A 55,671-nucleotide genomic window follows, 5' to 3' on the forward strand; every position below is an offset into this window, starting at 1 on the left:
GGGGGGCCCCCCGTTTCGGGGTGTTGGGGCGCCCGCCCCCTGGCCTAACTGGGGCGTGTGGGCCATGGGGTTTAAAACCCCGCCTTGCCACTCACGACCAGCCGCGGCAAGCCCGTCAGCAGGTCTGCAGCGCGTGGATCTTGCGGTTCGCCAGGACCTGGCGGCCGCCGAGGGCGGCCAGTTCCAGGACCACGGACACGCTGTCGACCACGGCGCCCGCGTCTTCCAGGAGCTTGCCCGTGGCCGCCACCGTGCCGCCCGTGGCCAGGACGTCGTCGAGGATCGCGATGCGCTGGCCCGGCTTCACCACGTCGGCCGGGAGCTCCACCGTCGCCGTGCCGTACTCCAGTGCGTAGTCGACGCGGCCCGCCACCCGCGGCAGCTTGCCCGGCTTGCGGATCAGCACCACGCCGAGGCCGCGGGCGTACCCCACGGCCGCGGCGAGGACGAACCCGCGGGCCTCCACGCCGGCGAGCGCCTCGACTCCCGCGTCGACGGTGCCCGCCAGCGCGTCGGTCACCGCCTTGAACGCACCCGCGTCCGCGAACAGCGGGCTCAGGTCGCGGAACAGCACACCGGGCTCGGGGAAGTCCGGCACTTCGGCGATCAGGCCGAGGGCGTCGTCGAGGTCCATGTCAGCGCTTCCGCTTCCCGGCCGGGCGCTGCTTCTGGATCCGGGCGGGGACGCTGGCCGCGGCCGCGTACGCCTTCTCCTTGCGCAGTTCCTTCGCCAATGCGTCGTCGTCCGAGGCGTCGAAGTCCTCTTCGCCCGCGGCCTTGCGTTCCTGCGTGACGCGGCGCTGGCGGACGCGCTCCGCCTGCTGCGCGTACTTCGGGTCGCGCATCTTCAGATCGACCAGCAGCGGCGTCGCCAGTGCCACCGACGACAGGACGCCGACGAGGGTACCGGTGAGCTGCACCAGCGCCAGGTCCTGCAGCGTGCCCGAGCCGAGCAGCACGTACCCGACGATGAGCAGGCCGAGGATCGGCAGCAGCGCGATGAACGCCGTGTTGAACGACCGCATCAGGGTCTGGTTCAGCGCGAGGTTCGCGGCCTCGCCGTACGTGCGGCGGGTCAGCCCGAGCAGGCCGCGCGTGTTCTCGCGGACCTTGTCGAACACCACCACCGTGTCGTACAGCGAGAAGCCGAGGATGGTCAGCAGGCCGATCACGGTCGCCGGGGTGACCTCGAAGCCGATCAGCGAGTACACACCCGCGGTGACCAGGATGTCGTGCAGCAGCGAGACCAGTGCCGCCGTGGCCATCCGCAGGTCGAAGTAGATCGCCAGGAAGATGACCACCGCGACGAGGAACACCGCCAGCGCGATCAGCGCCTTCTGCGAGATCTCCCCGCCCCACGACGCGCTCACCGCGCTGTCGCTGATCGCCTGGACGCTGGGCTGGCCGTTGGTGCCCTTCGGGCCCAGGTCCTCGAACAGGCCCTGCTTCAGCTTGGCGACGTCGGCCGCGTTCAGCGTGTCGGTGCGGATCTGGATGGTCGCCGCGTTGCCGGTGCCGACCTTCTGCGCCTCCGCCGCCGGGTGACCGAGGGCCTTCTGGAACGACTCCTTCGCCTGCTCCTCGGTGATCACGCCGTGGATGCCGGCGGCGGGCATCTGGATCTGCGTGCCGCCCTCGAACTCGATGCCGAGGTTGAAGCCGCGGAAGATCATCGAGGCCAGGCACACCAGCACCAGCGCCGAGAAGAAGATGTACCAGCGCTTGCGTTTGCCGACGACGTCGAACGCGCCGGTGCCCACGTACAGCCGGTGGAAGACGCTTTCCTTCTTGCCGGGCTTGGCCGCCGCCTTGGCGTTGCCTTCCGCGTCCGTGCCCAGTTCTTCGACCCCCACGTCAGGCCTCCTTCACGTTCGCGCGGCCGACCGAAGCCGCCTTCTTCCGCTGCGAACCCAGTTGCTGCACGGCGCCGAGGCCCAGGTGCCTCGGATTGGACAGGAACGCGTTCTTGGACGTGGACACCATGGCCACCAGCGGGTGCGTCACCAGGTACACGACCACGAGGTCGAGCACCGTGGACATGCCGAGGGTGAACGCGAAGCCCTGGACGTCGCCGACCGCGATGACGTACAGGATCGCCGCGGCCAGGAAGCTCACCGCGTCCGACGCCAGGATGGTGCGCCGGGCGCGGACCCAGCCGCGCGGCACCGCGGACCGGAACGTCCGGCCCTCCCGGATTTCGTCCTTGAGCCGTTCGAAGTAGATGACGAACGAGTCCGCCGTGATACCGATGGCGATGATCAGGCCGGCGATGCCCGCGAGGTCCAGCGTGTAGCCGATCCAGCGGCCGAGCAGCACCAGCACCGCGAAGATCAGCGCGCCGGACAGCGCCAGCGACAGGATGGTGAGCACGCCGAGCAGCCGGTAGTAGAACAGGCAGTAGACGAACACGACCAGCAGGCCGATGCCGCCGGCGATCAGGCCGGCCTGCAGCGAGGCCAGGCCGAGGGTCGCCGACACCGTGGTCGCGTCCGAAGAAGCGAACGACAGCGGCAGCGAACCGTACTTCAGGATGTCCGAGAGGTCCTTCGCCTCGGACTGGGTGAACTTGCCGGTGATCTGGGTGTTGCCGTCGAGGATGGCCACCTGGATGTTCGGCGCGGACACGACCTGCGTGTCGAGCACGAACGCCGCCTGCTGGCCGGTGTTCTTCGAGGTGAAGTCGGCCCAGGTCTTGGTGCCCGCGCTCTTGAAGCTGAGGTTGACCACCCACTGGCCGCGCTGCTGGTCGTAGCCCGAGGTCGAGTCGGCGATCTCGGTGCCCGGCAGGAACTCCGGCTCCAGCAGGTACTTGTACGTGTCGTGGTCACCGCAGGCGACCAGCGGCAGCCGCGGGTCGTCGTTGCCCTCGAGCGGGTCCTTGGCGTTCGGCGCGCAGGTCAGCGACGCCATCGCCTTCGCGACGAGCTCCTGGTTCGGCTGGCCGTCGGCGCCGATCAGCTGCGGGTTCTGCCGGACCGCCTTGGCGGCCTGGATCTGCTGCGCGGTCTGCGCGTCGACCGAACCGTCCGCGGGCGCGGGCGCCGGGGTGGACGCGGGCGGCGGCGGGGTGCTGCTGCTCGGCGCGGCCGGCGTGCTGCTCTGCTGCTGCGCGGGTGCGGCGCCCGGAGCGCCACCGCCACCGGACTTGGTGGTGGTCGGAGCACCGGAGGTGGCCGCCGGAGCGCCCGACGACGACGGCGGCGTCGAAGTCTTCGGCGCACCTGAGGTCGGGGTGCCGGTGGCGGGCGGCGGGGTGGTCGTCTGCGGCGGCACCACCGGCTGGGTGGCGTTCGCGACGACCTTCCGGAAGCCCAGCTTCGCGGTCTTGCCCAGGTTCTTCGCCTGGTCGCCCTGCTCGCCGGGGACCGTGATGACGACGTTGTTGCCGTCGAGGAGGACCTCGGTGCCGCTGACGCCGATCCCGTTGACGCGCCGTTCGATGATCTGGCGCGCCTGGTTCAGGGACTCCCGGGTCGGCTGGCCGCCGTCGGGGGTGCGGGCGGTGAGCGTGACCCGGGTGCCGCCCTGCAGGTCGATGCCCAGCTTCGGGGTCGGCTTGTGGTTGCCGGTGAGGAACACCAGCGCGTACAGCACGATCACGATCAGGGCGAACAGGGCGAGATAGCGTCCCGGGCGGAGATGCCCGGCTGAAGCTGCCACAGTGCTTCGGTCTCCTCGGACGGGGTGGACCCCAACGTTGCGGTGCCCGCCCGGAGGGTTACCGGGAGGGACTGTGTGCGATTCACTCCCGGGCACGGGTATGACGGCGGACACGCACGCAGCACCGAGACACTACTCGGTGCTGCGTGAGCCCGGCGTGCGAGGCCGTACCGACTTTCGTCGGGATTCCCCGCCCGGCCCAGGAGTGCCGCGGAAGTTACTTCTTGCCGTGCTCCAGCGGCGGCGCCACCTGCGCGGTGGTCTGCGGCTCTTCGGCCTTGACGCCGGCGCCCGGCTCGATGATCGACGGCTCCTCGACGACGGTCTCCTCGACCTCGTCGGCGGAGTCCTCGTCGGTCTCGACGACCGGCTCGACCTTCTCGCGGACCGCCAGCCGCAGCCAGGTGGTGACGACGCCCGGCGCGATCTCGATGTCGATGGTGTTGTCGCCCGAAGCGTCGGCGACGGTGCCGTAGAGACCGGACGTGGTCATCACGCGGTCACCGGGCGCCAGGCTGCTCTGCAGGTCCTGCTGCGCGGCCTGCTGCTTCTTCTGCTTCCGCGTGCTCATCACCAGCGGCACGGCGAGGACGAGCACGAGCAGCAGGGGCAGCAATAGCTGTTGCATGATTCTCCGTTCGACGGACACCGGGCCCAGCCGAAATGTCCGGTTTTTGGGTATGTGCTCCGGTCAAGTGTGCCAGGTACCAGCGCGGACGCCAGCACCCACCCGCCGGTGCGGGCCGCTCAGTCCGACTCGAACAGCGACGGCCCGCCCTGGTCCGGGCGCCCCGGGAGGTCCGCGGGCGGCACCATGCCGAGGTGTTCCCACGCGGTCGCGGTCGCGACGCGGCCACGCGGGGTGCGGGCGAGCATACCGGCGCGCACCAGGTAGGGCTCGCACACCTCTTCCACGGTGGTCGCCTCCTCCCCCACGGCCACCGCCAGCGTCGAGATGCCGACCGGCCCGCCGCCGAACGACCTGGTCAGCGCGGTGAGCACGGCCCGGTCGAGGCGGTCGAGGCCCAGCTCGTCGACGTCGTAGACGGCCAGCGCGGCGCGGGCGACCTCACGGGTCACCTTGCCGTCGGCGCGCACCTCGGCGTAGTCGCGGACGCGCCGCAGCAGCCGGTTCGCGATCCGGGGCGTGCCCCGCGAGCGGCCGGCGATCTCCGCGCAGCCGTCGCGGTCGATCGGGATCTCGAGGATCGCCGCGGCCCGGCGGACGACCAGTTCGAGCTCGGTGTCGGTGTAGAACTCCATCTGGCCGGTGAAGCCGAACCGGTCGCGCAGCGGGCCGGTCAGCGAGCCGGACCGGGTGGTCGCCCCGACCAGCGTGAACGGCGCGATTTCGAGCGGGATGCTGGTGGCGCCCGGGCCCTTGCCGACCACGACGTCGACCCGGAAGTCCTCCATCGCGAGGTAGAGCATCTCTTCGGCGGGCCGGGCGATCCGGTGGATCTCGTCGATGAACAGGACGTCGCCGGGCGCCAGGTTGGACAGCATCGCGGCGAGGTCGCCGGCGCGTTCGAGCGCGGGACCGGACGTGATCCGGATGGCGGCGCCGAGCTCGGCGGCGACGATCATCGCCATCGACGTCTTGCCCAGCCCGGGCGGGCCGGACAGCAGGACGTGGTCGGGCGGCACGCCGCGGCGACGTGCGCTTTCCAGCACCAGCTCCAGCTGCTCGCGCACGCGCGGCTGGCCGACGAACTCGTCGAGCTTGCGCGGCCGCAGGCTGCCTTCGACGTCGCGGTCGCCGGTCTGGGCCCACGCCGAGAGGGCGTCGTCCTCTTCCACGGCTTCATACTCCACGGCCGTGTCCTACCGCTTCCGGCCGAGGGTGGCCAGCGCGGCGCGCAGCACACTCGCCGTCGTGTGCCCGTCGCCGTCGGCGAGGACCTTGTCCACGGCCTGCTCGGCCTGCTTGGCCGGGAACCCGAGCCCGGCCAGCGCTTCGACGACCTCCGCGCGCAGCGCGCCGGGAGCGGAGACCGCGGGTGCGTCGCCGGTGCCGCCGAGCGCGGTGACCTTGTCGCGCAGTTCGAGCGTGAGCCGCTCGGCGCCCTTGCGGCCGATGCCGGGCACCGAGGTGAGCACGGTGATGTTGCCTTCCACCAGGGCGCCCCGCAGCTTGTCGGGGTCCAGCACGGCGAGGGTGGCCAGCGCCAGCCGCGGCCCGATCCCGGACACCGTCTGCAGCAGCCCGAACAGCTCGCGCGCGTCGGCGTCGGCGAAGCCGAACAGCGTCAGCGAGTCCTCGCGCACGACCAGCGCGGTGTGCAGCCGGGCTTCTTCGCCGCGGCGCAGGGTCGCCAGCGTCGCCGGGGTGGCCTGCACGGCGAAGCCGACCCCGCCGACCTCGACCACCACGTGGTCGAGGCCGACCGACAGGACTTCTCCGCGTACCGACGAGATCATCGTGCTGCTCCAGGGTTCTTGGCTTGTTTCGCGGCCGCGGCGAGGCGGGCCTTGTGCGTGCGGGCCATCTCGGCCGCGCGGGCTTCGGCCTCGGCGAGCCGGGCCCGCATCGGCTCCCGCCAGAGGTGGCAGATGGCCAGCGCGAGGGCGTCGGCGGCGTCGGCCGGGTGCGGGGCGACCTCGAGGTTGAGCAGACGCATCACCATGGCGGTGACCTGCGCCTTGTCCGCCCGGCCCGACCCGCTGACGGCGGCCTTGACCTCGCTCGGGGTGTGGAACACGACGGGCAGGCCCCGGCGCGCCGCGGCGAGCGCGACCACGCCACCGGCCTGGGCGGTGCCCATCGCGGTCCGGACGTTGTGCTGGGCGAAGACGCGTTCGACCGCCACGGCCTGCGGCTTGTACTTGTCCATCCAGCGCTCGACCTCGTCGGAGATGCCGAGCAGGCGGTGGGCCAGATCGGCGTCCGCCGGCGTCCGCACGACGTCGACGGCGACGCAGCGGACGGCCCGGCCCTTGCCGCCGTCGACCACCCCCAGGCCGCACCTGGTCAGACCGGGGTCGACCCCGAGCACCCGCACCCGTTCTTCCTTCCCGCCGCGAACACCAGTTCGAGCTTGCAGGCTACTGGCCGCGTCTGCGGCAGGATGGGTGACATGCCGGAGCCGTCGGATTTCGTCACCCACCTGGGCCTTCAGCCGCTGCCCGTCGAAGGCGGGCGGTGGGCGCAGAGCTGGCGGTCGGAGACCGGCTCGGCCATCTACTACCTGCTCGTCGCGCCGGAGTTCTCCGCGCCGCACCGGCTCGATCGCGTCGAGGTGTACGCCCACCACGCCGGCGCGCCGGCGGCGATGCTGCTGCTGCACCCGGACGGCTCGGTCGAGCGGCCGGTGCTCGGGACCGACGTGGCCGCCGGGGAACGGCCCCAGGTCGTGGTGCCCGCCGGGACGTGGCAAGCCACCGTCACCCGCGGGGCGTGGAGCCTGCTGGGGACGGTCGTCGTGCCGCCGTACACGGACGGCTGCGTGGAGTTCGCGGCCGCCGCAGACCTGGCGCTGCGGTATCCGGAAGCAGCCGCCGACCTGCGGAAGTTCTAGGGACCGTCGACGCCGGGGGTCCAGCTTTCGGGGTCGCCGCTCGCGGTCAGCACCGGCTGCCACCGCGCGAAGCCCTCGGGCGCGTCCGGGTGCCAGGGGAACTTGCCCTCCGGCGTCGCGACGATCAGCTGCAGGGCCGGGAAGTCGCCGTCCGGGTAGATGAGGAACGCGGTGCCGAAGTACTCGGGGTAGTGCCCCTTGTTGACGCGCTCAAGGACCACCGGGACGCCGTCGAAGAAGTCGTCGTAGCGCCTGCCGACCTCGAAGATCTCGCCGTTGGCCGCGCGGTCGACGTAGGCGTCGAGCAGGACGGGACCCATCTGCTCGGGCAGCCCGACCACGACGGCCTCCGGCACGTTGTGCAGCGCCCAGGCGCAGGCCGTGAAGCAGTAGCCGGCGCCCTGGTCGTCACCGGCGACACTGATGACGGCGTTGCCGCGTTCCTTCGCCTGCCCCTCGATCCATTCGATGAGGCGCAGTTCTTCCGCCGACAGCTCGGCGGTGATGTCGGCGGCAGCGGCGGGGGTCGTCGAGGTCACGGCGCACATTCTGCCTGACGGGACCGCCCGAGCCCAGTGCCCGAGCCGGAAAGTTTCCGGCCCGGGCACGAAAGCGGGGCTGCGTAAGGGAAAACTCAGCCGACTTCGGCGAGCACCTCGTCGGAGATATCGAAGTTCGCGTAGACGTTCTGGACGTCGTCGCAGTCTTCGAGGGCGTCGATCAGCTTGAAGACCTTCTTCGCGCCGTCGGCGTCGAGCGGGACGCTCACCGACGGCAGGAACGTCAGGTCGGCGGACTCGTATTCGAAGCCCGCGTCCTGCAGGGCCTTGCGGACCGGCACCAGGTCGGTCGCCTCGGAGACGATTTCGAAGCTCTCGCCGAGGTCGTTGACCTCTTCGGCGCCCGCGTCGAGGACCGCCATCAGGACGTCGTCCTCGGCCGCCTCGCCCTTGGGCATCAGCACGACGCCCTTGCGGTTGAAGAGGTAGGCCACCGAGCCGGGGTCGGCGAGCGAGCCGCCGTTGCGGGTCAAAGCGGTGCGGACCTCCGACGCGGCGCGGTTGCGGTTGTCGGTGAGGCACTCGATCAGCACGGCGACACCGTTCGGGCCGTAACCCTCGTAGGTGATGGTCTGCCAGTCGGCGCCACCGGCCTCTTCGCCGGCGCCGCGCTTGCGGGCGCGCTCGATGTTGTCCTGCGGGACCGAGTTCTTCTTCGCCTTCTGGATGGCGTCGTAGAGCGTGGGGTTGCCATCCGGGTCGCCACCACCGGTGCCCGTGCGGGCGGCCACCTCGATGTTCTTGATCAACCGCGCGAAGAGCTTGCCGCGCTTCGCGTCGAGGTTGGCCTTCTTGTGTTTCGTGGTGGCCCACTTGGAGTGGCCGCTCATCTCTCCTCCATCTGTTCCGTACCCCGGCCGGGCACCGCGTCTCAGGCAGCCTTTCGCACGAGGTCGACGAACAGCCGGTGCACCCGCACGTCGGGCGTCAGTTCCGGGTGGAACGCGGTCGCCAGCACCGCCCCTTGCCGGACCGCGACGATCCTAGCGGTGTCGTCGTCCACGCCCGGCACGCCGCTGACCGTGGCCAGCACCTCGACGCCGTCACCGGCCTTCTCGACCCACGGCGCCCGGATGAACACGGCCCGGACCTGGCCGGCGACGCCGGCGAAGTCCAGGTCCGCCTCGAAGGAGTCGACCTGCCTGCCGAAGGCGTTCCGCCGCACGACGACGTCGAGCCCGCCGAGCTGCTGCTGGTCCGGCCGCCCGTCGAGGGTCTGCCGGGCCAGCAGGATCATCCCGGCGCACGAGCCGAATGCGGGCAGCCCCTCGGCGATCCGCGCCCGGAGGGGTTCCAGCAACTCGAAGCTCTCCAGCAGCCGCGACATGGTGGTCGACTCGCCACCGGGCAGCACCAGACCGTCCACTTCGGACAGCTCGGTGGCGCGCCGCACGGGCACGCCCCGCGCCCCGGCTTCGGCCAGCATCGCGACGTGCTCGCGCACGGCACCCTGCATGGCGAGCACACCGATCACCGGCTCCGACGACACCCGACCTCCCGAAAGACCTTCCCACCAGCCTAGACGCCCCGGCTCAGTGCCTTACCGGCAGGTCAGCCCCCTCCCGAAGCGGCATCACCCGTGACGGGAGAGGCATCACCCGTGATCAGAGGGGCATCACGCGTGATTGCAGGGTCATCACTCGTGACTGGAGGGGCATCGCCCGTGATGGCCCCTCAATCACGCGTGATGCCCTCTCAATCACGCGTGATGTCTCCCCAATCACGGGTGATGCACCTTTCTGCACGTCAGCCGCGTCGCGTCAGGGGACTCCGGCCAGCCTCAGCAGGGCTGTCGTCGCCGCGGCGGCCACGACCACCAGCGCGAACGGTGCCTTCCGCCACGCCAAGACCCCCGCGACCAGGACCCCGGCCGGGCGGGCGAAGCCCGCGAAGCCGTGGCCCTCCGTCAGTGCGCTCACCGCGACCAGCGCCGCGAGCAGCACCACCGCCGCCAGTGCCATCAGGCGTTCCGCCTTCGGCGACAGCTTCACCCGGCTGCGCAGCACCGGCCCGGCGAACCGGAACGCGAACGTGCCCAGGGCCAGCACCACCGTGCCGATCAGCAGCTCCCCCGCGTCCATCAGCCGGCCTCCTGCAGCTCGGGTTCCTTCGCCGCGACGCCGGCCACCACGCCGGCCAGCGCGAGCAGCACCGGCAGCCCGGCCGGCAGGAACGGCGTCGCCACCAGGGCGACGAGCACCCCGATCAGCACCGGCAGCCGCGCCGCCTTGTCGCGCAGGGCCGGCAGCACCAGGGCCAGCAGGACCGCCGGGAAGGCCGCGTCGAGGCCGAAGACGTCGGTGTCGCCGATCGCCGTCCCGGCGAACGCACCGGCCACCACGCCCAGGTTCCAGCAGGCGAACAGGCTGATCCCGCACGCCCAGAACGCCGCGCGGCGGCGGTGGGCCTCGCGCTGGGCCAGCGCGAACGCGACCGATTCGTCGATCATCAGGTGGGTGCCCGCCAGCCGCGCCGTCCAGCGCTTGCCCAGAACGTCGCCGATCGCGAAGCCGAACGGCAAGTGCCGGGCGTTGGCCAGCAGGCCGGCCAGCACGGCGGCGAACGGGTTGCCGCCCGCCGCCACGATCCCGATGAACATGAACTGCGACGCACCGGCGAAGACCAGCAGCGACATCAGCACCGGCAGCCACAGCGGGAAGCCCGAGCTCACCGCGATGGCCCCGTAGGACGCCCCCACGAGACAATCGGCGAGACAGACCAGGCCGACGTCACGGGCGAGGCCCCGATCGAGTGTTCGCCATATCGAACGCATGTGTTCTATAGTGAACAGCGGACCGGGTGTTCGTCAAGACGAACGGACAGACCGATGGAGCGAACAGACATGCCCCAGGAAGCCACCGGCGCGCCACTGGAGATCATCGCGGCGTCCCTGCGCCGCGAGCGCACCCGCGCCGGGCTGTCCCTGACCGAGGTCGCGCGCCGCGCCGGCCTGGCCAAGTCGACACTGTCCCAGCTCGAATCGGGCACCGGGAACCCGAGCGTCGAGACGCTGTGGGCGCTCGGCGTCGCCCTCGACGTGCCGTTTTCGCGGCTGGTCGAGCCGGAACGGCCGAAGGTCCGCGTCATCCGCGCGGGGAAGGGCCCGACGGTGTTCGCCGAACACGCCGACTACGCGTGCACGCTGCTGTCGGCCTGTCCCCCGTCCGCGCGGCGGGACATGTACCTCATCCGCGCCGAGCCGGGCACGCCCCGGCTGAGCGACCCGCACATGACCGGTGTGGTCGAGCACATCGTGCTGTGCGCGGGCCGTGCCCGGGTCGGCGTGCGGGAGGAGCCGGAAGAACTGCTTCCGGGCGACTACATCTCCTACCCCGGCGACGTCCCGCACATCTTCGAGGCCCTCGAGCCGGGCACCTACGGCGTCGAGATCTCCGAGTACGTCTGACGCCGGACCGCCCGCCGGTAGGCACCCGGCGTGGTGCCGACCCGGTCGCGGAAGCGGCGGCGCAGGTTGACCGCCGAGGCGAGGCCGACGCGGACGGCGACCGCCTCCACCGGCAGGTCCGTCTCCGCCAGCAGGGTGCGCGCCGCCGCCACGCGCCGGGACAGCAGCCATTCGCCGGGGCTGGTGCCCAGGCGCTCGGCGAAGCGCCGGGCCAGCGTGCGCGGGGAGACGTTCAGCCGCGCGGCGAGGTCCGCCACCGACAACGGCGTCCCGAGGCGGGCGCCGGCCCACTCGAGGAGATCCGCGAGCTCGTCCGGGGGCGGCTCGTCGCCGCTCTCGCGGTGCGGCGGCAGGACCATGTGCTGTGCGAGCCGCGCGGCGTACGCGGCGCCGTGGTCACGCCGGACGAGGTGCAGGCACAGGTCGACCCCGGCGCCCGCGCCGGCGCTCGTGGCGACGTCACCGTGGTCGATGTAGAGCGCATCAGGCTCGACCCGGACCTGGGGGAACTCGCGCCGCAGCTGCTCGGCGCGCGCCCGGTGGGTGGTCGCCGAGCGGCCGTCGAGCAGTCCGGTGCGGGCCAGCGCGAAGACGCCCGAGCAGATCGTCACCAGCCGCGCGCCGCGGGCGTGGGCCTGCAGCAGCGCCCGTCGCACGCGGGGCGGCAGCGGCGCCTCCACGGGCGCCCAGCCCGGGATCAGCACGGTGTCCGCGGCCGACAGCGCGGCCAGGCCGAGCGGCACGGTCATCGTGTACCCGGCCGTCGTCGGCACCGGTCCGGGCACCTCCGCGCAGACGTCGAACGCGTAGTGCTGCGGCAGGCCGGCCCGTGCGGTGCCGAAGACCTCGGCGGCGATGCCGAGCTCGAACGTCGACTGCACCGGCCGCACCAGGGCCACCACGCGATGCATGGCAGGAAAGTACCCCACGGTGGCGTTCCCGGCGCTGGTCCGCCCCGGGGACGCCCGGCACGGTGGAGACATGCACCCGGAAATCCTCGCCCAAGCGGGCTACACGTCCGTGTCCGTCGCCGACGCCGAAGCCCGGGAGGTCTTCCCCGGCATCCGGCTGCGTCCACTGTGGACGGGCGCGAACGGCGCCCACGCGAACGTCCTGGAGATGGACCCCGGCACGTCGTGGCCGCGCCGGGACGTCCACGAACCGGGCCCGGAGGAGGTCTACGTGGTCGACGGCACCTTCGAAGACGGCGCCCGCAGCTATCCGGCCGGGACGTTCCTGCACGCCCCGGCCGGCTCCTGGCACGTGCCCGCCACCACCACCGGCTGCACGCTGTTCGTCTTCTACCCCGAGGGTTAGCCCGTCACCAGCCGCGCTCGGCGAGGCGGTGCGGCTCCGGGAGCTCCTCGACGTTGATGCCGACCATCGCTTCGCCCAGGCCGCGCGAGACCTTGGCCAGGACGTCCGGGTCGTCGTAGAACGTCGTCGCCTTGACGATCGCCTCGGCGCGCTGGGCCGGGTTGCCGGACTTGAAGATGCCCGAGCCGACGAACACGCCCTCGGCGCCGAGCTGCATCATCATCGCCGCGTCGGCCGGGGTCGCGATGCCGCCCGCGGTGAACAGGACCACCGGCAGCTTGCCCGCCTCGGCCACCTCGCGAACCAGCTCGTACGGCGCCTGCAGCTCCTTCGCCGCGACGAACAGCTCGTCCTCCGGCAGGTTCTGCAGCCGGCGGATCTCCTGGCGGATCTTGCGCATGTGCGTGGTCGCGTTGGAGACGTCGCCGGTGCCCGCCTCACCCTTCGAACGGATCATCGCCGCGCCCTCGGTGATCCGGCGCAGCGCCTCGCCGAGGTTGGTCGCGCCGCAGACGAAGGGCACGGTGAACGCCCACTTGTCGATGTGGTTGGCGTAGTCGGCCGGGGTGAGGACCTCGGACTCGTCGACGTAGTCCACGCCGAGGGACTGCAGGACCTGCGCCTCGACGAAGTGGCCGATGCGGGCCTTCGCCATCACCGGGATCGAGACGGCCTCGATGATGCCGTCGATCAGGTCGGGGTCGCTCATCCGCGCGACGCCGCCCTGGGCGCGGATGTCGGCGGGCACGCGTTCGAGGGCCATCACCGCGACCGCGCCGGCGTCTTCGGCGATCTTGGCCTGCTCGGCGGTGACCACGTCCATGATCACGCCGCCCTTGAGCATCTCGGCCATGCCGCGCTTCACCTTGGCGGTGCCGGTGACGGACTGGACGGTGCCGCTGGAGGACGGGGGCTGCTGCTCGGACACGACGAGGCCTTTCGACACGAAAACCGGGGGTTACGGTTCGAGGGTAGGTCGGCGGTGGACCCTTCAGGCAGGCCAGTACGCGGGTATCTCAGCAGTCCACTTCGCCGCTGCCCGCCACCAGGGCTTCCGCCAGCGCCGTGCGCGCGTAGAGCACGTGACGTCCGGCACGGTGCCCGCTGACCAGGCCCGCAGCCTTGAGGATGCCGAGGTGCTGCGACACCGCTCCGGCGGTCAGCCGCGTCCGGCGGGCCAGTTCGGCGGTCGACGCCGGCGCGGCCAGTTCGGTCAGCAGCATCGCGCGGCCGCGGCCGACCACGGCGGCCAGCGCGTCCGGCGCGGTGGCGGTGCCGGTCTCCCACAGCGTCGCGATCCCGCGCGGCGGGTAGCGCAGCACCGGCTGCCAGCGCGCGTCGGTCTTGGAGAACACCCGCGGCCAGACGAACGCCGAGGGCACCAGGACCAGGCCGCGCCCGTCGAGCGGCACGGCGGCGTGCAGGTGCCGGTGCGCCACCGTGAGCGTGCCGCCCTCCCAGCGCACCAGCGGGGTGAGGTCGTTGAACAGCTCGGCGGCCCCGCCCTGGGCCAGCAGCCGGGACCGGTGCAGCACGTCGGCCTCGAGCAGCGCCCGGATCCGGGGCCAGTCGGGGGCCAGTACCAGGTCCCAGTACTGCTCCATCAGCGCGGCGAGCCGCTCGAGGCCGGCTTCCGGGTCGCGGTGGAAGCGGCTCAGCGCGGGCGAGCGCGGCCCGGCCATCGCGTCCAGCTCGCGCCGGACCAGGCGGGCGGGCACGTCACGCAGGTTCGCGAGCTCGTCGGCCAGCTCGGGCAGCGGCGTCGACGGCGTCCCGGCCAGGAAGCCCGGCAGGTGCCGCAGCGGGACGAGGTCGCGCAGCAGCCCGATGTCCAGGCCGGCGCCGTCGATGGCCGCGCCGGCGCGCTTGACCCACGGCAGGTGCAGCGCGTGCTCCCCCGGCTGGTTGAGGACCCGGACGCTCGCCACGATTTCCCAGGCCGGGGAGAACGCGAACCGGGTGTGCGCCAGGTCCTCGGTCGAGAATGCCAGGTCGAGCACGCGCGCTGCCTCTCTGCCGCCGTTGCGCGGAGTCTATGTTTCTCCGATGTGGACAGTCGAGCGGGGCGCCGAAAGTCCTTGGGGGAAGGCGAAAATTCCTCGCGGGTCATACTTTCGGGCGACCGCGCGCAACCGCGGCAGGTTGACCCCGTAGTACGCCTCGGCCCAGTCCGGCATCTCCGGGTCGAGGTAGTTGACGTACCCGGTCGTGCCGAATTCGGGCCCCAGCCCGTCGCGTGCCACGGCGACCGCCTGCCGGGCCTCGGCTTCGCCGCCACGTTCGGGTTCCGCCCCGCGCAGGAACTGGAAGCTGGCCAGGGCCCTCCGGTGCGGGAACGCCGTCTCGTGGACGCCGACACGGGCGATGGCGCCACCGCCCGCGTCGATGATCGTGTCGACGCCGGGCGCGGAAAGCAGGACCCCGACGACCGCGGCCGGGTCGGGGGCGCGCCGCAGGAGCATCCGCGACGTCCCGACGTAGGCGGCCCGGTCGATGGCCAGGCCAGGCCGGGACTCGCGGTCGTCGAACGACCGCATCGCGCTCAGGTGGTCCTGGACCTGCCGCCGCTGCTGGATCGGCGGCGTGCCGACCCGGCGGATCAGGTCGTCGAGCAGGGCGTCCAGCTGCGCCTTCGGGCCGAGGAACGTGCCGCCGAGGTTCGCGTGGTCGCCCCCGAGGTTCATCCCGGACCACAGCTCGTCCGGCATCGCGGGCTGCCAGTCCTGCCAGGCGGTGAACAACGCGGCCTGGGTGCCCGCCGGGAACTTGAGGTCGAAGGTGGCGACGTCGGTGAGCGGGACGGTCCGGAAGGTGAACCCGGTGACGATCCCGAAGTTCCCGCCGCCCCCGCCGCGCAGCGCCCAGAACAGGTCCGGCTCCGCCGCCTGCGACACCGTGCGCGCCCGGCCGTCGGCGGTGACGATCCGCGCCGCCTCCAGGTGGTCGCACGTCAGCCCGTACTTCCGGTCGAGGACGCCGACGCCGCCGCCCAGGGCGAGCCCGGCGATGCCGACGGTGTCGCAGCTGCCCGCCGGGAGCACCCGGCCCGCCGCCGCGAGCGTCGTGGCGATCGGGCCCAGCCGGGCGCCGGCCCCGATCACCGCGCGGCCGTCGCCGCACACATCGACACCCGAGAACCGGCTGAGGTCCACCACGATCCCGCCGTCCACTGTGGAGTAGCCGGGATAGCTGTGCCCGCCGCTGCGGGCGGCGATCGGCAGCCGGTGCCGGGCGGCGAAGGCGACCGCGGCCTGGACGTCCTCGACGCGGGCCGCGCCGACGACCGCCGCCGGCATCCGCTCGTCGTACATCGTGAAGTAGCCCTGCTTGGCCTCCGGGTAGCCCGGGTCGCCCGGCCGGAACAGCGGCCCGGCCAGCTGCCGGCGCAGCCGCGCCCAGTCGTCCGGCGGCGGCCACGCGCCCAGGCCCGCCACCGGCACCGCCCCGGAAATCCGCAGGAAAGTCCGCCTGTCCATGACACTCCCTCCCCCGCCCCCGGGGCATTCGGCTGGTCCCGGAAGCCCTGCCTTGCCGTGACCAGGGTAGCGGGTGTGTGATCGAGGACACATCCCGTACACCAGCCGTTCGCCGAGGAGTCGTCATGGCAGACAAACAAGCCAAGAACGCCGACACCGGGGCCGCCGTCGCTGTGGACGACCCCGCCAAGGTCCGCAACGTCGTGCTCGTCGGCCCGGCCGGTTCCGGGAAGACCACCCTCGCCGAAGCCCTGCTCGCCGCGTCCGGCACGGTGCCGCGGGCGGGTTCGGTGGTCGACGGCACGACGGTGTGCGACCACGACCCGGCGGCGGTCCGCCAGCAGCGTTCGGTCGGCCTCTCGGTCGCGCCGGTGCTGCACCAGGGCCACAAGATCAACCTGATCGACACGCCCGGGTACGCCGACTTCGTCGGGGAACTGCGGGCCGGGCTGCGGGCGGCCGACGCGGCGCTGTTCGTCGTCAGCGCCTCCGAAGGCGTCGACGCGGCGACCGTCGCGGTGTGGGAGGAGTGCGCCGCGGTCGGGATGCCGCGCGCGGTCGTCGTCTCGCGGCTCGACCACCACCGGGCCGACGCGACGGCCGAGATCGCCGCCTGCCAGGCCGCGTTCGGCGCCGGCGTGCTGCCGCTGTACCTCCCGGCGGGTGACGGCCTGGTCGGGCTGATCACCCAGCGGTACTTCGACTACTCCGGCGGGCACCCGCCGAAGGTCGGCGAGCCCGGCCCGGCCGACCTGGAGCGGGTGGCCGAGGCCCGCAACGAGCTGATCGAAGGGATCATCGCCGAGAGCGAGGACGAGTCCCTGATGGACCGCTATCTCGCCGGCGAGGAGATTCCCGAGGCCACCCTGATCGCCGACCTCGAAACCGCCGTGGCGCGCGGTTCGTTCCACCCCGTCATCCCGGTGTGCTCGACCAGCGGGATCGGCCTGGCCGAGGTGCTCGACGGCATCGTCCGCGCGTTCCCCTCGCCGCTGGAGCACCGGCCACCCGAGGTCACCACGCCGGACGGCGGCGAGCACGCCGCGATCACCGCCGACCCCGCGGGCCCCCTCGCCGCGGAGGTCGTCCGGACGGCCGTGGACTCCTACGTCGGCCGGGTGTCCCTCGTCCGGGTGTTCTCCGGGACGCTGCGCCCGGAGCGGCCGGTGCACGTGTCCGGGCACGGTCTCGCCGAACGCGGCCACGAGGACCACGACGCCGACGAGCGCGTCGCACACCTCTACTCCCCGCTCGGCTCGTCCCTGCGGGAGGTGCCCTACTGCGTCGCGGGCGACCTCTGCGCGCTGACGAAGGTCGGCTCGGCGGAGACCGGCGACACCGTCTCCTCCCCCGACGACCCGCTGCTCATGGAGCCGTGGGCGATGCCGGAGCCGTTGCTGCCGGTGGCGGTGGTCGCGAAGACCCGCAGCGACGAGGACACGTTGGCGCGCAACCTGTCCCGGCTCGTCGCCGGCGACCCGACGCTGCGGCTGGACCGCAACGCCGAGACCGGCCAGCTGGTGCTGTGGTGCATGGGCGAGGCCCACGCCGACGTCGTGCTCTCGCGGCTGCGGGCGGGCGGCGCGGACGTCGACACCGAACCGGTGAAGATCAGCCTGCGCTCGACGTTCGCCAAGCCGGCCAAGGGACACGGGCGGCACGTGAAGCAGTCCGGCGGGCACGGCCAGTTCGCGGTGTGCGACATCGAGGTCGAGCCGCTGCCGCGCGGCAGCGGCTTCCAGTTCGTGGACAAGGTCGTCGGCGGCGCGGTGCCGCACCAGTTCATCCCGAGCGTGGAGAAGGGCGTGCGGGCCCAGCTGCAGCGCGGGCTGGCGGACGGCCACCCGGTGGTCGACGTCAAGGTGACGCTGGTCGACGGCAAGGCGCACAGCGTGGATTCGTCGGACGCGGCGTTCCAGACGGCAGGCGCCCTCGCCTTGCGGGAGGCGGCGGCGAACGGGCACATCACGATGCTGGAACCCCTGGAGGAGGTGGCCGTCCGCCTGCCGGACGAGCACCTCGGCACGGTCCTCGGCGACCTCTCGTCCCGCCGCGGCCGGGTCCTGGGCACGGAGGCGGGCGAAGGCGGCCGGACGGTGATCCGGGCGGAGGTCCCGGCGACGGAACTGATCCGCTACCTGATCGACCTGCGCTCGATGACGTCGGGCACGGCCACGTTCACCCGCCGCCACGCGCGGTTCGAGCCGATGCCGGAAGGAATGGCGGTCCACTGAGCAGGTCGTGAGTGGTAAGGCGCGTTAGAACGCGCCTTACCACTCACGACGGGTCAGAAGCCGAAGCCGCCGGGGCGGTTGTTGCGGTCGGCCAGGAGGCCGGCCAGCGTGGCCAGGGCGATCTCGGGCGGGGTGCGGGAGCCGATGTTGAGCCCGACCGGGCGGTGCACGCGGGCGATGTCGGCCTCGGGCACGCCGAGGCCTTGGAGCGCGGCCACGTGCGGGCCCGGGTGACGCGGGTTGCCGAGCACGCCCACCCACCGCGGCTCGCCTTCGAGGGCGGCCTTCAGCACCTGGCCCAGCTCGGGCCGGTGGTGGTCGGTCACGACCACGTCGGCCGAGGCGTCGAGCGGCGGCAGCACGGTGTCCGCGTCGAACCCCTCGGGCACGTCGGTGACGCGCGCGGGATCGGGCTCGTACAGCGCCACGTGGTACCCGAGGTCCTTCGCGAACTTCAGCAGGAACCGCGAAACCGGCGACGCGAACACCGCCACCAGGGTCCGCAGCCCCGGGTCGGCCGGAGCCGTGCCGTGGGCGACGTCGCAAGTCTCGCTCATGGCTTCAGTCTGGCAGCTTCAGAGCTCTTCGAGCACGCTCAGCCGGAAGTGGAACGTCGACGTCCGGCCCTCGACGATCACCAGGTAGCCGCCCGGGCCGCGCAGCACCTTCCGCGACTTCGGCGACCACGGGTAGGCGGGCTGGTACTCGCGCGCCAGCCGCAGCGCCTCGGCCTCCGCGGACGCCTGGTCCGGCTGGGAAAACGTCTCCGAGAGCGACCAGCTCCGGCTGTCGCCCATGCCGCGCTGCTCCTCGACGACCACCCACCACATGTCAGACCTCCGGTTCGGCGAACTCGAAGTACTCCGGCAACGGCGCGGTCCCCGCGAGGCGGAAGTACCGCACCTTCCGCCGCCGGCGCAGCCGCAGCGTGTCGCGGACGGCGTCGTTGTGGACGCGGCGGGCGATCACCACCCGGTGCTCGGCGTCGGTCAGCTCCTCGGCCAACTCGGCCGGCAAGCACGCCCGGTCGACGCGGCTCAGCTGCAGCGTCAGCTCGTTTTCCGCGGCCTCCCGGTCGGCCCGCGGCGCCGCTTCGGCCCGCTCGGCCGACGTCCGCAGGCCCGTGTCGCCGAGCACGACGGCGACCGCGCGTGCCACCACCGCCCGGCGGGCCAGCGCCGCGTCCAGGGCGGCCCAGCCGGCGTCCGTGCGGACGTGCAGCCGGTCGAGGCGGTTCGCCGTCGCCACCAGGAACAGCCCGCCCAGCACCACGACCAGGGCGAGCAGCGGCAGCAGCCAGCCGAGCACGCTCACCGGGCGAGCTCCTGTTCCGCCGTCGCCGCGACCCGCCGCGGGTCGGCCGCGACGGCCGTCTCGTAGACGCGCAGGACCTGCGTGGCCACCACCGACCAGTCGTACATCGTGACGCGCTCCCCCGCCGCCGCGGCCAGCGAGACCCGGCGCGCCGGGTCGCCGAGCAGCTCGCGCAGCCCGCCGGCGAGCGCGGCCGGGTCGCCGGTGTCGACGAGCAGCCCGGCGCGGCCGTCGTCGAGCACCCGCCGGAACGAGTCCAGCCCGCTGGCCAGCACCGGGGTCCCGGCCGCCATCGCCTCGGTGAGGATCATCCCGAAGCTCTCGCCGCCGGTGTTGGGCGCGCAGTAGACGTCGACGCTGCGCAGCGCCTGGGCCTTCACGTGGTCGTCGGCCTGGCCGAGCAGCTCCAGGTGCGGGGCCAGCTCCGGCCCGGCGTCACGGCGCAGCTGCTCTTCGTCACCGCGGCCGACCACGACCAGCCGCAGGTCCTCGAACTCCGGCAGGATCCGCCGCAGCGCCTCCAGCAGCACCCCCATGCCCTTGCGCGGCTCCCCGAACCGGCCGACGAACCCGACCGTGCCGCCCGCCCGCGGGTAGCCCGGCAGCGGCGTCGCCGAGGAGAAGAACTCGACGTCGACACCGTTCGGGATCTCCACCGCGTCGCCGCCCGCGTGTTCCACCTGGACGCGGCGGGCCAGCGCCGACACCGCGATCCGGGCGGTGATCTTCTCCAGCAGGGGCCGCAGCACCGGTTGGAATGCCGACAGCGTGCGCGAGCGCGTCGTCGCGGTGTGGAACGTCGCCACGATCGGGCCGTCCGCGATGAGCAGCGCCAGCAGCGACAGGCTGGGCGCGGCCGGTTCGTGCAGGTGCAGGACGTCGAAGTCGCCTTCGCGGATCCAGCGGCGCACGCGGGCGTAGGACACCGGGCCGAACTGCAGCCGCGCGACCGAGCCGTTGTACGGGATGCCGAGCGCCTTGCCCGCCGGGTGCACGAACTCCGGCAGCTCCGCGTCCTCGTCCGCGGGCGCCAGCACCGACACCTGGTGCCCGCGCGCGAGCAGCGCCTTCGTCAGGTCGATGACGTGCCCTTGGACCCCGCCGGGCACGTCGAAGGAGTAGGGGCACACGATCCCGACGCGCATCGGCCGCGTGGCCACCGGTCAGCTCGCTTCTTCGAGGCTGACCCGCTCGGCGGCCTCGAGGTCGGCCGGCCAGAACTTCTGCACCATGTGCCAGTCGGCCGGGTGCGCGGCGATGTCGCCGGCGAAGATGTCCGCCAGAGCCTGGGTGGCGGCCGGGACCTCGGCCCGCGCGGTGACCCGGATGCGCGGGTGCAGCCGGATCTGCCAGCCGTCCTCGGTGAACCAGCAGCCGGCCGGGATCAGCGCCGCGCCGGTCGTCGCCGCCAGCCGGGCCGGGCCGCCCGGCAGCCGGGCGGGCTCGCCGAAGAACTTCACCGGGATGCCGCTGGTGGTCAGGTCGCGGTCGCCGACCAGGCAGACCGCCTTGTTCTCGCGCAGGCGTTTCAGCAGCACGCGCATCGCCGAACTGTCACCCGTGAGGGGGACGATTTCGAAGCCGAGCGACTCCCGGTACTCGACGAACCGGCGGTAGAGCGACTCGGGCTTCAGCCGTTCGGCCACGGTCGTGAAGCCGCCGAGGTAGTCGGCCAGCCACACGCCGGCGACGTCCCAGTTGCCGCTGTGCGGCAGCGCCATCACCGCGCCGTTGCCCTCGGCCAGCGCCGCGTCGAGGTTCTCCACGCCGGTGATCGACGCCGCGACCTTGGCGCTGACCTCCTTGTGGTCCATCGACGGCAACCGGAACGTCTCGTGCCAGTAGCGGGCGTACGAGCGCATCGCGCGCCGCGTCAGCTCGTCGAGCTCGACCGGGTCGGCCTGCGGCACCACGCGGGCGAGGTTCGCGCGCAGCTGGCGCACGCCGCCGCCGTCCCGGCGGACGGCGAGGTCCGCGCCGAGCGAGAAGACCGTGCCGCCGAACCCGGCGGGCAGCCAGCCGGCGAGCTTCCACCCGGCCGCGTAGCCGAAGGCGCTCAACCGCTCTGACAGCCTGCTCATGCCCGCTGCTCCCCGGCGGCGGCCTCGCGGGCCGCCTTCGCCACCGCGGCGGTGCGCTGCAGCAGCGTGATGACCGACAGCACGGCGAGCAGCCAGAGCGTCACGTCCACGGTGTACGGGATGCCGAAGCCGTGCAGGCCGGTCCCGACGAGCGCGATGATCAGCCGCTCGGCGCGTTCGACGAGCCCGCCGTCGACCGGCAGGCCGGAGGCGTCGGCGCGGGCCTTGACGTAGGAGATGACCTGGGCGAGCACCAGGCACAGCAGGGCCGCCGCCGCCGCCGGGCGGTTGTCGTCGACGACGAAGCACCACCAGGCGATGGCGGCGAACAGGGCGCCGTCGACCAGCCGATCGCAGGTCGCGTCGAGCACCGCGCCGAACGGGGTGCCGTAGCCGCGGGCCCGGGCCATGGCGCCGTCGAGCAGGTCGAGCATGGCGAAGCCCCACACCGTGAAGGTGCCCCACAGCAGGTGATCGGTCGGGAAGAAGGCCAGCGCACAGACGACCGCGCCGGCGGTGCCGAGCACGGTCATCACGTTCGGGGTCAGCCCGGCGCGGACCAGCGCCTGGCCGATCGGATCGGTGACGCGGGAAACGGAGGCACGCGCGAAGATATTGAGCATCGGTTCGTCGAGGCACCTGGCTACGAGGGTCGGGTGGGCGATGGCAGCCTATCCACCCACGGGCCCGCCCCCGACGCGCCGCCCCGGGTCAGCCCGATTTCGTGAGCTCGCCCTCGTGCTCCCGCGCGTCCTCGGCGGCCTTGGCGGCCGCGCACTTCGGCGAGAGCTGACGGCGGATCGCGGCGCTGATCTCGCCGAGCGCCGTCACCTGCTCCGGCGTCAGCGGGTCGAACAGGCTCTCGCGGACGGCCTCGACGTGCCCGGGCGCGGCCGCTTCGAGCGCGACGAAGCCGGCCTCGGTCAGCACGGCCCAGGCGCCGCGCTTGTCGGTCGGGCACGCCTCGCGGCGCACCCAGCCGTTCGCCTCCAGCCGCGCGACCGCGTGCGAGAGGCGGCTGCGGGACGCCTGCCGCGCGTCGGCGAGCTCGCTCATCCGCAGCCGGCGGCCGGGCGCCTCCGACAGCGCGACGAGGACTTCGTAATAGGTGTGCGGCATGCCCGAGTCGTGCTGCAGCTGGGCTTCGAGGTGCGCGCTGAGCATGCGGGTGGCCGAATTGAACTCACGCCAGACGCGCTGTTCGTCGTCGCTGAGCCATCGGGTTCCGGACATAACCCCATCATACTCTCGGTTGAACACTCAATCAGGAGTTTTTGCCGGTCAGGCCGTTGATCTCACCAGGCGTCGGCCAGCAGGTCCCTCGTCTCCCCCAGCAGCTGCGGGAGCACCTTCGTCTGGCCGATGACCGGCATGAAGTTCGCGTCCCCACCCCACCGCGGCACCAGGTGCTGGTGCAGGTGCGCGGCGATGCCCGCGCCCGCGACCACACCCTGGTTCAGGCCGATGTTGAAGCCGTGCGCGCCGGACACCGCCCGGATCACCTTCATCGCGTGCTGGGTGTACTCGGCGACCTCGCGGGTCTCCTCGACCGTCAGGTCGGTGTAGTCCGCGACGTGCCGGTACGGCACCACCATCAGGTGCCCCGGGTTGTACGGGTACAGGTTCAGCACCGCGAAGACGACGTCGCCGCGGGCCACGATCAGGCCGGTTTTGTCGTCCAGCGACGGGATCCGGCAGAACGGGCAGCCGGTGTCGCCGTCGTCGTCCGGCTTGTCCTGACCCTTGATGTAGGCCATCCGGTGCGGGGTCCAGAGACGCTGGAAGGCGTCCTGGACCCCGATGCCCTGCTGCTCGACGAGCTCGGGACCCTCGCTCACCGAACGACCGTCTCCAGCGCTTCGGCCGAGGGCGAGGCGTTTTCGCGGCGCCCGACCCACTCCGCGATCGCCTCGACGGCCTTCTCGACCGGCACGCCGTTGATCTGGCCGCCGTCGCGGAAGCGGAACGACACCGCGCCCGCCTCGACGTCCTTGGCCCCGGCCAGCAGCATGAACGGCACCTTCTGCGTGGTGTGCGTGCGGATCTTCTTCTGCATCCGGTCGTCGCTCGCGTCGACCTCGGCGCGGATCCCCTTGGCGCGCAACGCCTTTTGGACGTCTTGCAGGTACTCGACCTGGTCGGCGGTGATCGGGATGCCGACCACCTGCACCGGCGAAAGCCACGCCGGGAACGCGCCCGCGTAGTGCTCGGTCAGCACGCCGAAGAAGCGCTCGATCGAGCCGAACAGCGCGCGGTGGATCATGATCGGCCGCTGGCGGGTGCCGTCCGGCGCGGTGTACTCGAGCTCGAACCGCTTGTTCTGGTTGAAGTCCAGCTGGATGGTCGACATCTGCCAGGTGCGGCCGATGGCGTCCTTGGCCTGCACCGAGATCTTCGGTCCGTAGAAGGCCGCGCCGCCCGGGTCCGGGACCAGCTCGAGGCCGGAGTCGACGGCGGCCTGCCGCAGCGTCTCGGTGGCCTCCTCCCACTCCCAGTCCTCGCCGATGAACTTGTCGGAGTCACCGCGGGTGGACAGCTCGAGGTAGAAGTCGGAGAGGCCGTAGTCGGCGAGCAGGTCGAGGACGAACTTCAGCAGCGACCGCAGCTCGCCCGGCATCTGCTCCTTGGTGCAGTAGATGTGCGAGTCGTCCATCGTCAGCCCGCGCACGCGGGTGAGGCCGTGCACGACACCCGACTTCTCGTAGCGGTAGACGGTGCCGAACTCGAACAGCCGCAGCGGCAGGTCGCGGTAGGACCGCCCGCGCGAGCGGTAGATCAGGTTGTGCATCGGGCAGTTCATGGCCTTGAGGTAGTAGTTCTCCTCGTCGAACTGCACCGGCGGGAACATCGTGTCCGCGTAGTAGGGCAGGTGGCCGGAGGTGTGGAACAGCTCGCCCTTGCTGATGTGCGGGGTGTTCACGAACTCGTAGCCGGCCTCCTCGTGGCGGCGGCGCGAGTAGTTCTCCAGCTCGCGGCGGATGATGCCGCCCTTCGGGTGGAACACCGGCAGGCCGGAGCCGATCTCCTCGGGGAAGGAGAACAGGTCCAGCTCGGCGCCGAGCTTGCGGTGGTCGCGGCGCTCGGCCTCGGCGATGCGCTCGAGGTAGGCGTCCTGCGCCTCGGCCGACTCCCACGCCGTGCCGTAGATCCGCTGCAGCTGCGGGTTCTTTTCACTGCCCCGCCAATACGCGGCGGCGACGCGAGTCAGTTTGAAGGCCGGGATGAACTTCGTGGTCGGCACGTGCGGACCGCGGCAGAGGTCACTCCAGACACGTTCCTTGGTGCGCGGATCGAGATTGTCGTAAATGGTGAGCTCGCCCTCGCCCACCTCCATCACCTCGGACGTGTCCACTTCGGACTTGAGGTCGACGAGCTCGAGCTTGAACGGCTCGTCCGCGAGTTCCTTCTTGGCCTCGTCGACGGAGTCGAAAACGCGCCGCGAGAACTGCTGGGCGCCCTTCACGATCTGCTTCATGCGCTTTTCGAGCGCCTGCAGGTCCTCCGGGGTGAACGGCTTGTCGACGGCGAAGTCGTAGTAGAAGCCGTCCTTGACCGGCGGGCCGATGCCCAGCTTGGCCTCGGGGAACTGCTGCTGCACGGCTTGGGCGAGCACGTGGGCGGCCGAATGGCGGATGACGCTGCGCCCGTCCTCGGTGTTCGCCGCGACCGGCTCGACCTCGGCGTCGGCCTCCGGCGCCCAGGCGAGGTCGCGCAGCTTCCCGCCGGCGTCCCGGACGACGACGACGGTGTCCGCGCCCTTGGTCGGCAGGCCGGCTTCGCGGACCGCCGCGCCCGCCGTAGTGCCCGCCGGTACCACCACACGGGAGGCGGCCACGGGGGAAACGGGGGGCGACTGGGACACGATCGGCTCCTCAAGCTGGAGTGACAAAGACGACCCCGTCGATGCTAGTCGGCGGCCCGCGCGCGCCTCACGCGCGTGGCGCGAACGCCGGACGGGCCGCCCCCGGTCCGGGAGGCGGCCCGTCCGATCGAGGTCAGAGGGTTTCGACGACCTGCTCGAAGTCGAGCCGCGGCAGGCGGTCGAACCAGGGGTTCTCACCCGGCTTGCCGACGTTGACGATGACGAGCGAGCGCCACTTCTTGTCCGCGAAGAACTCGTCGTCGACGCCCTGGGCGTCGAAGCCGGTCATCGGGCCGGCGGCCAGCCCGGCGGCGCGGACGCCGATGATGAAGTAGCCGACCTGCAGCAGCGAGTTGAGCTTGCTGAACTCGACGCGGCCCTGCTCGTCGGCGAAGTTGTCCTTCACCTGCGGGGCGTGCGGGAAGACCTGGGGGATGTTTTCGTGGAAGTCGACGTCCGCGGCGAGCACCACGGTCAGCGGAGCGGCTTCGGTCTTGTCCCGGTTGCCCGGGGCCATGTGCGGGAGCAGGCGGGCCTTCGCCTCGGCGGTCCGGAGCACCAGCGCGCGCAGCGGCTGGGTGTTCATCGACGTCGGGGCCCACTTGACGAGGTCGTAGATCGCGCGGACCTGCTCCTCGGTCACCGGCTCGGAGCTGAAACTGTTGGCCGTGCGGGCCTCGCGGAACAGCAGGTTCTGGACGTCCGCGGGGACCTGGATGGCCTCGGTCTGCTCGGCAAAGGTGGTCATGGGGCTGAGCTTCCTTCCGTTGGGTCGGTACCCCGTGCAACCAGGTTGAGCGTTGAACTATTTCGCCCTCAACCACTTCGCGGCGGCGAGGTGGATCACCGGCCGTCGAGGCCGGTCACCCGACCGGGTTACGACGGCGTGGTCGGGTGCCGGTAAGCCGAGCAGATGGGGCATCCGGGATGTCCCGGCGGGCGCGGGCCGCATCCGGCGAACAGGGGCGCCCAGGCGGCCTTGTGGGCTGTTGAGTGCGGCGGCTGGTCGCGGGCGGCGGTGCGGCCGGTAGCGCCGTGCAGTGGGCGCGTGCGGCTCGCAGGCGCAGGCCGTCGCCGCGAACGGCCGGAGAAGCGGCTCTGCGGCGGCTCCGGGCAGCGGCTGCCGCTCGCGGAGACGGGGGCACGGCGAATCCTCGCCCTGAGGCCGCTCGTGGCTCCGGGCGTGCACAGCGGCGCCCGTCCCCGGAAACGGACACGGCCGCCGGCTCCCCGCGGCGGGAGTCGGCGGCCGTGGTGCGCGGCGCGGCGGGGACGGGTCAGTAGGCGCCCTGCCCGCCCATCACCGCGCGGAAGGTCTTCCAGAGAATCACCAGGTCCAGGGCCAGGGACCAGTCCTCGACGTAACGCAGGTCGAGCCGGATGCTCTCCGCCCACGTGAGGTCGCTGCGCCCGCTGACCTGCCAGAGCCCGGTCAGCCCCGGCTTGACCAGCAGCCGGCGGCGCGCGTCCGGCGCGTACTGCGCGGTTTCCTCCGGCAGCGGCGGGCGTGGGCCGACGAGCGACATCTTCCCGGAAACGACGTTGAACAGCTGCGGCACCTCGTCGAGCGAATACCGGCGCAGGAAACCACCCACACGGGTGATACGGGGGTCGCGCTTCATCTTGAACAGCGGGCCCGCGCCCTCGTTCTCCTGTTCCAGCGTTTTCCGGATTTCGTCGGCGTTGGTGACCATCGTCCGGAACTTGAGCATGGTGAACGTGGCGCCGTCGCGGCCGACGCGGCGCTGGCGGTAGATCACCGGGCCGCGGTCGTTCAGCTTGATGGCCACCGCGATCACCAGCAGCAGCGGGGACAGCATCGTGAGCAGCAGCGCCGAACCGCAGCGGTCGACGATCTCCTTCACCACCCGGCGGCCGCCGGTGAACATCGGCGCGGTGACCCGCAGGAGCGGCATGCCGAGCACGCCGGTGACGTTGAGCCGGGGGCCGGCGACCTCCATCAGGACCGGCGCCACGACCATCTCCGCGCCGGTGCCCTCCATGTCCCAGGCCAGCCGCTGCAGGCGCTTCGGCGTCCAGTACTGGTCGGCGGTGATCGCCACGACCCGGTAGCCGCCGCGCCGGACGTGCCGGGACAGCTCCTCCAGCCGGCCGACGACCGGGACGCCGTCGATCTCGCCGCTTTCGCGGTCTTCGCCGTGGCCGCTGAACGTGCAGGCCGCCTCGACGCGCCAGCCGACGTGCACCTCGGAGCGGGTGCGGGCGATCAGGTCGGCGACGGTTTCCGGGCTGCCCGCCGCCATCACCGGCAGCAGGCACAGTCCCTTGGCGCGCTTGCGGTGCAGCACCTGGCGCAGCAGGTAGCGCTGCGGGAAGGCGACCAGCGCGATGGCCGGGACGACGACGAACACCCAGACCTGGACCTCGAGCGCGCCGAACAGCAGGCCGCCCAGCGCGACGAGGACGGCGGCGGTGATGAAGCCGCGGCCGAGGGTGCGGTACTCCTCCGCGCCTTCGCCGAGCACGCGCGGGCTCCAGGCCCGGCTGACGGGCAGGGAGACGAAGACGGCGAGCATGGTGCCGAAGGCGTGCATGTCATGGGGGGCAACGCGATCGATGACGAACGCGCTGATCGCGATCACCAGCAGCGTGATGAACACATCGCTGCCGATGACCCAGGCTCTGTACCGCGCTTCCCAGGCGGCGGGCCACGCTTTCGACGACGGGCTTGCGGCGTCGTCGTCGGCGTGACCGTCTCGCTTGACGGGGAGCGGGATGGCCTGGAGGTCGATGTGCGGCGGTGGCTGGCTCACCGTGTACGAAGGCCGCACCGACTCTTCCATCTGACCTCCCGGGAACAGGATCTGGTTGGCCCGCAGGCACGCAGCGTCACCGAAAACGATTTCGGAGAGTCACTACAGTTCAGTAGTCGCGCAGAGCCCGCGGAGGCTTCACACGGCAAGTTATCGGCGACTCTCTCGGCAGCGTTACAAGGGATTTCCAGCCACATGTTGCGCCTCTTCCCCGCCAGAAAATGGCCGGGTCATAACAAGATGATGACGATGGGTAATAGGGCGTATCCCCGTGAAAACTACGTTCCGTAACGAATAGGACGGTACCCGCACTCGGGTGGACCAAGCAGCGCCGAACGGCCGAACGGGCCGACCGGCTCTACTGTGGACACTGGATCCGCGGGGTGGTCCACAGTGGACCACAGGTCCGGCGGACCGGTTCGCGCCGGCGTCCACGGGAACCGACAGTGACATTCATCGCCGCGGCGTCACGCGCGGCGGTCTGTCACACGTCGGGCAGCGCGGGTCCCACGCGGGGGCGCGGGCGGATCGGGCACCGCGGCGTGCCGAGGATCACATCGCCCTCCCACGGAGTCGCGTTCGACAGAAAGCCGCCGCGGCGGCACGGTTCGGAGGCAGTTCCGGCGAGCCTCGGCGGCCGGGGCGTGCACTGCACTCGTGAGCAGATACGGCGGAGCCGAACGGATCGTTCACTCCGGTTGGGCGGGCGGCGCGGAAACGTGGCCCGGCCTGGGCGCCCGCGGCAGCGAAGACGAAGAGAGCCCCGTCCGCAGTTCGGCGGACGGGGCTCTCTCAGGACTCTCGCGTGGGCGATACTGGGATCGAACCAGTGACCTCTTCGGTGTGAACGAAGCGCTCTCCCGCTGAGCTAATCGCCCGCTCGCGGTGTTGTGAAGAACTCTAGCGTACGACTTTCAGGCGCCTGCAAACGGGTGGATCCTGGCGACCACACTCCGCTTACCGGCGAGTACGGAACGAACAACCCCGAGCTAGCCGGGGTTGCGCGAGCGGGGGGCCGCGTGACGGCACGTTCGACATACGTGCGACGGTGCTATCGCCCGGCGACTAAACCGCGCAGTATGGAGGTCGTGGGCCCCACGGGGCGCGCCGGTCAGCTGCGCGCCGTGGGTGGTCACGGGTGGAGACGGGGGCCGAAGAGCCCGGACGGGTGATCTGCGGCGCACCCGCGACGGAACAGGCCTCCCGATGCGTCCCAGTGGTGATGCCCTCGGCCGGGCCGGGCCGGGAAGGGAGACGAAGGGTAGGACGATGCGCAACGATCACGTGACGCTCCGCTCGACGGCGGTCTTCGACCTGCTGGCGCCGCGGACTCCCGCGGTTCCGGTGAAGGTGGAGCTGCGCTACGACACACGCGACCCGTATGCGGTCGTCGCGGCCTTCCGCACCGGCCGGGCCGGCTGGGTCGAGTGGGTGTACGCACGTGACCTCCTCGCGGACGGCCTCCTGGCCGACGCGGGCGACGGCGACGTCCGCATCCGCCCCTCGGTCGAGGACCCCGAAGCGGTCTTGATCGAGCTGAACTCCCCGTCCGGCCACGCGATGTTCGAAGCATCCGCCCAGGAGCTGGCCGACTTCCTCGACCGCACGTACGACGTGGTCCTCCCGGGCAACGAGCACCTGTGGGTCGACGTCGACGACGCCCTCACGCACCTCATCCCCCACGATTTGGCCTGATGACGGCCACGCAACAGCGGAGTGACACCCCGGTGTCAGCCCGGATTTCGGGGTCCGATATGGTTTTCCCACACCACGGCGACGGGGGAACAGCCTCCCGGAGCTGCGGAGTGCGGATGTAGCGCAGCTGGTAGCGCATCACCTTGCCAAGGTGAGGGTCGCGGGTTCGAATCCCGTCATCCGCTCGATAGGCTCTCGGGCCTAGTCACGGTGGAGTGGCCGAGAGGCGAGGCAACGGCCTGCAAAGCCGTGTACACGGGTTCGAATCCCGTCTCCACCTCGCGCGATTAGCTCAGCGGGAGAGCGCTTCCCTGACACGGAAGAGGTCACTGGTTCAATCCCAGTATCGCGCACTCGATCGCGGGAGAGCCCTGCTTGCGGAACACGCAAGCGGGGCTCTCTTCGTCGTGTCCTGTGGGGGCCGAGCCCCCACACCCCCGCCGGGGGCACGCCCCCGGCCCCCCGGTCTGGTCACCTTTCGGAGTGCCTAGGCAGCCGCTCAGCCAACATTCCTCCCGGGCTTCCAGTGCCTGGTCGACCATCACCGGCGTCATGTGGCCTCGGCGCCGGGCGATGCCCTTCGTCTTCTGCCCCAGCCTCCCCGGCAGAATCCCGTTCTCGGTCGGTCAGGTGCTGTCTGGCGGCCTTCGTGGAAGGTGCACGCCGGCAGGATCGGCGGAGGCCGCTCCCCCACCCCCGGGCCGTCGAGCTCGACCCCGTCCCCACGCCGGCCGCCAGAACCGGATCCGGAAGTTCGGCCGCCACCACGGATGCCCTTCCGGCGTGCACAGCACGAAGGGTTCGCGGTGGCTGTCCATCAGCTCCTCATACAGCACCGCGATGCCCGGCAGCAGCGCCACGACCTCGTACGCGCAGGCGTCTTGGTGCGCCCTCCTTCGGCCGGGAGTTGCCACGCCTCGTCGTCGGCCACTGACGACCATCCGCGTGATGATCATCCCTCTTCCGGCCTCCTTTGTAGACCTTCCCGCCGACTCCTTCAGCGGGGTGTGGATCTCAATGCCTCGCAGCCCGGAGTCGTACTCGTGCCGCTGCTGCCCGACAGCACGAACCCAGACTTCCCCAGCCCGAGTTCGTAGAGCCGCATTGCGGCCCGCAGCGCCTGTGCCGGCGTGGCGACCAGCCTCTCGGTGTCGAACTCGCCGCTGGACACCCGGACCCCGCTGCATGGATTGGCCGGGATCATCCGGGCACGCACGTCCTCATGCAGCTCCGGCAGCCACCGCTCGATCTCGACGTAGCCGTTGAAGATCGCGATCAACGGCCATGCCTTCCACTGCGGCAACAGCTGCGTGTCGAGGAAGGACCGGTACTTCGCGACCGTGTTCAGCTCCAGCCGCGGAGCCACCGCCGCCAGCCACTCCTTGGCGAAGTCGTCGAAACGGGTCTCGCCATCGCGCGGGTCCAGCCAGAGGTTCCGCCGGATCAGGGCCTCCTGCTCCAGCCCCCACTCCTCAGCCGCCTTCTTGGTGGGGAAACCCGACCTGCTCCCCCACGTCCCGTCGGGACGCTTGTACCGGGCACGCCACTCACCCGTGCCGGGCTCTTCCTGGCCGTGGGCCATCCTTGACTCCTCTTCTCTGTTACTCCGCCCGCCTCACGCGGCACGGAAGTCCTGGGCAACCTCCGCAACGGACACCCGCCGTCGCGGCGGCTTCACCGGAGCAGCGCTGAGCCGCACGATCTCGGCGACATCGGCGCGGGTGAACCGGTCATGCCTGCCGAACCGGTGATGCGGCAGCACGCCGGCGGCGGCCTGGTCCTTCAAGGTCCTCGGCGACAGCTGCAGCAACTCCCCCACCTCTTCCGCGGTCAGCAACGCATCCGGATCCGGCAGCGGCTCCGGCGCGGTCGCCCGCACCGCCGCCGCGAGCTCGCGGATGGCCACGGCGACAGCGCAGCCGTTTCCGCTCCCGTGGTCGCATTCGTTCTCCATCACGGCACTCCATTCTTGTTGTCAGAAAACCGAGTCGGTCAGGGAAGTGTTCGCCACAGCACACACCTATCCACGCGGAAGCACGACCGACAGTCAATAGGCTCTCGAAATAAAGTCAAAGAGCCTCGTCCATGAGCGAACCCGACAACGCCCCGCGATTCTGCGACGCCACTATCCGACGAACCAGTATCGGAACCAGCACCAGAAGGAAAGGGGGAGCAGATGACCAAGAGGGTCTCGATCGAGATACTCGACGACACGGACGGCAGCCCCGCCGAGCAAACCGTCCCGTTCGGACTCGACGGCGTCGCCTACGAGATCGATCTGTCCACAACGAACGCCAACGCACTACGCGAAGCACTGGCACCATATGTGGCGGCCGCACGCCGAACCGGTGGCCGCCGGATCAAGGTCGCCGTCGGCCAGCCGACTGACAGCACAAAACAGGAACGGGAGCCAAGTACGAGCTACACAGCGACTCACGGCGTCCGCACATGGGCTCGCGAAAACGGATATGAAGTAGCAGATCAGGGCCGCATCGCGAAGACCGTCATCGACGCCTACCACTCATCTCGCCGACACGTCAGCAGGGAAAGCAATCGGAAGCACCAGCCCGGGACCGCAGCGAAGCGGCCTTTCCCCGGTGCGCACGGGCGCGGGTTCGAACAGTACCCAACTGATCACAGAACGGACCCAGAAGGCGACCTTCGACCACACCCGGCGGCTGGCCGGTCGGCCGCGGCGGCCGGGCCGGATGCCTCCGTGCCGACGGCTCTCGAGTGGACCGTCGCCGCCCTCGCCGAGAATGTGGGCCGGACCCAGCACCGGGTCGCGGAGATGATCGAGCAGCGCATCGCCAATCCAGCGTGGCTGTACACCGAGTTCGGGCAAGTCACTTGAGCGGAGTGGTGGTTCCGGTCGACGGCGGCTTCACGACGTCAGCGGTGGGCGGCCGATGCCGCTCCACCCGGGTGTCACGCCAGGTCCGGGATCAGCTCGCCGATCAGCCGGATGCTCTTCAGCACCTTCTCGTGCGGAATGCCGCCGATCTGCTGGAGGCACATCATCCGGTCGATGCCCAGTTCCGCGTACGCGCGCAGCTTTTTGCGGCACGTCTCCGGGCTGCCCACGATCAGCGAGTCCTGCGCACTCAGCACCTCGAACACCTCGTTGTCCGGGACCTGCTCGCCCTGCAGGATCCGGGCAACCAGAAGATTCGCCTCCGACGGTGCGTTCAAAGCCTCACCGCGCAGGAAGTCCCCCGTCAGGCCTGAGGACTCCATCAGCTCCTCGTTGCGGGCGTTGGCGCGCACGAACTCCGTCGCCGCTTCGAAGAACGTCAGCGCCGTCACTGTGTACCACGCCGCGGCCGCCGCCGCGCCGTTGCGCATCGCCTCCTCGTCCGTCTCCGCGCAGTGGACGAACGTGAAGAAGCCGACCTGGTCGTTGACGAACGCCCCGACCGGCTCCGTGCACTGCGCGGCCGCCGCGCGGTACAGGCCGACCAGGCGGCCAGCGCGTTCCAGGGACTCCCACATCGTCGTGCCTAGCACTCCCACCCCGCGCCGGCCGGCCTCCTCGAACGACGCCGGGCTCGCGGCGGCCTGCCACAGCGGTGGGTGCGGCTGCTGTAGCGGCTTCGGCCCGATCCCGACGCCGTCGACGCGGTAGGCCTCGCTCTCGTAGGAGAACAGCTCAGACGTCCACATCTTCGGCACCATCTCGAACGCCTGCTGCGTCTGGGCGCGCGCGTCATCGGGCTCGATACCGAACAGGCGCCACTCGGGGATCGTCGAGCGGGTCAGGCCCAGCTCCACGCGTCCACCGCTGAGGTGGTCGAGCGTCGCCGCCCGCTCGGCGACGCGGATCGGGTGGTTGAACGGCCCGGGCGCGAGCACCGCGGAGTGCCCGAGCCGGATCCGGCTGGTGCGCTGCGAGAGCGCGGCGAGCATCAGCTCGGGCGCGGACGAAAGGCTGAACTCCCCCGCGCCATGGTGCTCGACCTGCCACCAGCACCCGTAGCCCAACTCGTCGGCGAGTACGGCCTGTTCGATGGCCTGCCGGAACCGCAGCTGTTCGTGCCCTTCGGACCAGGGCCTCGGGTTCTGGATCTCGTTGAACAGGTCGATCTTCATCCACAACTCCTCTGCGTCGGGGTCACCGCAAGGTCAGTCCCCCAGGGCTATCTCTCCGTTACCGAGGGTCACTCGGACGGACCAGTTCATTTCCCGGACTCCGGATGGCCCGCTTTCACGGCCCGTCGGACCTGCGATCCTCGGCGTGCCGATCATCCTGGTCATCTACGGATGGTCTGCGGCCGCAGCCGCCGACCGCGAGCGGTGTTGTCGTAGCCGGAGCGACCGCCCAAACTCCGCCGACGAGCGGCCGCCGCGAGCTTCCGGCCGCGCGGTGACCGGTGCTTCGGGACGTCCGGCGTTGCCGCGCCTCTGGGTGAGATCGACCAGCCCACGCCGGACGAGGTCGGCCAGGCCGAGGTGCTCGTCGACATGTGTACCGCCGAGAGCGCCACCCAGTCCGCCGTCACTCCCGGCCGAATTCGCGTGCTCGAAGCCGTCCCCGCCGATGCCGTGCAGCGCCAGCACGACGGGTGACACCGCGGCAAGCACCATGGCCAAGGTGACGAGCGCGACCGCCAGGCGGGTAGTCCGGCGCTGCTGCCAGTGACCAGCCGCCACGCCAGCGAAACGACGTCCGCGCCGAAAGCGGCGGCCCGCACCGACATGATCACCAGGCCACCGAACAGCCCCGCCGTGACGAGGACGGCGCCGGTCCGCAGCAACCGCGCCCGCGGCGCCCGGCAAACGGTGTTCCTGCTAGCAGCGGGGTTGCTCTTGTCCACCTCACCGGCAAACCCGGGCCCGTCCTCATCTCCGGTTGGATAACCGGACAGCCCGCTTTGCCTTCCCATTTCATCCGACTGGATCAAGTCGGCGAAGAGTTCGGCACCGCTCAGGCATTCGGTGCCGAGCTGCCTTCGTCGAGTTCACCTTGGCGGCGATCGGGGTTCCAGGCATGATGGGACGTGGCCTGCCCCAACGACATCGCTCCTGGCGCTCCTTGAACGCGGAATGCGGGTGAGGACGTGGGCGGGTGTGGTGCCCCGTCCGAGAGGTGGTCTTCGTGTTCACACCGGAAGAACTGCGGATCCCGTTGCGCGGCGACGGCGACCAGCGCTCGGACGTCGAATTGCTGCACCGCTTCGCGACGTCGGTCGAGGAGCAATCCCGGCGCATGGCGGGATTTCCGGTCAACCTGGAATTCGACTACCGCCCGCTGGCCCCCTTCCTGTCGGTGCACCTGAACAACGCGGGCAGTCCCGGGCAGGCGAGTGAGTACGGGCTCGACAGCAAGCCCTTCGAGCAGGCGGTCACCGCCTTCTTCGCCGAGCTGGCCGGTGGCGAGCCGGACGAGGTGTTCGGTCACGTGGCGCACGGGGGTACCGAGGCGAACCTCTTCGCGGCCTTCGTAGCGCGTGAGCGGTACCCGGACGGCGTGCTGTTCGCGTCGCGCGAGGCGCACTACTCGATGCCGAAGATCGCGAGGCTGCTGCGCGTGCCCTACGTGGCGGTGGACGTGGACGCGACCGGGGCGATGGATCTCTCGGCGCTCGGGCGCGAGGTCGGCAGCAGGAAGGCGCCGGCGATCGTGGTCGCCACCGTCGGTTCCACCGGCCGGGGCGCGGTCGACGACATCCCAGGCATCCGGCGGACCTGCTCCGACGCGGGGGTGGACGAGGTGTACGTCCACTCCGACGCGGCGTTCGGCGGGCCGCTGGCCGAGTTCGGGCAGCCGCGGCGCCCCTGGTCGTTCCCCGACGGCGCGGACAGCGTGTCGGTCAGCGGGCACAAGATCATCGGATCGCCGCTGCCCAGCAGTGTCGTCCTCGTGCGGGAGGTGGACGCGGACACGATCCGCAGGCCCGGGGTGGCGGTGGGCAGTGACGACGACACGATCGGCGGGTCGCGGGACGCGCTGTCCCCGCTGCTGCTGTGGTACGCGCTGCGCGGACTGGGGCGCACCGGATTCGCCGCCCGGGTCCGGCAGTGCCTGGAAGTCACCGAGCACGCGGTCCGGCGCCTGGCGGAGGCGGGGCGCAACCCGGCCCGCTTCCCCGGTGGCAACGTCGTGCTGTTCGACCGCCCGGACGAGCAGGTCATGCGTGCGTGGCACCTGCTCGAGGTCGACGGGCGCGCGCACCTGTCCGTCATGCCGCACGTCACCACCGAGCTCGTCGACCGGCTCTGCGCGGACCTCACGTGACGCGGCCGGTTCACCGGGTGCGGTCGGCGTACCCGTCGGGCAGTTCGCCGGGTGCGCGGTCGATGACGCCGTCGTCGTCGGTGTCGCACTGGTCGACGAAGGTGATCCGCGCGCTCTCGTCGACCACCTCGACCGGGTAGGCCGGTCCGGTGTCGCGGAGGGCGGTCATCCGGTCGAGGTGGTCGTTCTGGAAGCACACGGTCTTGGCGGGGTCTTCCCACACCCAGCGGGGGAAGAAGATCACGCCGTGGAGCCGGCGGTGCGCCAGGTCGACGACCAAGGCGACCGACGTGCCGGTGGGTTCGGTCCAGGACAGGGTGTGGACACCGGGGCCGAGGCGGTCGGTGTGGACGGCCTGGTCCTTGACCCACCGCCCGCCGACGGGCCCGCTGTGGATGCGGTAGTCGATCGTGGTGGCGTTCTTGACGTACAGCTCGTACTGCCACCCGCTGTCGTAGGTGTAGATCAGGTGCTTGCCGGGCAGGGTGTCGTGCACGTCACTCGCCTCCTGAAGGTGTCACCGGCGAAGGTGTCTCGCCCACCGGGTCCCGGACGAGCATGTCGAGCGCGCCCGGTACGCCGCGCCGCGCAGCCGCGAGACGCTGTCGCATGGCTCCGTTGCCGCGGGTGAGCAGCGCATGGAGCAGGGTGCGCACCTCCGCGAGGTCGCCGGTCGCGGCCAAAGCGTCCTCGATGTGCCGGTAGAGCCGCGACGCCATCGCGTGCGGTGATGTCGGCGTGCCGCTCCACGGGTCCACGGCCGGACCGTCGAGGCCGTGCCGGGCCGCGGCCCACAACGCGTCGCCGAGCACGGTGTCGCTGCAGCGGCGGGCTTCCCGGCCGGCGTCCAGCTCGCCCAGCGCGGTGCGCACGAGGCCGCGGACCAAGGCGGCGTAGAGCACGGCTTCGCCGGTGGTGACCGTGGTGTCGGCGACGCGGACCTCGAGGGTGGGCAGGTGGTCGGACAGCCGGGCCAGGCGCAGGCCGCCGTGGTCGGAGGGCAGCAGCCCGCACTCCCGGAGGCGGTCGAGGTCGGCGTCGTACTCGGCGGCCGAGGAGAACCACGGCGGGAGGCCGGCGGCGGGCAGGCGGCCCAGCACCATCATCCGCCAGCTGTGGAACCCGGTGTCCCGGCCCCGGCGGAAGGGCGAGTTGGCGCTGAGCGCCAGCAAGGTCGGCAGCCACGGTGCCAGGTGGTTGAGGACGGCGACACCGGCCTCCCGGTCCCCGAGCCCGACGTGGACGTGGCAGCCGCAGATCTCCTGGTCGGCCAAGGCACCCGCGTAGGCGTCGCTCATCCACTCGTAGTGGCCGTCGCGCCGGGGCGGTGCGGTTTCGGTGCCGAAGGGCGGGTGCCCGACCGGGACGAGCTCCAAGCCCTGCGCCCGGGCCGAACGCCGCAGGGCGGCCCGGTTGCGGGCGAGCTGGTCGCGCACCTGGGCCAAGTCCGAGCAGATCCCGGTGTTCGTCTCGACCTCGGTGTCCCACAGCTCGCGCGCCGCGCAGCTTCCGCCGGCCAGGTCCGCGGGAAGCATCCCGGCCAGCACTGCCGCGGCTTCGCCGGCGGGAAGGAGCGATCCCCGGCTCACGAGGAGGAACTCCTCCTCCACTCCGATCGTCACGCCGTCGCCTTCGGCCCGGGTGGTCGACGCCTTGAGGGCGGTGCCGGCGGCGCTCATCGCTCACCGGCCCGCAGGACGGCCCCGGTGCGCAGCAACTGCGCGACAGCGCGGAAATCCCCTTCCATCCCGCGGTCGTCTTCGACCGGCGGCACGTGTTCGCGGACGATGTCGTGCACCGCCTTCGTGGCGGGCGCCGCCCGGTCCGCGCCGCGGAGGTCCAGCGCCTGGCAGGACGCCAGCAGGTGGACCGCGGCGATGTTCTCCACCAGCTCCACCACGGTGTGCGCGTCGCGGGCGGCGATGGTGCCCATGCTGACCTTGTCCTGGTTGTGGCATTCGGTGGAGCGGGAGAACACCGTGGCGGGCATGGTGTTCTTCAGCGCCTCGGCCGCCAAGGCGGAACAGGTGATCTGGGCGGCTTTGAAGCCGTGGCGCAGTCCGGCGTGCGGGTCGTCGTCCCCCACCCGGGGGATCAGGTTCGGGGTCAGGTCCCGGTTGTGCTTCTCGTCCACCAGCAGCGCCACCTGCCGGTCCAGCAGGTCGCCGACGGACGCCGTCACGACCTTCAGCGAGTCCATCGCCTGGCCGACGTGACCGGCGTAGAAGTTGCCGCCGCTGTACGCCTTGCCCGTGTCCGGGTCGAACAGCGGGTTGTCGTCCACGGAGTTGATCTCCACCGCCAGCCAGCGGGTGGCCCAGTCGAGGGTGTCCCGCAACACCCCGACCACCTGCGGGGCACACCGCAGCGAGTACGGCTCCTGGATCGGCTGGTCCAGTTCCTCGTAGTCGCCGTCGACCTGCTGCTCCTCCCCCAGGGACGCGGGGTGCTCCTCGGCCAGCCCGGACCCGTCCAGCAGCGACAGCACGGCCGCGGCGCTCGCCCGCTGCCCGGGGTGGGGCTTGTGCTCGTGGATCACCGGGTCGTAGTGGCTGCGGTCGGCGTCGAGGGCTTCGCAGGCCATCGCCGTGCACACCTCGGCGGCATCGGCCAGGCGGGTGGCGCGCTCCAGCGCGACCACCGCGAAGCCCGAGGAGAACGACGTGCCGTTGATCAGCGCCAGCACCTCCTTGGGCTCCGGCTCCCACGGCGTCAACCCGTGCTCCCGCAGCGCATCGGACGCCGGGCGGCGCTCACCGCCCGCCACGATCTCCCCCCGCCCCAGCAGGGCGTTCGCGATGTAGCACAACGGCGTCAAATCACCGCTCGCGCCGACCGAACCGCGCTGGGGCACGACCGGGACCAGGTCGGCGGCCAGGCAGGAGAGCATCAGCTCGACCAGGCCGCGGCGCACCCCCGAGGAACCCCGGGCCAGGCAGTTGGCCCGGATCAGCATCGCCGCCCGCACCACTTCGGGCGGCGTCGGCGGACCGACCCCCGCCAAGTGGTACTCGGCCAAGCCCAGCTGGAGTTCCACCGCCTTGTCCGACGACACGACCCGCCGCGCGCTGTCACCGAAGCCGGTGGTCACCCCGTACAGCGGCTGCCCGGCCTCGACCAGCTGCCGGCGCAGCGCGGCACTGCGGTCCACCCGCGCGGCCGCTCGGTCGGACATTCGTAGCTCACCTCGGAACTCACGGGTGGCCACCCGTGCCGCTGTCCGCGGGTCCAGCGAACCGTCACCCAAGATCACCGGTCCGTTCTCGGCCGTCGCGTCGTCCACCGTCGCCCTCCACAATCCTCACGAACAATCGTCTTCATGGGAACTTTCCTCGCACGGTTCTACGACCATGGATGCCCCTCGCGAGAGATCACCAATCCCCGAAAATCCGTCGAAATTGCTAGGATCAACCAGCTGGAAACCGTCCGAACAACTACGGAAACCTACCGGCAGTAGCGGTCCCCCGCAGGGGCTGCGCTTTTCGGGTGTACTGCCCACTAAAGGTCGTAACCGCCGCCGGCTGAGCCGTAGCCGACGCACCGGAAAGGATCGAATGTCAACGGGAACGGACTCACTGGTCGTGGTCGCCGACCGGTTCTGGGACGGGAACGCCGACCGTCCTGCCGGACGAACCGCGATTCTCATCAACGGGAGCCACGTCGAGGAAGTCGCTCCGGTCCGGACGCGGGGAGCGGAGGTGATCGACCTCGGCGATCGCACGCTCATTCCCGGCTTCATCGACTGCCACGTCCACGTCGTACCCGACCTGTCACCCGGCACGTCGATCAGTGCCCAGACCCTGGCGGCGGTGACGGCGATGCGCACCCTGCTCGACAACGGCTTCACCACGGTGCGCGACCTCGGCTGCGCACCCCCGTCCATCACCATCGACCTGAAGCAGGCGCAGCGAGAAGGGGTCGTCGAGGGGCCGCGCATGGTGGTGGCGCCGCGCATCATCTCCGGGCGAGGGGGCCACGGCGACAAGTCCGCCGGACTGGCCGAACGCTTCGGCGTCGAACTGGGCGCCCTGGCGGACGGCGTCGACGAGGTCATCCGCACCGTCCGCACCGAAGCGCGACTGGGCGCCGACTGGATCAAGTTCGCCGGCACCGGCGGGTTCGGCTCCGAGCACGACGATCCCGAGCTGGTCACCTACTCCCGAGCCGAAGTCGACGCCCTCGTCGCCACCGCACGCGACCTCGGCAAACCCGCCGCCGTCCACGCGTTCAACGACGAAGGCATCCTCCGCGCCGCCCACGCCGGCGTCCGCTCCGTCGAACACGCTTCACTCGCCACCTCCGCCACGCTCTCGACGCTCGCGGACAACGGCATCTGGCTCGTCCCCACCCAGGTCGTCACCGTCGAATGCCTACGACACCTCGACGACGACCAGTTCTGGGCCGACAAACCAGGCCACCTCAGGCAAACGTTCCGCACTCACGCCGACCGTCTCCACCAGTGCGCTTCCCACCCCGCCGGCTCGGCGGTCCGGATCGCATTCGGCTCCGACGCCAGCGTCCTGCCTCACCGCGACAACTGGCGCGAATTCCCCGCAATGGTCTCCACCGGCATCAGCCCGCTGCGCGCCCTCCGCGCCGCCACCTCCGAAGCCGCCGCGCTGCTCGCCACTCCGGACCGCGGCACCATCCGCCCCGGCACGCTCGCCGACCTCGTCGCCATGCCCGGTGACCCCTTCGACGACATCGACTGCACCGGAAACATCGACTTCGTCGTGCAGAGCGGTCGCATCAAGCGGCACACCCATCCCTGACCCAAGGCGACCGCGGACCACGTTCACGGGTATCAAGCTCCACCCCCGAGACGGGAAATGGCCAGCCGGGTATCGGCGCAGCTCACCCTTGCGCCGCTCGGGCCGTCGCCGCGGCTGCGGCGGGTGAGGACACAATGGGGTCGCGCCTCCCTATCCCGACGAGCAAAGGCATCGTCAGTCGTCCCGCACCTCTGGCCGGACGGTACGGCAACAGCTTGAGCAGCCCCCGGAGGTCTTCCAGTTACGCCACAGTGGCGCATGCTCGCCCAACTGGTCAACGGCGTCACGGTCGGCAAGGTCAGTGATCAGCGCCATTTGCTCGGCGGTGCCGACGACGGGAACGGTGAGTGGATCGGCGCCGCGGGAAACGCGGATTGCGTCAGCGAGCAATGCTGCGAATAGGCGGACCACACCGGATGCCTGTCTAACTCGCGTAACCCCTGGCGCTGACCATTCAGTGGTAGACGACGTCCGACGGGCGGGCCCGGCACTGTCACGGCCTTTGCCGCGCGGTGACGGAGGTTTCGGTCCAGTACGCCGGATCGCGGCCGTAGTCCGGCGTGGTAAACGCACGATCCCAGGACGCGTCGGGCGCAAGGATCTCCCGCCACGGGGCGACCTCGGTGTAGAGGACGCGCAGGGAGTTCAGCGCGCCCTCGTGCAAAGCGGGGCCGTCGGTTGACACGGCGTCGCTGGGCACGGCGACCTCGAAGTTGCGGGCCAGCGCAGCTCGGGCGGTGGCTTCGACGCACACGTTCGTTTGCAGGCCGGCCACAACGAGTCGCTGCACACCGAGGTTGTGCAGCAGCGGATCGAGTTCGGTGTAGTCGAAGAGGCTGGCCCGGCTCTTGTCCAGTACGACATCGGCTGGCTGGGGCGCAACCGCGTCCATGATCCGTCGCTTCCACGCCTCTTCGGCCGCTCCCACTTCGGGAATCCGATGCCTACGGTGAGCAAGCAGCCGGGCTATCCGAGGATTCTGTCCGAGGACCCCGGCTGCGCTGCCAGTCGATCGGGAATAGATGACCGGCAGCTCCTGGTCCCGGGCAGCTGCCAGCAGATCAGCACAGGCCGCAACGGTCTCCTCCAACCGCCAGATCGGCGGCCAGCCCAACGCGTCCCGTACGCCGTCGTCCGCGACGTACGAATTCTGCATGTCAATCATCAACAACGCCGTATGACCCATCAATCAATCTCCTCAATCTGTACAATCCAGCCGCTGACGATGTGACCACGCCGTTCGCCCGCCGGTCGCAAATCGAGTCAGTTTCAGCCTGTACTGCCGCGGCCGGCTCACTCGTCGGCGACGACAACCCCGGCTGGTCCGGCATGCTTGTTTTCGCCGACCCTTCCCCAACCTTGACGCCCTGGTTCTTCATCGCGGAAGCGGCGCGGGTCTGGCAGCGTAGCCGGTAAAGACCGAGCGCAGTCAACTGTGCTGCGAGAAGGTCTTAGGCCGAGACGCCCATCCGAGCCGGCAGCAGCCACGCGGCGTCCAGCTCGGCGGCGCCAGCCTCGACGCGTCGTTCATCTTCCAGCCGATCGAACTCTTCAGCATCGTAGGAAGCTGGGTGGCCTGCTCGGTGGCGGGCTATGGCTGCGGACGTCCTGCGCCTGGATCGGGGCCGGGCCATGGTGCGGACGTACCATCCGGATAACAGCCCCCTGCGGCCGGTTCAAGCCCGGTCGGGATGGCTACCCTGCTCGCGGTTGAGCTCACAGCCGATCACTCGCGCGCGGATCCGTCACCACGGGTCGCGCCGCCCTCCTCCACGCACCCCGGGGTGCGAGACAGCGCGGTGCCCATGACTTCCTCCTCCGATCCGGCCACCGAAGGACATCACCCGCTGGTGGGGCAACCCCACAGCGACGACGAAGAGGGCACGGTCGCCGAGGCCGAAGCCGAAGCCGCGGAAATCAGCACTCCGGAACAGCCGCTGGGCGGAATCGGCAAGCGGCTCGACCGCCGATCGCCGTTCTTCATCGGCATGACCGCCGCGGCCGGGGTCGCCGTGACCTACGGCCTGATCCAGCTCCTCGCCGGCGCCGAACAGATCCTCGTGCTCGTCGGATTGGCCCTGTTCCTCGCCATCGGAGCGGAACCCGCCGTCTCGTGGCTGGTCACACATCGCTTCCCGCGCTGGCTCGCCGTCACCACCGTGTTCGTCGTCGCCTTCGGCGCCGCCGGCGGCTTCCTCGCCGCCGCGATCCCCGTGATCGTCGAGCAGGCCACCGCGTTGGTCAAGCAAGCCCCGGAGTACCTTCGCGAAGCGCAGGACCACAACACCTTCCTCGGCCGGCTCAACGAACGCTTCCACCTGCAGCAGGCGATCGAGTCGGCGTTCAGCTCCGGCGGCGGCCTCACCAGCGGTGTCCTGGGCGCCGGCAAAGCGGTCTTCAACGTCGTGACCGACGCGCTGATCGTGGTCGTCCTGACCATCTACTTCGTCGCCGACCTGCCCCGCATCCGCGCCACGATGTACCGGCTCATCCCGCACTCCCGCCGGCCACGGGCGATCCTCATCGGCGACGACATCTTCTCCAAAGTCGGCGGCTACGTCCTGGGCAACCTGGCCGTCTCCGTCATCGCCGGCGCCCTCACCCTGATCTGGCTGCTGATCTTCGGCGTCCCCTACGCCGCGCTCCTGGCGATCGCGGTCGCGGTGCTCGACCTCATCCCCGTGATCGGATCCGTGGTCGGCGGCGTCCTGGTGAGCCTGGTCGCGCTGACCGTCTCCCTCCCGGTGTTCTTGGCCACAGTGGGATTCTTCGTCGTCTACCGGCTCGTCGAGGACTACCTGCTGGTGCCGAAGATCATCGGGAACGTGCTCAAGGTGCCTGCACTGGTCACCGTCGTCGCCGTCCTGCTCGGTGGCGCGCTGCTCGGCATCATCGGGGCGCTCGTCGCCATCCCCGTCGCCGCGGCGATCCTCCTGCTGGCCGAAGAGGTGCTCTACCCACGCCTCGACCAAGCGTGACCAATCCCCTCCCGCTTCGGGAGGTGAGCCGCTCCACCCCGCCTTGACCTCTAGCGCACTGAAGATCCTATGCTCGAAACGTTTCGGCCCACTATCTGACCGAACTACTCGACCTGCCGCCCCGAGGAGGGGGCGAGCCTGCTTCTGGAGGAAGAGCATTGACGACTGAGCGGAGCACGGCTGTTCTACGTCACCGCCGACATCACCCGGCTCGTGCGCCAAGCCGCGCCGAGTCTTCGGGACGAATGGGACATCCAACCGGTGGACCTCCCGTCGCTGACGGGCTTCGAGCTTTTCGCCGAGCCGATGGCCGAGTACGTCCGCCAGAACGGCAAGCGCATCGACATCGTCGCGGTCTCCTGGGGCGGGACCGCGTCTCGTCATCGTCGATGCTGACAACGTCCGCGGCGGTCTGGCTGTGGTCGACACAGAAGTCGCGCTGCGCGGCTCGCTGCGTTTGCCACATCAGATTCGCCGCGATGTGATGCCGGCGCCGCAGCGGGTAGCAGCGGGTCTGCTCCCACAGGTGCCCGATCACCGAAGCCTGGATGTCATGGCTGTCCTCCGAGGCGGAGACGCCGCCGGTCACGCCCCGCCGGACGCCGACTCCGCCCGCGGCCGTACGAGCCGCCCGTACGACTCGGCCGATGATGCCCGGCACGACCGGCAGCATCGCGTTGACCACGACCTCCGTGGCCACGACGCCGGCCCTGCCCGACGGCCCGGACCAGCAACGCGTGCCGCACGTAGTCCCGCGTCGCCAAGATCACGTCCTGGCCGTCAGGCCGGATCATCGCTTCGGGCCGGCAACGCCGGGGCTTCCACGTGGATGCTCGACGAGGTCGTGACTCCTGCCGCCCCGCGGACAAGGTCAGCGATCAACGCGTCCCGCGCCGGGCCGGATTCCATCGTCTCGAGCAAGATGACGCGCTCGATCTCACGTCGGACCGTGCGAACTTCGGCGTCGGCTTGCTCCGCGCGGGAGTAGTACATCTTGGCGACTGCGCCGGGCACACTGCCCATCAGGGCGATCGCAATTCCGGAGGCGAGCGCACCGGCCACGGCAAGGCCGAGTCCCGTCAACACCAGCAGTCCGGCGGCGATGCCGGCGATAGCCGCACCACGATTCCGCCGGCTCCGGCTCATGACGACGTATTCGAAGTCCTGCCGCCGGAGGTCGTGCATCGATCTGAGGACGTCCTCCGGGGTACGCCGGTGAGGTGCACCCAGCACGAGTTCACGCTGGTACTCGGAGCTTCGCCACCGCCGTCGCCGCCCAACGACATCCAGCAGCCACGGCACGGCCGCGCCACCGGCCGCGACGACAGCCAGCACCAGAGCGCCGAATCGATTGCCGCCGGGCAAGTCGGGACCGGCGGCGAGCACGGTGATGGTCACACTGTTCACCAGCGACATGGTGGTCGCGGTCTTCTGCCCGGGCACGGTCAACGCGGTGGCCCGACACCGGATGGTTACGGAGATTGCTCCGTTCGGAAACCGACCGCGGCCGGGGCACCTGATCACGGATGCCCCGGCCGCTTCGGCAATAACTATCGCTACCTGATCTTGATCGGGTCGACGATGGTGAAGCCGAACCTGGTCTTACCGGCGGTGAAGCCGGCGAAGGTACTGCGGTCCCAGCCGATCACCACCCCCTTGCCGCTGTAGGTGCGGATCGTGCCGTCCGGCATGACGACCTTCGCGGTGGCTTGCCAGCCGGAGCCGGAACGCCGGACATCCAGGGTCAGCGTCGCCTGCTTGCCCTTACCCGCCGGGATGGTTGCGGTTCCCGTGATGCCGTCGATCCGGATGCCGGACCGCTTGATTACGAAACTCCCGGTCAGGACACGGTCGGCGAGCACGACCGGTGGCTTCCCCGTTCCGACGAAGACGATCCGCTGACCCGAGGTCGTCGCGGCGCCGACGGTGATCGTCACGGTGGCGGGAGCGGAAGTAAGACCGCGCGAGTCGGTCGCGGTGTAGGTGAAGGTGTCCGTCCCGAGGTAGCCGGGCTTGGCGGTGTAGGTGAACGAGCCGTCCTGAAGCAGGCTCACTGATCCGTGGCCGGTCGGGGTGACGAGTTTCGCGGTCAGCGTGTCACCGGTATCGGGATCAGTGTCGTTCGCCAGTACACCCGGGGCCGGAACCACGAGCTGACTCGCGTTGTCCGCCGTGAAGCTGTCCGCGGTGGTGACCGGTGCCCGGTTGGGTACGGCAGGTGTCACGCTGACCGGTCCGGCGGAGCCGGATTCCCCGGCCGGGTTACCAGCGGTCACCTTGTAGGTGTACGCCGTACCGTTGGCCAGGGAGACGTCGATCCACTCCGACGGCGGGGTGCCGTCCGCCTGAGCGCTGACCCGATCGACGAAGGCTCCTGTTCCGTCGTAGATCGTGTACCAGCCGGGCAGCCCGCCGGCGCTTCCCTTCGTCCACTTGAGACTGATAGTGCCATCGTCGGCGGTCGCCGTCAGTCCCGTGGGACTGGCCGGCACCGCCGGCGCAGCGTTGACGGTGACCGACGCGGTCGCCGTGGCAGCCAAACCTGACGCCGCTCGTGCCCGGACGACCACGTTCTGCTCGCCGGGTGCGCCGTAGGCGTGGCTTACCGTGGGCACCGAGGTCGACTGGTCGTAGACGCCGTCACCGTTGAAGTCCCAGTCGAATCCGACGATGTCCTCGGTCTCGTCCCGGCTGCCCGCGGCGCCCAGCTTCACCGGTTCTCCCACGATGGCGGTGTACGGGCCACCGGCGTCGGCGGTCGGTGCCGAGCCGGCGGACACGATCGTCGACTGGAGCGTCGAGACGAACGTGGCGGGGTCCGGCGCCGAGGCGTGCTGACCACCTGTCGCCGAGGCCAGTGCCGCGAGGAACTCGTTCGCCGAGGGGTCACTGGACGTCGCGACCGTGTAGACCTGCGCCGGATCGACCGCGAGGGCGCGGTCGCGCACGGTGGCGAGGGTGTAGCCGGTCTCGGGTTCCGGATCCTTGCCCGGCGCGTCACCGATCGCGATGACGACCTTCCGCACGCCGTTGCGCCACGGCAGCGCGAGCCCGGTCATGACACCGGAGTAGACGCTTTCCGGGGTGTCCCCGCCACCATCCGCTCCGAGCGTCGCCGCGGCGTTGGCGAAGCTGGTGACGTCATTGGTGAAACCGAGGTCGACACGTGCGCGGTATGGATCGCCTTGGTCCGCGCCGTCCTTGTAGTCGATGAGGGCGAAGCGGTAGTTCGCGCTGGTCGCCGCGATCGATTGGGCCAGGCTCGTGACGTTGTCGCGGACTTGCGCGATGGTGCCGCCCATGGAACCGGTCGTGTCGATGGCGAACACGAGGTCCAGTGGCACGGTGCCGGAACCCCGCGTCGGGAACCCCAGTGTCCGGGCGACGCGGCGGGCCGCGTCGTCGGCGTCACCACTGCTGACGTACTGCAGGTGCGGGTCAATCTTGTTGGCCCACCCGAAATTGCGGGTGTACAGGTCGCCGTCACCTATGATGTGATGCTTTTCGCTGAGACCGCAGATCGGATCATGCGGCCGGCAGTACGAAAACACCTTTCCGGAGAACATGCCGGGCCATTCGTCCCGGACGCCGAGCGAACCGTAGTGCGTGCTGTCGGAAGCCAGTGACGACCAGGAGTCAGCGTTGAAGTACGGGTCGCCGAAGAACACGGCCGCGGCGACCAGTTGCTGATCGGCCGTGGGCATGTGCTGCAACGCGTCTCCGGCAGCCTGCGCGCCCTGCGAATAGCCGCCGATGATGAATTTGGTGTCCGGGCAGGCGTCGGCCTTGTGACGTGCCTCGATATAGCCTTGAAGACTGCGTTGACCTTCGCGCACGGAGTCGGTGTAGCTGCCGAGGACCTTGATGTGCAGGGCCGCACCGACCCCACTTCCCGTCGGGAAACCGTTTTTGGCCACCGCGACCGCCGGGTATACGACACCGTGCGCGGAGATCTTGTCCGTCCCGATCAGCTTACCGATCTTGTCGTAGACATGCCAGAGCAATTCACCCATGCCGTGGTACTTGTCCCCGTAGTCGCTTGACGGTGGTTGCGGCGCTTCTCCGGAACCGCGCGCGCCGATGAACTCATACGGCGTGCATGGAGGACTCGCCGCTGTCGCGGTCGCACCGCCGACGAGTGAGACAAGCGGGAGTGCGGTCGCCGCGGCCACGGCAGCCAGTAGCCATTGGGAATACGATCGACGTACTGATCTTGCTCTCATCAGCAACCTCATTTCACCAACGCGAACCTCAACGAAGTCGCCGGATTCCAAAGGTTTGTTACGCGGGAAATCAGCGGGCCAATATTGACAGCGGCAACCGTCGTTCAGAGAATTCCCGACGACGGGATTGCTCGCTACACCCGGTCGGTCAGCAAAGTGCTCACCAGGACGCTGGTCTCCTCGTCGAGTTCAACATCGAGTGTGTCTGCAAGAGCAGCCCGCTTGTCGGCCACTTGGCGAACGGCTGCGAGATTTCCCGCACGGTATTCGATGCGGAGGAGGTCCCGGTGGTGGATCTGGTTCACCGGCTCGGCCAGCAGCCCGCGCATGGCTGCTCGGCGTGCCGCGGAAAGGGTCCCGGCTTTCTGGTGGGAGTCAGCCGGCGTGTGCGCGACGAGGACGATCGCGTCGATCATCTCCCGGTGGTGCCACGAACTCCACATGTCCCTGCCGGGCAGGATATCGCCGAACGGAGTTCCCCGCACCAGGTCGAAAGCTCGCTGCAGGTCGGGGATCCCGCGGTCCCGATCGGCGAGGCCACGATGCGCCAGCTCTTGGAACGTACGCCAAGCCGAACCGAAGGAAAACGCCATCCGGTAGCCGCCGTGGCGAGCGTCGACGTTCGGGACGTACGCCTCGCCCGCCTCGTCCTTGCCGAGCCACGTCCGGAGGCGCGAGATGCTGCCCTGCCTGGTGGCGGCGCGGGTCGGCTCCGAGCAGCCGGACGGGCCCGATCATCGGTGACATCGCGCAAAAGCACGCGAAGTCGACCAACCCCGAGCGCATCGCCCAGAACCTGGACGTCTTCGACTTCACCCTGGACGACGCCGACATGGAACGGATCGATGCGCTCGACACGGGAATGCGAACGGGTCCCGATCCGGACGAGCCGCGCGGAGACTTCTACGACCGTCCCATTCCCGAAGCCTGACGAGGAAGCGGCGATCAACCGGCGAGCGCGCAACAAAACACTCAGGGTCGGAGGCATCGGGCCCGACGCAGATGACGTCTTGCATGGCGTGCCGACGACTTCACCCCGGCGGACCCGAAGTCAGGGTGAAACCGCGCGCCTCAGGTTCCGGCTTGGAACAGCGGTGAGCATGCCGTCGCGGCTGGGGTGAGGCGCTTCCGCGGCCCGTAGTCCCCACGGCTGGTCGGGTGGACGAGGGTCGTGGCGGGGTGCCCGGCGAGGAACCTGGCGACCCCCGTCGCGCCGCGGGTGTGCGCGCGCATCCGCAGCGGCGGCGCTTTCAGTCTGAGCCCCGACCGGGTTCGGCGGCATCGCCGACCGCAGCCCGCTCACCCCGGCCATCCGCGACGCACTGCCCGTCTGCGGTACGCCTGGTTGCGCGACCCCGAGGGCCACCGAGTGAAACTCATGCAGCAACGCTGCCTGAACCGCATCACCAGTGCTCGGCGCCATCCCCCCCTCAGGCGGCGCCGGAGCCGGCCCACCGCCGACCCTAACCCGCGTGGTTGCAACCACGCGGGTTCACCCGTGCGGATGGCCGCCGCCCAGTGCGCCCAATACGGTTCGGTAAGTCAGGTCGGCCCGTGCGCCCACCTCGCCCGCCGCGTCGCCCAGCATCGGTGAGCTGGTCGGCAGCTGGGCCGCTTCGTGGACGATGGCCAGGTACACAGCGCAGCACCAGGCCGGGTCGGGGGCGGTGATTTCGCCGGCTTCGCGCAGCCGCCGGAACAGCAGTTCGAGCCCGGCCGTGACCTCGGGGCTCATGGGTGTCATCTTGGTGGCCGGGTCCGCGGTGAGCTCCATGATCGCCCGGTTGCCGGCCTTGAGCTCGAAGAGCAGCTCAGTCAGCCGGTACAGCGCCGCGATGGGGGGCGCCGTCGCCACTCGTGCCTGCTCGAGCCCGCACACGTAACGCTCGTTGAGCACGCCGGTCAGCGCCTCCAGCAGCGCCTTGCGAGAGGAGAACCGGCGATGGACGGTGGCGCGCGCCAGCCCCGCGGCGTCGGCGATCCGTTCCAGCGTCGCGTTCGCGTCGACGGCGAGCACCTCTTCGGCGGCGGCCAGGATCCGCGCGGTGCTGCGCTCCGCGTCCGCCCGCAAGGGCCGCGACCCGGCGGCTGCGCTCACGCGAAACTCCTCTCCACCTCGGCTCGCCTGACGACGTCCCACGTCAGTTTACATCCGAGTCTTGTCGGTCTGACTTCCCAGCTTAAATGATACTGTCGTGTAGCATTTAGGAGACCAACCAAGACACAGAAGGAGAGCCACCATGGATCTGGATCTCGCGGGCAAGCGCGTCCTGGTGACCGGGGCGAGCAGGGGCATCGGACTGGCGACGGTCGAGGCGTTCATCGCCGAAGGCGCCACAGTCGTCGCCGTGTCGCGCAAGAGCACTCCCGAGCTCGAAGCCACCGGCGCGACATTCGTGTCCGCCGACCTGTTCGACGTGACCGCGCCGCAGCGGGTGCTCGACACCGTGCTCGCAGACGACCCCCGGCTCGACGTGCTCGTCAACAACGCCGGCGGTGGCGACGCGACCGACGCCGACCTCGCCGACCCTATCGGCGGTTCCCGCGCGGCGTGGGGCGACGTCCTCGCGCTCAACCTCGGCGCCGCCGTGGAGATGACCCGGGCCGCGTTGCCGGCCCTGTCGCGGGCGCGGGGTGCGATCGTGAACATCAGCTCGAGTTCCGCGCGCGACCCCCGCGCGGTGCCGCTGTCCTACGCCGCGGCCAAGGCCGCGCTGAACGCGTTCTCCCGTGGGCTGGCGGACAAGGTCGGGGAGACGGGTGTCCGGGTCAACGTCGTCACGCCCGGTGCTACCCGGACCGCGATCCTGACGAGCCCGGACGGCTACATCGGGAAGCTGTCGGCGAGCATGGGCCTGGACCACGAGACGGTGCTCGCGGCCATGCCCGAGCAGTCGGGAATGGTGACCGGCAAGCTGATCGAGCCCGCGGAGATCGCCCGGGCGGTGCTCCTCCTGGCGTCGCCGACGATGCCGAGCGCGGCGGGCTCCAACTGGACCGTCGACGGCGGCACCCTCAAGACCCCGTAGGAGCCACGCGGATCAAACGGCTTTCAGCACGCTCGCGGCGACGATGACCGCGCAGATGATCCCGTTCAGGACGCGGTGGTCGACGAGGATGGCGGCGAACTCCCGCAGCGTGGCGCTCGGCCAGAAGTACCAGGCCGTGGGCGCGCCGATCACCTGGCCGTTCACCTTGACCTTGCGGGCGACCAACGCCGCGCGCAGCACGTGGAAGTTGTTCGTGACGACGACGCAACGGTAGTGCGGGTTCCGCTCGCGCATGAGGGCAGCGCTGAAGGCGAGGTTTTCCCGGGTCGTCCGCGACCGGTCCTCCAGGACGATCCGCTCGCGCGGCACGCCCCGCCCGACGAGGTAGTCCGCCATCGCGTGCGACTCGGGCAGCTCCTCCCCCGGCCCCTGTCCGCCCGAGGTGACCAGCAGCGGCGACCGGCCCTTGCGGTCCTCGGCGGCCAGCACCTGCCGCCCGCGTTCGAGCCGGCCGGCCAGCAGCGGCGGCACGTTCTTCCCGCCGAGCAGGCCGGACCCGAGCACCACCACGAAGTCGAGCGCGCGGCGGCCGCGGATCCGGCCGTAGACCAGCGAATACAACAGGAAGCAGACGAACAGGAACGACAGGTACGCGACGATCCCGTCGATGCTGTCGCGCACCGCCTCCAGCGGCGCCCACCCGAGCTGCCCGACCACGAAGTCGAAGGCGATCAGCGCGACGATCCCCGCTCCGGCCGCCAGTGACAGCAGGTTGGCCGGGCGGCGGCCTTCACGCCGCAACATCGTCACGCCGTTGCCGATCAGGAACACCGCGAGCACCACGATGGTCAGCGGGATCAGCGCGAGCAGCCCGAACGCGACGATCGCGGCGGCTCCCGGCGAGATCGACGCCAGCAGCGCGATCAGCGTCAAGCCGAGGAAGGCGAGCGCGAAGAACAGGTAGAAGCCGTTGCGCAGCCGGCGCCGTTCGAGCAGGAAGCTGACCAGGAAGACGCCGAAGCAGAAGACGGCCGCGCCGAGCGGCAGCAGGGCGGGGTTCACGCGATCTCCCGCCGTCGCCAGGTCGCCAGGAACACCAGCGCCGCGGCGATGGAGCCGGCGGAGGCGAACGAGGTGGCGGCCAGGTAGACGACCCAGGCGTTGCCGCGCACGGTTTCCGCGTAGCCCTCGCCGGCCAGCGCCGCCCCGATCAGGAAGGAGCCCAGGGCGAAGAAGACCAGTCCGCCGATCGCCGCGATCGTCACGACGAGCACGCGCGGGACCCGGCGCGGTCCGTCGTGGCGGCGCACGATCCCGCGGCGCGCCAGCCACCACGAAGCCAGGCAGGCGAGGCCGAGCGCGATCGCGTCCGCGGCCAGGGTGTCGGACAGCCGGTGCCACTTCGCCGTCACGGTGTAGGCGCCGATGCCGACGGCCCACGAGAGGAGGAAGAACAGCGTGACGCCGCGCCAGCGGTAGGGCACCACGAGCAGCGCGGCGAACAGGACCGTCATCGCGATCGTGGTGTGCCCGCTGGGCAGGCTGTTCCCGGCGTAGTGCCCGGTCAGCGGCACCAGCGCCGGCCGGGGCAGCACGAACCGCTTGAGCACCTGCGTCACGAGCTGACCGGCCACGATCACGCCCACGGCCGCGAAGGCGAGATCGGCACGCCGGCGCAGCAACCCGACGAGCCCGACCAGGACGACCGCGACGGCCAGGGAGTAGACGGTGATCCGGCCCAGGTTGTCGTCGGCGACGGCCTGATCGCGGGCCGCGGCCTCGTCGGCTCCGCGGAGCGCGGCGTTTTCCAGCGCCTGGCCGGGCACCGTCCAGACCGCGAGGAGGTACACGGCCACCAGAACGACGGCACTCACGGCCGCCACGACCAGCCAGCGGCGGGCGGGAACCAAACCAACCTCCTCGGACTACTCCGAACAGCTTAGTTACCTTCTGCGCACGGACGCACACCGAGGGTTCAAGCCGGTCAGGAGCCCGGACTTTCCGGCAACCGGACAGGTTGTGTCCGATATCGGGCAATAGCGTCGCGATCATGACAACGAACATCGTCCGACTGGCCTCCGTGCGCGTGATCACCGACGACCTGCCGCAGCTCGTCCGCTTCTACGAGGTCCTCACCGGCGCCACCCCGCAGTACCTGACCGACGACTTCGACATCGTGCAGGAGCCGACGTTGATGCCCTGGGGCAACATGTCCGTTCTGATCCGGGATGCCACCGGTCCTACCCTGAGTTGCCGCCGGGATCGACGATCGCTGCGGCGATCAGCTTCTGTCCCAGCGCGGCAACGACCCCGTGCAGAGCCAGGGATCTCAGCCGTTCTCGCCGGCGCCGAAGAAGTCGTCGAGGAACGTGACCAGATCGGGATGGCCCTCTTCGATCAGCTGGCGGGTGAGTACTTTTCTGCTCTCCTCGTTCGACATCCGCCGTCGCTGCCGCCAGTGCTTGATCTCCGCCTTGTCGCGGCGCCTGCGGGCAGACTTCTCGACGTGGTCCAGAGCCATGGGATGGCCGGCTTCCGCGGCGATGCGGTAACGGTCTTCGGCGATGGCGTGGTCGCCGCGCTGCCTGGCGAGGTCGGCGTAGTTGTACAGCGCTTGGACACAGCCGGCGTCACCCGCGCGAGCGCACCAGGTCTCGGCGGCGGCCAGGTCGTGGTGCTGGTAAGCGAGTATGGCGAGTTGGAACATGGCGTCGGACTCGCCGCACTCGGCGGCCTCGGTCCACCATCGGCGTGCCTCGGCGACGTCGCCGCGCTTGCTGTGCAGCACACCCATCTCCGTCATCGCCGGTCCGAACCCGGCCTGTGCCGAGGCGCGCCACCAGCGCTCGGCGTCCCCGTGCCGGCCGAGTTCGGTGTAGGTGAGGCCGAGGTTGTGCATCGCGTGCGGGTCACCGTCCTCCGCGGCGGTCGTCCACGTCGCGATGGCGCGGTCGAGCAGCCGGTCGTCGCCGGTCGCACGACTGGCGATGAACTGCGCGTAGCCGGAAGCGAGCAGAGCGGCCGGGTTGCCGCTGCGGATCGCGTGCCGGATCACATCTGCGGCTTCGCTGCGGCCCTCACGCAAGGCCGTCAGCGCGACCTGAAACGTCCAGGGATCCGTTTCGTCGCCGTCGAGCAACGCCCGCCACGTCGCGTCCGGGATCGCGGCGCTGCCTGGGTCGGCCTGGGTCTGGTCCACCAGGTAGTCGAACGCGGAGAACCGGTCGTCCGCCTCGGGTTGCAGGCAGGAACTGGCTCCACGCACCGGCGTCGTCGCCCACTCGAACGCCTCGTCGAGATGCGGCCGGCGCAGGCGGTTGCGCATGCGCGGTTCGAGGTAGGTCGGGTACAACGCCTCCAGCACCCCGCGCGCCACAGGAGAGGAATAGCCCGCACGGTGACAGTCGACCGCTGCGGAGACCAGTGCGGCACCCACCTCGTGCTCCCCGTCCCGGCCCGCGCGCCAGTGGACGAGCACCTCGGGTGCGGCGGCCAGGTGCTCGGCCAGCCCGGCACCGGTGCGGTCGGCGAGCGCGGCGGCGATCCGCGAGTCGGCCTGCTGGCGGCGGGCCGCCCGTCGTTCGTCCTGGTCGAGGTCACGAGCCAGCCGGATGGTGCGCGCCGTGGCCAGCAGGTACTGCGCCGAGCGGGCCATCTGGTGATACCGGTCGTCACCTCCGATCATGCGACGTGTCTCCGATCGCAGGGTCGCCAGCAACAGGACGTCCGTCCGGCCCGCAGGGCACACCACGGTCACCAGCCCGGTGTCGAGACCGTCCGGGGTGAGATACCGCTCGAGGTCGTCCAGCCACACGACGACGTGCCGCAACGGCTCGCCGGACTCCACCAGCAGCCGCAGCGCGACGCCGTCCTTGGGCACCAGCACCGATCGCCAACCGCACGACGGCGCGTTACGGCGGACCGCTTCCCATGCGGTCCGGGTTTTACCCGCGGCCGAGTTGCCCTCCACCACGACGAACCCGCCGCCCGCCACCGCCCGGTCCAGGTCGGCATCCACCGTTCGTGCCACATAGGGTGGGAGCAGCGGGAGGTCCGCGGCCTGAACCGGCCGGTGCACGCGCAGATCACGGACCGGGTCGCAGTCGTCGATCGGCCGGTCCAGCAGCGCGCCCGTGCGGCGCAACTTCTCAACGGTCACCTCCGGCCCCGGACCGCCGACGTGCACACCGCCGTGCACAACACCGGCCTGGAGGACGTGACCGTGCACTGTTCCGGAGATCTCGTTGTTCGTCACCGGTGCGGGCTGTTCCCGGTCTCCGGTCGCAGCCGTGCGGTGCAACTCGTGCAGCACCGCCGTCTCCAACTCCTCCGGTGACGACACCACCACGACGGCCACGCCGCTGTCGCGCAGCCGGCGCCGGAACTCCTCCTGCCGTGCGCCGTGCACCGGATCCGGATCGCGCAGCGACCCGTCGGCGTCCTCCGACAGCAGGAACACCAAGCGCGGCAGGCCCGACTTGCCTGCCGCCTCGAACTCCAGCTCGGGGTGGGACAAGCCGGGCCGGTCCCGGACCGGCGGCCCGTACCGGAATCCCACCACCAGCAGGCATACGTC

The 55,671-nt window shown here is 70.6% G+C and carries 54 protein-coding genes and 4 tRNA genes (1 of these 58 running past the window's edge); 15 read left to right on the forward strand and 43 right to left on the reverse strand.

Annotation, left to right across the window (positions count from 1 at the left end):
- Positions 1–115: 115 nt before the first annotated feature.
- From AB0M93_RS08005 to ruvC, 7 genes are all read right to left on the reverse strand, one after another.
- A complete protein-coding gene (locus AB0M93_RS08005; RefSeq protein ID WP_364269648.1) occupies positions 116–634 on the reverse strand; it encodes an adenine phosphoribosyltransferase in 519 nt (172 codons plus the stop codon).
- 1 nt (position 635) lies between these two features.
- Positions 636–1,853: a protein translocase subunit SecF gene (gene secF / locus AB0M93_RS08010; RefSeq protein WP_364269650.1), complete on the reverse strand. Its 1,218-nt coding sequence runs from the start codon at positions 1,851–1,853 to the stop codon at positions 636–638.
- Between the two features lies 1 nt (position 1,854).
- A complete protein-coding gene (gene secD, locus AB0M93_RS08015; protein ID WP_364269652.1) occupies positions 1,855–3,660 on the reverse strand; it encodes a protein translocase subunit SecD in 1,806 nt (601 codons plus the stop codon).
- A gap of 217 nt (positions 3,661–3,877) precedes the next feature.
- Entirely contained in the window at positions 3,878–4,288 is a 411-nt protein-coding gene (gene yajC / locus AB0M93_RS08020; RefSeq protein ID WP_364269654.1) for a preprotein translocase subunit YajC, read from the reverse strand.
- Between the two features lie 119 nt (positions 4,289–4,407).
- The gene (gene ruvB, locus AB0M93_RS08025; protein WP_364269656.1) at positions 4,408–5,475 is read right to left on the reverse strand and encodes a Holliday junction branch migration DNA helicase RuvB; all 1,068 of its coding nucleotides are present in this window, start codon (positions 5,473–5,475) and stop codon (positions 4,408–4,410) included.
- A 9-nt stretch (positions 5,476–5,484) separates the two neighbouring features.
- Positions 5,485–6,081 (reverse strand): Holliday junction branch migration protein RuvA, encoded by a 597-nt coding sequence (ruvA, locus tag AB0M93_RS08030; protein WP_364269658.1) that lies wholly within the window; start codon positions 6,079–6,081, stop codon positions 5,485–5,487.
- Positions 6,078–6,662: a crossover junction endodeoxyribonuclease RuvC gene (gene ruvC, locus AB0M93_RS08035; protein ID WP_364269660.1), complete on the reverse strand. Its 585-nt coding sequence runs from the start codon at positions 6,660–6,662 to the stop codon at positions 6,078–6,080. Before ruvC ends, ruvA begins: the two co-directional genes overlap by 4 nt.
- A gap of 75 nt (positions 6,663–6,737) precedes the next feature.
- Between ruvC and AB0M93_RS08040 the strand changes: the two genes are divergently transcribed.
- Complete coding sequence (locus AB0M93_RS08040; RefSeq protein ID WP_364269662.1) at positions 6,738–7,178, forward strand: cupin domain-containing protein; 441 nt, start codon at positions 6,738–6,740, stop codon at positions 7,176–7,178.
- Here the strand turns inward: AB0M93_RS08040 and AB0M93_RS08045 are convergent.
- From AB0M93_RS08045 to AB0M93_RS08065, 5 genes are all read right to left on the reverse strand, one after another.
- On the reverse strand, positions 7,175–7,726 hold the full coding sequence (locus AB0M93_RS08045) for a DUF4262 domain-containing protein (protein WP_364269664.1): 552 nt from the start codon (positions 7,724–7,726) through the stop codon (positions 7,175–7,177). The genes AB0M93_RS08040 and AB0M93_RS08045 overlap by 4 nt on opposite strands.
- A gap of 86 nt (positions 7,727–7,812) precedes the next feature.
- The gene (locus AB0M93_RS08050; RefSeq protein ID WP_364269666.1) at positions 7,813–8,568 is read right to left on the reverse strand and encodes a YebC/PmpR family DNA-binding transcriptional regulator; all 756 of its coding nucleotides are present in this window, start codon (positions 8,566–8,568) and stop codon (positions 7,813–7,815) included.
- Between the two features lie 41 nt (positions 8,569–8,609).
- Positions 8,610–9,227, reverse strand: coding sequence for a pyridoxal 5'-phosphate synthase glutaminase subunit PdxT (pdxT, locus tag AB0M93_RS08055; RefSeq protein WP_364269668.1), 618 nt, complete (start codon positions 9,225–9,227; stop codon positions 8,610–8,612).
- A 271-nt stretch (positions 9,228–9,498) separates the two neighbouring features.
- A complete protein-coding gene (locus tag AB0M93_RS08060) occupies positions 9,499–9,819 on the reverse strand; it encodes an AzlD domain-containing protein (protein WP_364269670.1) in 321 nt (106 codons plus the stop codon).
- Entirely contained in the window at positions 9,819–10,511 is a 693-nt protein-coding gene (locus AB0M93_RS08065; protein ID WP_364269672.1) for an AzlC family ABC transporter permease, read from the reverse strand. The genes AB0M93_RS08060 and AB0M93_RS08065 overlap by 1 nt, the downstream gene beginning before the upstream one ends.
- A gap of 69 nt (positions 10,512–10,580) precedes the next feature.
- Here AB0M93_RS08065 and AB0M93_RS08070 point away from each other — a divergent pair, with 69 nt between their 5' ends.
- Positions 10,581–11,144, forward strand: a complete 564-nt coding sequence (locus AB0M93_RS08070) for an XRE family transcriptional regulator (protein ID WP_364269674.1) — start codon at positions 10,581–10,583, stop codon at positions 11,142–11,144.
- Here the strand turns inward: AB0M93_RS08070 and AB0M93_RS08075 are convergent.
- On the reverse strand, positions 11,114–12,055 hold the full coding sequence (locus AB0M93_RS08075) for a helix-turn-helix domain-containing protein (RefSeq protein WP_364269676.1): 942 nt from the start codon (positions 12,053–12,055) through the stop codon (positions 11,114–11,116). The genes AB0M93_RS08070 and AB0M93_RS08075 overlap by 31 nt on opposite strands.
- Positions 12,056–12,125: 70 nt before the next feature.
- On the opposite strand from AB0M93_RS08075, the gene AB0M93_RS08080 reads away from it, so the two are divergent.
- A complete protein-coding gene (locus AB0M93_RS08080; RefSeq protein WP_364270684.1) occupies positions 12,126–12,461 on the forward strand; it encodes a cupin domain-containing protein in 336 nt (111 codons plus the stop codon).
- Between the two features lie 4 nt (positions 12,462–12,465).
- On the opposite strand, the gene pdxS is transcribed toward AB0M93_RS08080, so the two are convergent.
- The 3 genes from pdxS to AB0M93_RS08095 all read right to left on the reverse strand — a co-directional run bounded on the left by pdxS (position 12,466) and on the right by AB0M93_RS08095 (position 15,937).
- On the reverse strand, positions 12,466–13,389 hold the full coding sequence (gene pdxS, locus AB0M93_RS08085) for a pyridoxal 5'-phosphate synthase lyase subunit PdxS (protein WP_364270687.1): 924 nt from the start codon (positions 13,387–13,389) through the stop codon (positions 12,466–12,468).
- Between the two features lie 88 nt (positions 13,390–13,477).
- The gene (locus AB0M93_RS08090; RefSeq protein WP_364269678.1) at positions 13,478–14,461 is read right to left on the reverse strand and encodes a DUF5937 family protein; all 984 of its coding nucleotides are present in this window, start codon (positions 14,459–14,461) and stop codon (positions 13,478–13,480) included.
- A 33-nt stretch (positions 14,462–14,494) separates the two neighbouring features.
- Positions 14,495–15,937, reverse strand: a complete 1,443-nt coding sequence (locus AB0M93_RS08095) for an FAD-binding oxidoreductase (RefSeq protein WP_364269680.1) — start codon at positions 15,935–15,937, stop codon at positions 14,495–14,497.
- Positions 15,938–16,062: 125 nt separating this feature from the next.
- Here AB0M93_RS08095 and AB0M93_RS08100 point away from each other — a divergent pair, with 125 nt between their 5' ends.
- A complete protein-coding gene (locus AB0M93_RS08100) occupies positions 16,063–18,171 on the forward strand; it encodes an elongation factor G-like protein EF-G2 (RefSeq protein WP_364269682.1) in 2,109 nt (702 codons plus the stop codon).
- Between the two features lie 53 nt (positions 18,172–18,224).
- Here the strand turns inward: AB0M93_RS08100 and AB0M93_RS08105 are convergent, their stop codons facing one another.
- The 12 genes from AB0M93_RS08105 to AB0M93_RS08160 form a co-directional block, all read right to left on the reverse strand.
- Entirely contained in the window at positions 18,225–18,728 is a 504-nt protein-coding gene (locus AB0M93_RS08105) for an XdhC family protein (RefSeq protein WP_364269684.1), read from the reverse strand.
- Positions 18,729–18,746: 18 nt separating this feature from the next.
- Positions 18,747–19,001 carry a hypothetical protein gene (locus AB0M93_RS08110; protein WP_364269686.1) on the reverse strand — a complete coding sequence of 85 codons (255 nt, stop codon included), beginning with the start codon at positions 18,999–19,001 and terminating at the stop codon, positions 18,747–18,749.
- A gap of 1 nt (position 19,002) precedes the next feature.
- The gene (locus tag AB0M93_RS08115) at positions 19,003–19,485 is read right to left on the reverse strand and encodes an NUDIX hydrolase (RefSeq protein WP_364269688.1); all 483 of its coding nucleotides are present in this window, start codon (positions 19,483–19,485) and stop codon (positions 19,003–19,005) included.
- Positions 19,482–20,630 carry a glycosyltransferase family 4 protein gene (locus AB0M93_RS08120; protein WP_364270689.1) on the reverse strand — a complete coding sequence of 383 codons (1,149 nt, stop codon included), beginning with the start codon at positions 20,628–20,630 and terminating at the stop codon, positions 19,482–19,484. Before AB0M93_RS08120 ends, AB0M93_RS08115 begins: the two co-directional genes overlap by 4 nt.
- 18 nt (positions 20,631–20,648) lie before the next feature.
- The gene (locus tag AB0M93_RS08125) at positions 20,649–21,566 is read right to left on the reverse strand and encodes a phosphatidylinositol mannoside acyltransferase (protein ID WP_364269690.1); all 918 of its coding nucleotides are present in this window, start codon (positions 21,564–21,566) and stop codon (positions 20,649–20,651) included.
- The gene (gene pgsA, locus AB0M93_RS08130; RefSeq protein ID WP_364269692.1) at positions 21,563–22,189 is read right to left on the reverse strand and encodes a phosphatidylinositol phosphate synthase; all 627 of its coding nucleotides are present in this window, start codon (positions 22,187–22,189) and stop codon (positions 21,563–21,565) included. Before pgsA ends, AB0M93_RS08125 begins: the two co-directional genes overlap by 4 nt.
- An 88-nt stretch (positions 22,190–22,277) precedes the next feature.
- Entirely contained in the window at positions 22,278–22,799 is a 522-nt protein-coding gene (locus AB0M93_RS08135) for a MarR family transcriptional regulator (protein ID WP_364269694.1), read from the reverse strand.
- Positions 22,800–22,861: 62 nt separating this feature from the next.
- Positions 22,862–23,404 (reverse strand): HIT domain-containing protein, encoded by a 543-nt coding sequence (locus AB0M93_RS08140; protein WP_364269696.1) that lies wholly within the window; start codon positions 23,402–23,404, stop codon positions 22,862–22,864.
- A complete protein-coding gene (thrS, locus tag AB0M93_RS08145) occupies positions 23,401–25,428 on the reverse strand; it encodes a threonine--tRNA ligase (RefSeq protein ID WP_364269698.1) in 2,028 nt (675 codons plus the stop codon). Before thrS ends, AB0M93_RS08140 begins: the two co-directional genes overlap by 4 nt.
- 133 nt (positions 25,429–25,561) lie before the next feature.
- Positions 25,562–26,176 carry a malonic semialdehyde reductase gene (locus AB0M93_RS08150; protein WP_364269700.1) on the reverse strand — a complete coding sequence of 205 codons (615 nt, stop codon included), beginning with the start codon at positions 26,174–26,176 and terminating at the stop codon, positions 25,562–25,564.
- Between the two features lie 529 nt (positions 26,177–26,705).
- Complete coding sequence (locus AB0M93_RS08155; protein WP_364269702.1) at positions 26,706–28,232, reverse strand: sugar transferase; 1,527 nt, start codon at positions 28,230–28,232, stop codon at positions 26,706–26,708.
- Positions 28,233–29,008: 776 nt separating this feature from the next.
- Positions 29,009–29,080, reverse strand: a tRNA-Val gene (locus AB0M93_RS08160).
- A 391-nt stretch (positions 29,081–29,471) separates the two neighbouring features.
- On the opposite strand from AB0M93_RS08160, the gene AB0M93_RS08165 reads away from it, so the two are divergent.
- The 4 genes from AB0M93_RS08165 (at position 29,472) to AB0M93_RS08180 (ending at position 30,250) form a co-directional block, all read left to right on the forward strand.
- Positions 29,472–29,897 (forward strand): SsgA family sporulation/cell division regulator, encoded by a 426-nt coding sequence (locus AB0M93_RS08165; RefSeq protein WP_013227152.1) that lies wholly within the window; start codon positions 29,472–29,474, stop codon positions 29,895–29,897.
- Positions 29,898–30,009: 112 nt separating this feature from the next.
- Positions 30,010–30,082 (forward strand) — tRNA-Gly (locus AB0M93_RS08170).
- A 24-nt stretch (positions 30,083–30,106) separates the two neighbouring features.
- A tRNA-Cys gene (locus AB0M93_RS08175) sits at positions 30,107–30,177 on the forward strand.
- 1 nt (position 30,178) lies between these two features.
- Positions 30,179–30,250: transfer RNA gene (locus tag AB0M93_RS08180), tRNA-Val, on the forward strand.
- Between the two features lie 644 nt (positions 30,251–30,894).
- On the opposite strand, the gene AB0M93_RS08185 is transcribed toward AB0M93_RS08180, so the two are convergent.
- On the reverse strand, positions 30,895–31,479 hold the full coding sequence (locus AB0M93_RS08185) for a hypothetical protein (RefSeq protein WP_364269704.1): 585 nt from the start codon (positions 31,477–31,479) through the stop codon (positions 30,895–30,897).
- Between the two features lie 33 nt (positions 31,480–31,512).
- Complete coding sequence (locus AB0M93_RS08190) at positions 31,513–31,803, reverse strand: helix-turn-helix domain-containing protein (RefSeq protein WP_364269706.1); 291 nt, start codon at positions 31,801–31,803, stop codon at positions 31,513–31,515.
- 270 nt (positions 31,804–32,073) lie between these two features.
- Here AB0M93_RS08190 and AB0M93_RS08195 point away from each other — a divergent pair, with 270 nt between their 5' ends.
- Positions 32,074–32,751, forward strand: a complete 678-nt coding sequence (locus tag AB0M93_RS08195) for an Lsr2 family protein (RefSeq protein ID WP_364269708.1) — start codon at positions 32,074–32,076, stop codon at positions 32,749–32,751.
- Between the two features lie 74 nt (positions 32,752–32,825).
- Here AB0M93_RS08195 and AB0M93_RS08200 read toward each other — a convergent pair whose 3' ends face one another.
- On the reverse strand, positions 32,826–33,986 hold the full coding sequence (locus AB0M93_RS08200) for an LLM class flavin-dependent oxidoreductase (RefSeq protein WP_364269710.1): 1,161 nt from the start codon (positions 33,984–33,986) through the stop codon (positions 32,826–32,828).
- A gap of 165 nt (positions 33,987–34,151) precedes the next feature.
- Positions 34,152–34,547 carry a hypothetical protein gene (locus AB0M93_RS08205; RefSeq protein WP_364269712.1) on the reverse strand — a complete coding sequence of 132 codons (396 nt, stop codon included), beginning with the start codon at positions 34,545–34,547 and terminating at the stop codon, positions 34,152–34,154.
- Positions 34,548–34,992: 445 nt separating this feature from the next.
- Between AB0M93_RS08205 and AB0M93_RS08210 the strand changes: the two genes are divergently transcribed.
- On the forward strand, positions 34,993–36,132 hold the full coding sequence (locus AB0M93_RS08210; RefSeq protein ID WP_364269714.1) for a histidine decarboxylase: 1,140 nt from the start codon (positions 34,993–34,995) through the stop codon (positions 36,130–36,132).
- 10 nt (positions 36,133–36,142) lie between these two features.
- Here AB0M93_RS08210 and AB0M93_RS08215 read toward each other — a convergent pair whose 3' ends face one another.
- The 3 genes from AB0M93_RS08215 to AB0M93_RS08225 are packed head-to-tail and all read right to left on the reverse strand — an operon-like array spanning position 36,143 to position 39,415.
- A complete protein-coding gene (locus AB0M93_RS08215; RefSeq protein WP_364269716.1) occupies positions 36,143–36,628 on the reverse strand; it encodes a phenolic acid decarboxylase in 486 nt (161 codons plus the stop codon).
- Between the two features lies 1 nt (position 36,629).
- The gene (locus AB0M93_RS08220; protein ID WP_364269718.1) at positions 36,630–37,811 is read right to left on the reverse strand and encodes a YbdK family carboxylate-amine ligase; all 1,182 of its coding nucleotides are present in this window, start codon (positions 37,809–37,811) and stop codon (positions 36,630–36,632) included.
- The gene (locus tag AB0M93_RS08225; RefSeq protein ID WP_364269720.1) at positions 37,808–39,415 is read right to left on the reverse strand and encodes an aromatic amino acid ammonia-lyase; all 1,608 of its coding nucleotides are present in this window, start codon (positions 39,413–39,415) and stop codon (positions 37,808–37,810) included. Before AB0M93_RS08225 ends, AB0M93_RS08220 begins: the two co-directional genes overlap by 4 nt.
- Before the next feature lie 271 nt (positions 39,416–39,686).
- On the opposite strand from AB0M93_RS08225, the gene AB0M93_RS08230 reads away from it, so the two are divergent.
- Both AB0M93_RS08230 and AB0M93_RS08235 read left to right on the forward strand, forming a co-directional pair.
- Entirely contained in the window at positions 39,687–40,904 is a 1,218-nt protein-coding gene (locus tag AB0M93_RS08230; protein ID WP_364269722.1) for an amidohydrolase family protein, read from the forward strand.
- A 258-nt stretch (positions 40,905–41,162) separates the two neighbouring features.
- Entirely contained in the window at positions 41,163–41,306 is a 144-nt protein-coding gene (locus AB0M93_RS08235) for a hypothetical protein (RefSeq protein WP_364269724.1), read from the forward strand.
- A gap of 91 nt (positions 41,307–41,397) precedes the next feature.
- Here the strand turns inward: AB0M93_RS08235 and AB0M93_RS08240 are convergent, their stop codons facing one another.
- Positions 41,398–42,069, reverse strand: coding sequence for an isochorismatase family cysteine hydrolase (locus tag AB0M93_RS08240; RefSeq protein ID WP_364269726.1), 672 nt, complete (start codon positions 42,067–42,069; stop codon positions 41,398–41,400).
- A gap of 685 nt (positions 42,070–42,754) precedes the next feature.
- On the opposite strand from AB0M93_RS08240, the gene AB0M93_RS08245 reads away from it, so the two are divergent.
- Positions 42,755–43,882, forward strand: a complete 1,128-nt coding sequence (locus AB0M93_RS08245) for an AI-2E family transporter (protein WP_364270692.1) — start codon at positions 42,755–42,757, stop codon at positions 43,880–43,882.
- A 213-nt stretch (positions 43,883–44,095) separates the two neighbouring features.
- A complete protein-coding gene (locus AB0M93_RS08250; RefSeq protein WP_364269728.1) occupies positions 44,096–44,278 on the forward strand; it encodes a hypothetical protein in 183 nt (60 codons plus the stop codon).
- Positions 44,279–44,662: 384 nt separating this feature from the next.
- Here the strand turns inward: AB0M93_RS08250 and AB0M93_RS08255 are convergent, their stop codons facing one another.
- From AB0M93_RS08255 to AB0M93_RS08270, 4 genes are all read right to left on the reverse strand, one after another.
- The gene (locus tag AB0M93_RS08255) at positions 44,663–45,289 is read right to left on the reverse strand and encodes a hypothetical protein (RefSeq protein ID WP_364269730.1); all 627 of its coding nucleotides are present in this window, start codon (positions 45,287–45,289) and stop codon (positions 44,663–44,665) included.
- 149 nt (positions 45,290–45,438) lie between these two features.
- Positions 45,439–48,054, reverse strand: coding sequence for a cutinase family protein (locus tag AB0M93_RS08260; RefSeq protein WP_364269732.1), 2,616 nt, complete (start codon positions 48,052–48,054; stop codon positions 45,439–45,441).
- Between the two features lie 185 nt (positions 48,055–48,239).
- Positions 48,240–48,698, reverse strand: a complete 459-nt coding sequence (locus AB0M93_RS08265; protein WP_364269734.1) for a bacterial transcriptional activator domain-containing protein — start codon at positions 48,696–48,698, stop codon at positions 48,240–48,242.
- 899 nt (positions 48,699–49,597) lie between these two features.
- Entirely contained in the window at positions 49,598–50,203 is a 606-nt protein-coding gene (locus AB0M93_RS08270) for a helix-turn-helix domain-containing protein (protein WP_364269736.1), read from the reverse strand.
- 142 nt (positions 50,204–50,345) lie between these two features.
- Here AB0M93_RS08270 and AB0M93_RS08275 point away from each other — a divergent pair, with 142 nt between their 5' ends.
- Complete coding sequence (locus AB0M93_RS08275; RefSeq protein WP_364269738.1) at positions 50,346–51,134, forward strand: SDR family NAD(P)-dependent oxidoreductase; 789 nt, start codon at positions 50,346–50,348, stop codon at positions 51,132–51,134.
- 12 nt (positions 51,135–51,146) lie between these two features.
- On the opposite strand, the gene AB0M93_RS08280 is transcribed toward AB0M93_RS08275, so the two are convergent.
- From AB0M93_RS08280 to AB0M93_RS08290, 3 genes are all read right to left on the reverse strand, one after another.
- Positions 51,147–52,157 (reverse strand): YdcF family protein, encoded by a 1,011-nt coding sequence (locus tag AB0M93_RS08280; protein ID WP_364269740.1) that lies wholly within the window; start codon positions 52,155–52,157, stop codon positions 51,147–51,149.
- Positions 52,154–53,005 (reverse strand): phosphatase PAP2 family protein, encoded by an 852-nt coding sequence (locus AB0M93_RS08285; protein WP_364269742.1) that lies wholly within the window; start codon positions 53,003–53,005, stop codon positions 52,154–52,156. Before AB0M93_RS08285 ends, AB0M93_RS08280 begins: the two co-directional genes overlap by 4 nt.
- 419 nt (positions 53,006–53,424) lie before the next feature.
- Positions 53,425–55,671: the 3' portion of a DUF4062 domain-containing protein gene (locus AB0M93_RS08290; RefSeq protein ID WP_364269744.1), read on the reverse strand. 198 nt of this gene lie beyond the right edge of the window; the window shows 2,247 of its 2,445 coding nt (coding positions 199–2,445); the start codon falls outside the window, past its right edge; the stop codon is at positions 53,425–53,427.

This window comes from Amycolatopsis sp. NPDC051102 (genome assembly GCF_040682815.1).
Classification (GTDB): Bacteria; Actinomycetota; Actinomycetes; order Mycobacteriales; family Pseudonocardiaceae; genus Amycolatopsis.

What these genes read in the sequence shown, in the direction of transcription:
- AB0M93_RS08005 (WP_364269648.1), bottom strand. Translation starts at nt 634, where the DNA reads ATGGACCTCGACGACGCCCTCGGCCTGATCGCCGAAGTGCCGGACTTC.
- yajC (WP_364269654.1), bottom strand. Translation starts at nt 4,288, where the DNA reads ATGCAACAGCTATTGCTGCCCCTGCTGCTCGTGCTCGTCCTCGCCGTG.
- ruvA (WP_364269658.1), bottom strand. Translation starts at nt 6,081, where the DNA reads ATGATCTCGTCGGTACGCGGAGAAGTCCTGTCGGTCGGCCTCGACCAC.
- AB0M93_RS08040 (WP_364269662.1), top strand. Translation starts at nt 6,738, where the DNA reads ATGCCGGAGCCGTCGGATTTCGTCACCCACCTGGGCCTTCAGCCGCTG.
- AB0M93_RS08045 (WP_364269664.1), bottom strand. Translation starts at nt 7,726, where the DNA reads ATGTGCGCCGTGACCTCGACGACCCCCGCCGCTGCCGCCGACATCACC.
- AB0M93_RS08050 (WP_364269666.1), bottom strand. Translation starts at nt 8,568, where the DNA reads ATGAGCGGCCACTCCAAGTGGGCCACCACGAAACACAAGAAGGCCAAC.
- AB0M93_RS08060 (WP_364269670.1), bottom strand. Translation starts at nt 9,819, where the DNA reads ATGGACGCGGGGGAGCTGCTGATCGGCACGGTGGTGCTGGCCCTGGGC.
- AB0M93_RS08065 (WP_364269672.1), bottom strand. Translation starts at nt 10,511, where the DNA reads ATGCGTTCGATATGGCGAACACTCGATCGGGGCCTCGCCCGTGACGTC.
- AB0M93_RS08070 (WP_364269674.1), top strand. Translation starts at nt 10,581, where the DNA reads ATGCCCCAGGAAGCCACCGGCGCGCCACTGGAGATCATCGCGGCGTCC.
- AB0M93_RS08075 (WP_364269676.1), bottom strand. Translation starts at nt 12,055, where the DNA reads ATGCATCGCGTGGTGGCCCTGGTGCGGCCGGTGCAGTCGACGTTCGAG.
- AB0M93_RS08080 (WP_364270684.1), top strand. Translation starts at nt 12,126, where the DNA reads ATGCACCCGGAAATCCTCGCCCAAGCGGGCTACACGTCCGTGTCCGTC.
- AB0M93_RS08095 (WP_364269680.1), bottom strand. Translation starts at nt 15,937, where the DNA reads ATGGACAGGCGGACTTTCCTGCGGATTTCCGGGGCGGTGCCGGTGGCG.
- AB0M93_RS08100 (WP_364269682.1), top strand. Translation starts at nt 16,063, where the DNA reads ATGGCAGACAAACAAGCCAAGAACGCCGACACCGGGGCCGCCGTCGCT.
- AB0M93_RS08105 (WP_364269684.1), bottom strand. Translation starts at nt 18,728, where the DNA reads ATGAGCGAGACTTGCGACGTCGCCCACGGCACGGCTCCGGCCGACCCG.
- AB0M93_RS08110 (WP_364269686.1), bottom strand. Translation starts at nt 19,001, where the DNA reads ATGTGGTGGGTGGTCGTCGAGGAGCAGCGCGGCATGGGCGACAGCCGG.
- AB0M93_RS08120 (WP_364270689.1), bottom strand. Translation starts at nt 20,630, where the DNA reads ATGCGCGTCGGGATCGTGTGCCCCTACTCCTTCGACGTGCCCGGCGGG.
- AB0M93_RS08125 (WP_364269690.1), bottom strand. Translation starts at nt 21,566, where the DNA reads ATGAGCAGGCTGTCAGAGCGGTTGAGCGCCTTCGGCTACGCGGCCGGG.
- pgsA (WP_364269692.1), bottom strand. Translation starts at nt 22,189, where the DNA reads ATGCTCAATATCTTCGCGCGTGCCTCCGTTTCCCGCGTCACCGATCCG.
- AB0M93_RS08135 (WP_364269694.1), bottom strand. Translation starts at nt 22,799, where the DNA reads ATGTCCGGAACCCGATGGCTCAGCGACGACGAACAGCGCGTCTGGCGT.
- AB0M93_RS08150 (WP_364269700.1), bottom strand. Translation starts at nt 26,176, where the DNA reads ATGACCACCTTTGCCGAGCAGACCGAGGCCATCCAGGTCCCCGCGGAC.
- AB0M93_RS08155 (WP_364269702.1), bottom strand. Translation starts at nt 28,232, where the DNA reads ATGGAAGAGTCGGTGCGGCCTTCGTACACGGTGAGCCAGCCACCGCCG.
- AB0M93_RS08165 (WP_013227152.1), top strand. Translation starts at nt 29,472, where the DNA reads ATGCGCAACGATCACGTGACGCTCCGCTCGACGGCGGTCTTCGACCTG.
- AB0M93_RS08185 (WP_364269704.1), bottom strand. Translation starts at nt 31,479, where the DNA reads ATGGCCCACGGCCAGGAAGAGCCCGGCACGGGTGAGTGGCGTGCCCGG.
- AB0M93_RS08195 (WP_364269708.1), top strand. Translation starts at nt 32,074, where the DNA reads ATGACCAAGAGGGTCTCGATCGAGATACTCGACGACACGGACGGCAGC.
- AB0M93_RS08200 (WP_364269710.1), bottom strand. Translation starts at nt 33,986, where the DNA reads ATGAAGATCGACCTGTTCAACGAGATCCAGAACCCGAGGCCCTGGTCC.
- AB0M93_RS08220 (WP_364269718.1), bottom strand. Translation starts at nt 37,811, where the DNA reads ATGAGCGCCGCCGGCACCGCCCTCAAGGCGTCGACCACCCGGGCCGAA.
- AB0M93_RS08230 (WP_364269722.1), top strand. Translation starts at nt 39,687, where the DNA reads ATGTCAACGGGAACGGACTCACTGGTCGTGGTCGCCGACCGGTTCTGG.
- AB0M93_RS08235 (WP_364269724.1), top strand. Translation starts at nt 41,163, where the DNA reads ATGCTCGCCCAACTGGTCAACGGCGTCACGGTCGGCAAGGTCAGTGAT.
- AB0M93_RS08240 (WP_364269726.1), bottom strand. Translation starts at nt 42,069, where the DNA reads ATGATTGACATGCAGAATTCGTACGTCGCGGACGACGGCGTACGGGAC.
- AB0M93_RS08265 (WP_364269734.1), bottom strand. Translation starts at nt 48,698, where the DNA reads ATGGCGTTTTCCTTCGGTTCGGCTTGGCGTACGTTCCAAGAGCTGGCG.
- AB0M93_RS08275 (WP_364269738.1), top strand. Translation starts at nt 50,346, where the DNA reads ATGGATCTGGATCTCGCGGGCAAGCGCGTCCTGGTGACCGGGGCGAGC.